Genomic DNA, 54,559 nt, shown 5'->3' on the forward strand with positions numbered 1-54,559 from the left:
CGGGTACGGTACCTGCCGCTGTCATCATCATCGGGAAGGCACGTCCAAAAGCCTCGGCGCCTTCGATCACGGCGCGGTAGCCGGCGAGGTTGGCCTGCGAGGACAGCACGTCCATCACCTGCGCGCGGGTGATGCGCGGCATCAATTCCATCGCGAAGGCGGAGACGCCGGCATCGGCGATCGTCTTCAGCGCGGCTTCGTTGCCATAGGGATCCATGATCGCGATGACGAGCGCGCCGCGCTTGTACTGTGCAAGCTCGGAGGCCTCGGGACGCTTCACCTTGATGATGATGTCGGCATCCTTCAGCGCATCGGCGCTGACGGTGGCACCCACGGCGGTGAATTCGGAATCCGGCAGGCCCGACTTGATGCCGGCGCCCGGCTCGATGGCGATCTCGGCGCCGAGCGCTTTGAACTTCTTCACCGTATCGGGCGAAGCGGCGACACGCGGCTCCGACGGATCGATTTCCTTGGCAACGGCGATCTTCATAGGCCCTCCGGCGACGCGGACAAAAACGCGCACGCGAACTTAGCGTTACTCCCGCAACGTTTGGATACCGGTTTTGGAACCGGCTTGTATGCAAATTTTATGGGCACCGACGACGCTGGCGGTGCGGCAGGCGATGGATCAGGTGAGGAAGATCGCCATCAGGATCACGATGAGCGCGACCGAAGCCGTGCCGTATTTCACCAGCTTGATGAAGCCCTCATAGGTCTGCTCGTGGGCAACATAGTCGTTGCCGTCGGCAGTGGTGTACGCCACTTCGCTATGGTCAGCCATGGATTGTCCCCAGTCGAAAGTCGAATTCTGGGGCTGGGATACCTTAATCCTTCGGGCAGGGCAACGGCAGGCAGGCGCGGTTTTCCCGCAAATCAGGTCATTTGCAATTCCGATTGGCGGGAAAGCTCGGGCTCGGGGCGGAAGCCTTCAAACGATGTCCCGCTCTCTTTCGGTCGGCCCAACTCCGCGCCGCCCTACCCCATATCCAGCACTGCGACCGTCACCGTCGGCGGTGGCGGCTCCTCGACCGACAGCCCGAGCGCGCGGCGGACCGCCCGGATCGAGGCGACCTTGCTGTCGCAGAAGCCTCGCCCTGCACAGCGCTCGCCCGGCACGTTGACGACGATCTGGTCGGCACCGGCATCCTCGGAGAGGAACCCATGCGTCATATGGAAGCCGAGCGCGCGGTAGACCTCGAACTGCTCCTCCGAGAAGAACTGGTCGCCCGTGGTCTCGTGCGGAAAGGTGTCGTTCCGGCGCGCATAGTCGCGGATGTAGTCGTTCTCGTCGCCGCTCAGGGACGACTTGATATAGACGAGATACCCCGCCTCTCCCCCGCCATAGTCGATCCTGCCGACCGCGACATGGGGGCCGGCGGACGACCGCGGCGGCTCGTCCGACGGCTTGCCGGCGTTGCAGGCCATCCATTCCCGCGTCGCGTCGCGGATCGGCGTCCACGGCAGGTCGATGATGATCCCGAGGTCGATACGCGCGTATCGCTGCAAGGTCACCAACGCGGAGAAATTCATCGGCGCGTCGGCCTCCGCGTCGACCGCGATGATCACCCTGCACCGACGGCGCAACAACTCATAGACGCCGAGATTCTCGATGTGCCCGCCATCGGTGAGATAGACCGCGTCGGCATTCTCGTAGAGACGCCCCGAGATCTCCGACCACAGGAACAGCGGCGTCGAGTGATGCTGCGGCCTGTCCTTGGAGGACACATAACGCGGATTTTTGAGCCAATAGCCGAGACGCACGTTGAGCAGCGCCAGGGTCGGCGTCAGGGATTTGATCGACCCTGAGCCCATGTTCGAGGACGCCGCGGCTCCCGAGATCGCCATGGCGGTCGCAAGGTCGAGGCCCGGCGCGACCTTCTCGAACGCGCAGGTGCGCGCATATCCGGTCGCTTCGCTGCCCACGCGCAACGGCGAGAACATGAAGAAATCGGCATTCCGTCCGCGCCGATTGGCGAAGTCCGAGCCCTGGATGTTCAGCGCGGCGTTCACGATGTGATACGGCGAAGCGAGGCCCTTGGCGATCACCTGCGCGGGTCCGTCGGCTTCATAGACCGTCGGATGAAGCAAATAGCTCAGCTTTTCCTCGTCGAGCGGCAGGAAATCCCGTCCCTGGTCCAGGCTCGGCTCGTTTCGCGCGGGCTCGCCATCGGCGTAGTAGCACGGGTTGAACAGGAAGGCCTTGCTCAGCCGGTCGCGGTAGAGGCGATGCAGGGAATTTGCGTTCGGTCCCAGAATCCAGGACAGCGCGAACAGGATGATCGCAGCGATCAGATAGAGCGCCGCCATCCGCAGATTGACGTTGTTGCCGAAGCGGTACTTTGCCCACTCGAACTCGTCGGTGGAGGCACGCCAGGGCGCGATCGAAAACAGCCAGGATGGAATGTGCGAGATCGGACTCACGTCCTTCTTCGACGACAGCGGCCTTGTTTCGTTTTTCGCCCTGGTCCTGGTTTCCGTGCTGGCGTCGCTGCCCGTCTCGTTCCTGCCGCCGGTTTCCGCGGCCGGCGCTCGGGACGCCGGATCCAATCGCGAACTGTCCTTGGCGCGCGCGAGCCTCGCCGGCATGGGCCTCACGGCCGCCTCGCCCCACTCGTCCGCCATCTGATACTGGCGGCTCTTGTCCTCCACCACCTTGTCGTTGGCGATGCCCCAATAGCAGAGATAGAGATATCCGACCCAGATCAGCAGCGGCACGGCGAGGCCGGCGACGAGCACGGCGGCTTTCGCGACATGGGCAAGCAGGCGTGACGTCAGGTCCGATGCGCCCGCCCCCTTCAGCAGATCGGCGAATTGCTGCCTGAACAGCATCACGGCCGCGGCAACCGGCGCCGTGACGGCGGCGAGCGATTGAACCCACTTGATCGCGACGCCTGCAACGATGCCGCCCGACTGGTTCGCATTGGCCTCGGCGATGTCGAACATCTGCGCGATCATGAAGGGCTGAAATTCGAAGAAGCAGATCACCGCCAGCAACACCAGATAGGTCGCGCCGATCGTCGGCGGATAGCCGCGGAATTCTCCCCGCGTGATGGGCAGCACGGATCGCAATATCGCCCAGCCGAAGAACAGAATGAGCCCCAGCAGGACCGCAGCCAGCGTCAGTCCGAAATGGTCGACCGACAGCTTGCGTGCGATCGCGCAGATGAACCCCATCGCGAGCGCGAGTCCCGCGAAGTACAGAAAGAATTCGCGCCGCGCGACCGTGAAGACGAGGCGATAGAACCCTCCCACCGACAACATCAACAGCGCCGCCGCGACGCCCGCCAGAATGAACCCCGACGCGGATCCGAGCCAGGCGAATGGTCCGAAAAGCCGATCATCCTCGACGCTCAACCCGAAGAAATTGGCCACGTAAAGCGACGACCGCGCCGCGTTGGACAGCACCGTGATCGCGGCGACGCACAACACCGCCGGCAAGGTCAGGCCAAGATTGGCCACGAGGCCCCGCACGACGATCGCAATGCCGGTGATCAGGTCGCGCACGCCGGCCGGAACGAGGTAGTTCGAATAGTTGCGGATGTGACCGACCGCAGGCGTGTCGCTGATCTCCTTGGCCAGATTCGGCCCATCGGTGCTGCGGTTGCCGAAAACGAAGCGGCCTGCGCGTGTCATCGTCGCGGTCAGGGAACTGCCGATATATCCGCCGCCCGAGACCGTCGACAAATAGTCGATGCGCTTGATGAGATCGTGATGATTAAGCGCCTGCAGCACGCCAAGACCGATGGCGGAAGATCGGATGCCGCCCCCCGAAAGGGCGAGGCCCACCGTTTCAATCGCCTTGTCGTCGCCGGGATATTGCACGGCATCGAATCCCTCGGCCCGGCGGCGCGTGTTGATTGCCGCAAGCTCGAGCCTGACGATGTTCCGGTGCTGCTCCCCCCAGGGCTTCTGCCTTTCGACATGCCGCACCGGATCAGGCTGCGGGACGTGCGCTCCCATCCTGGCCATATGGGCCTCCGAACGCGACACTCGGACGATCAAAAGTCAAAAATTGCGTTCTGAAAAACAGTGCCGCACAGGATTAGTCGAGCGGGAGGCGCGAACGTTCAATCCAAAATAGCAGGCTCCCGGGCGCCATCGCGAAGGTGGCTTGGCGGGAGCCCGGAACCCGCCGCCTCAGCCCATCGCCTCCAGCTCGTCGATCATGCCGGCGATGACCGACAGACCGCCGTCCCAGAACTTCGGGTCCTTGGCATCGAGCCCGAACGGCCGCAGCAGCTCCGAATAATGCTTGGTGCCGCCGGCGGCGAGCATGTCGAGATAGCGCTCCGCAAAGCCCTCGGCCGCGTTCTCGTAGACGGCGTAGAGCGAGTTCACGAGGCAGTCGCCGAAGGCATAGGCATAGACGTAGAACGGCGAATGGATGAAGTGCGGGATGTACATCCAGTAGTTCTCGTAGCCCGCCTTGATCTCGATCGCCGGCCCGAGAGACTCGCCCTGCACCGACAGCCAGATCTCGCCGAGCCGCGTCGCGGTGAGCTCGCCGTTCTTGCGCTCGGTGTGGACCGCGCGCTCGAACGAATAGAACGCGATCTGCCGCACCACGGTGTTGATCATGTCCTCGACCTTGCCGGCGAGCAGCGCCTGACGCTGCTTGGGGCTCTTGGTCTGCGCCAGCAGCCGGCGGAACGTCAGCATTTCGCCGAACACGCTCGCGGTTTCCGCCAGCGTCAGCGGCGTCGGCGCCATCAGCGCGCCGTTCTTGGCTGCCAGCACCTGGTGCACGCCATGGCCAAGCTCATGCGCGAGCGTCATCACGTCGCGCGGCTTGCCCTGGTAGTTCATCAGCACGTAGGGGTGCGCCGAGGGCGTGGTCGGATGCGAGAACGCGCCCGGCGCCTTGCCCGGACGCACCGGCGCGTCGATCCAGCGATCGGTGAAGAAGCGCTCGGCGATCTCGGCCATCCTGGGCGAGAAGCCGCGATAAGCCGTCAGCACCATGTTGCGCGCGTCGGGCCAGCCGATCACGTCGGTCGCCGCAAACGGCAGCGGCGCGTTGCGGTCCCAATAGGCCAGCCGCTTCTTGCCGAACCACTTCGCCTTCAGCGCATAATAGCGGTGCGACAGCTTTGGATAGGCCGCGCGCACGGAAGCGACCAGCGCATCCACCACTTCGCGCTCGACGCGGTTGTTCAGATGGCGGGAATCCGCGACGTCCTTGAAGCCGCGCCAGCGGTCGGAGATGTCCTTGTCCTTGGCCAGCGTGTTGGTGATCAGCGCAAAGGTGCGCTCATTGGCCTTGAACGTCCTGGCCAGGGCTTCCGCCGCCGCCTTGCGCTTGGCGCCGTCGCGGTCGGCCAGGAAATTGAGCGTCGGCTCGATCGCGAGCTCTTTTGCGCCGACCTTGAAGCGCAGTCCGGAAATGGTCTGGTCGAACAGCCGGTTGAAGGCGGAATAGCCGGTCTGCGACTTCTCCAGGAAGAGCTGCTCGAGCTTGTCGTCGAGCTGATACGGCTTCTCCTTGCGCAAATCCTCGAGCCAGGGACGATAGTAGGCGAGTTCGGCGGCCTCCATCGCGCGGTTCAAAATATCGTCATCGACGCGGTTCAACTCGAGCGCAAAGAACAAAAGGTGTGTCGAGGCCGCCGTCAGGCGCTCCGACACATCGCCGTAAAACTTTGAAATCTTGGGATCAACGCTGTCTCCGGCGTGAACGAGGCCGGCATAGGAGCCGAGACGGCCGGCGAGATCGTCAATTGCCTCATAGCGTCGCACGGCAGCCGCGAGCCATTTTCCGCCATCTTCGTTTGCTGTGCCTGTTGCGAGCTTGCCCTTGTAGTCGGTCTCGAACGCGACGCAATCAGCAGCCATCTTTTCGAGATCGCGCGCCACTTCCGGCGCATCGATCCCGGAATAGAGGTCGGCGAGGTTCCACTCCGGAAGCTTGCCGGTCTTGCTCGCAGATCTGGAGGACTTCGCCTTGGTGGCAGATTTCTTGGCGGCAGATTTCTTGACGGCGGACGTCTTGACGGCAGGCCTTTTGAGTGCGGGCTTTTTCTGTGCAGGCATTTTCGGTGCAGGCTTGGAGCGCGAATTCATTGTGTGGGAAACCTGTGTTCAACAATCGCGACGGCGGGCAGGGGCATCAAGGTTTAAGAGTGCGTTAATCGGCTTCGGCCAGAGTGCCCCGATTCGAGACAGATAGTAGTAGCGTGCGGGGAACACCATGGCTGCCTGTATTTTGATCGCCGACGACGACGCTGTAGCCCGCCGGCTGGTCGAGAACATGGTGCAGAAATGCGGCTATGACACGGTCGTCGTGGAGTCCGGCGACGCCGCGATCGCCGCCCTCACCGCCCCTGATGCACCTGTTATCGACGGCGTCATCCTCGATCTCGTGATGCCCGGCCTCGACGGCATGGGCGTGCTGGCGAAAATCCGCGACGCCGGCCTCAGCGTGCCTGTCATCGTGCAGACCGCCCATGGCGGCATCGACAACGTGATCTCGGCGATGCGCGCGGGCGCTGCCGATTTCGTGGTCAAGCCGGTCGGCGTCGAGCGGCTCCAGGTCTCGCTTCGCAACGCCCTCAATGCTTCTGCGCTGAAGGGCGAATTGCAGCGCATCCGTCACAGCCGCGAAGGCCGGCTGACCTTCTCCGACATCATCACGCGCGCCGAGGCCATGGCGGGCGTGATGCGCGCCGCGCAGAAGGCGGCGAACTCCTCCATCCCCGTGCTGATCGAAGGCGAGTCCGGCGTCGGCAAGGAGATGTTCGCGCGCGCCATCCATGGCAGCGGCGAGCGCAAGGCCAAGCCGTTCGTCGCGGTCAATTGCGGCGCGATCCCCGACAATCTCGTCGAGTCCATCCTGTTCGGCCACGAGAAGGGTGCCTTCACCGGCGCCACCGAACGCCATACCGGCAAGTTCGTCGAGGCCCATGGCGGCACGCTGTTCCTGGACGAGGTCAGCGAGCTGCCGCTGGCCGCGCAGGTCAAGCTGCTTCGTGCGCTCCAGGAAGGCGCGGTCGAGGCCGTCGGCGGCCGCAAGCCGGTGAAGGTCGACGTCCGCATCATCTCGGCAACCAACCGCAGGCTGCTCGAGCGGGTGAAGCAGGGCCATTTCCGCGAAGACCTGTTCTATCGCCTGCACGTGCTGCCGCTGACGATTCCCTCGCTGCGCGCCCGGCGCGAGGACATCCCGCATCTGCTCCGACACTTCCTGGCGCGCTTTGCCGCCGAGGAGAACCGCTCCATCAGCGGCATCAGCGGCGAGGCGGTGGCCCAGCTCGCCCAGCTCGATTGGCCCGGCAACATCCGCCAGCTCGAAAACGCGATCTACCGCGCCGTGGTGATGAGCGAGGGCGACCAGCTCGGCCTGGCTGATTTCCCCCTGCTCACCTCGCAGCCGCATGTCGCAACTGACATCCCGACCGCACCGCTGATGATCGAGCCGATCGCAGCGCCCTCGGTGGTATCGGGTAGCGAAATACCGATCGCGCCGCTTCCCCTGGCGGGGGCCCTCTCCATGCTGACCGCGACCGGCGACGTCCGCCCGCTCGAGGAGATGGAGAACGAGATCATCCGCTTCGCCATCTCGCATTATCGCGGCCAGATGTCCGAGGTCGCCCGCCGCCTCAAAATCGGCCGGTCCACCCTCTACCGAAAACTCGACGAAGCCGGGGTTCCCGGTCATGGCGGTAAAAGCGGCGAGGAGACGCACTGAGCCTCATGCGAACGGAGGTTCGTGCGACGCCGTGAGACGGCCGTAAGCCGTTCGCATGACGACAGAATTCGACTGCGATTTGAACCGTGACTTGGAAGTGACAGACAGAGGGAAAAGCGCGTGGTGCAGGCGCACAATCCGTTGCCAAGCGGCTCCCTTGAAGTCAGTTTGTCGTGAGTTGTCCCGGGTAGCGCTGGCTGCAAAATCGGGGCCTGTATATCGTCTGCGTATGAATCGTTGCGTGCAGGCGTGCAACTTTCGAGAGGCCGGCGCGGTTTAGCCGAAGCTCACTAGGCGATAACGAACCTGTTCCATGAGGAACAGTTCACCCAAGGGGTGCGACACAATGCGTGACTGTTTGAATCACCGTGCAGGCTTTGACCGCGTCTTGATGACGGTCGCGGCAACCTTCCTCACGGTATCGGCCAGCTCGGCCCTGGCGCAGGATCAGGCGCGCAGCAGCGCCGCCGAACTCGCGATCGAAGCCGCGATCCCGCGCCCGGAGCCGGCAAACGTCGCGCCTCCGACCGCCTCCGACATCAAGCTCGACACCACCGCCACGGTGCAGGACGCCCCGAAGGAAGTCGCCAAGGAGCCCGTGAAGGCCGAAGTCGCGCCGGCGCCCGACAAGGTCGAGACCAAGCCGTCCGACATCGCCACCACGCCCGCGCCCGAGGCGCCGAAGAGCGAGACCGCGAAGAGCGAACCCGCCAAGACCGAGCCTGCCAAGGCCGACACTGCGACCGCCACGCCTGCCGCGCCGGCAGCCCCCGCCACGGCAGCGGCCCCTGCCGCCGAGCCGGTGAAGGCCGCCAGCCTTGTGCCGGCTGCCGACCAGCCGGTCGCCGACAAGCTCAAGGACATCATCGGCGCCAAGACCTCGCGCCATTTCGACCGCAAGAACGAGCGCGCCGCGATCGAGAAGTTTTACGGCGCGCGCGACTTCGCGCCGGTGTGGACGCAAGGCGGTAGCCTGACCGCTGCGGCCAAGGGCGTGATCGCGCGGCTGAAGGATGCGGCCTCCGACGGCCTCAATCCGGCCGACTATCCGGTGCCGGATTTCGCCGCCGCCACGAGCCCCGATGCGCTCGCCGATGCCGAGCTGAAGCTCAGCGCCAGCATGTTCGACTATGCGCGCCAGGCCCAGAGCGGCCGCATGCACTGGTCGCAGGTCAGCGGCGACATCCTCTATCCCGAGCATCCGGTCGATCCGAGCGAAGTGCTCGCCAAGATCACGACGGCGACCGACGCCTCCGCCGCGCTCGACAGCTACAACCCGCCGCAGAAGCTCTACAAGGAGCTGAAGGCGAAGCTCGCCGAGCTCCGCGGCCAGGGCAGCGGTCCGGTGATCGAGATCGCCGACGGTCCGGCGCTGAAATACACTCCGGCCGGCAAGAAGCAGGCCGAAGTGGTCGTGGAAGATCCGCGCGTGCCGCAGCTGCGCACCAAGCTCGGCATCACCGAGAACGCCAGCGACACCCGCTATGACGCAACGGTCGCGGAGGCCGTGCGAAAATTCCAGAACAGCGCCGAGCTCAAGGCGACCGGCATCCTCGACGACAAGACCGTCAAGGCGATCAACACCCCGAAGCGCGACAAGCAGATCGACACCGTGCTGGTGAACATGGAGCGCTGGCGCTGGCTGCCGCGCGACCTCGGCGTGCCCTCGCTGGGCGATGCCTATGTCATCCTCAACATTCCCGACTACACGCTGAAGGTGATGCAGCGCGGCCAGCAGGTCTGGACCACCCGCGTGGTCACCGGCAAGCCCGGCACGCATGCGACCCCGCTGCTCACCGAGACGATGAAGTACATCACGGTCAATCCGACCTGGAACGTGCCGCCGTCGATCGTCTACAACGAATATCTGCCGGCGCTTCAGCAGGACCCGACCGTGCTCCAGCGCATGGGCCTCAAGCTCGAGCAGAACCGCGACGGCTCGGTGCACATCTCGCAGCCGCCCGGCGAAGCCAACGCGCTCGGCCGCATCCGCTTCAACTTCCCGAACAAGTTCCTGGTCTATCAGCACGACACGCCGGACAAGAACCTGTTCGCAAGGGACGAGCGCGCGTTCAGCCATGGCTGCATGCGCGTGCAGAACCCGGATCAGTACGCCTCCGTGCTGCTCAACATCGCGATGCCGAACGAGAAGTACACGCCGGAGCGCGTGCGCAGCATGTACGGCAAGAGCGAGATCGACCTGAAATTCCCGACCCCGATCCCGGTCAACATCACCTATCAGACCGCGTTCGTGGACGATGCTGGCAAGCTGCAATTCCGCAAGGACGTCTATGGCCGCGACGCGACCATGATCAACATCCTGAAGAACGGCCGCGGCAAGGATCTCGAGAACATCGTGGCTCACTCGCAGCCGAGCTATTCGCGTCCGTCGACGACGCTGCCGCCTGGCGTGGCGGTGGCCAACAATGGCGGCGGCTTCGGCTCTTCGGGCCCGAACTTCTTCGAGCGCCTGTTCGGAGCCCCGACCCCGCCGCCGGCTCCGGTCGGCCGCAAACCGCAGCGGGTATTCACCCGCTGAGCCCTGCCTGGCGCGTCGCCCTCTGAAATTCTGCAATGAAATCAGCGACCTCATCCCCTGGATGGGGTCGCTTAACGTTAACCATTCTCCACCTGACCTCGGGCGGTGGGCGTTTTTTTGCCACACTCAACCGTTTAGGTTCGTATTCTGACTTGGTTTGGGGGCGGGAAGGTCAACCTCAAATTAACCTTCTCGCTTTAACAAAGCGTTCATCCTCTTTCGCGCGCTAACGGGGTTGGCGGGAGAGTCCATTTTGAACGCTGGTCGACTGGGTGGGCTCTAACGTGCTGACTGGTCTCGCACGCCAATTCGCTGTGCTGTCGTTGTCCCATGCGGGAGTGAAGGCCGGATCCCGGATCGGCCTTGCTTCCGTATTGCTGCTTGCTGCCGCAGGCTCGGTTCACAACGCCGCGGCGCTGAACGAGACCAAGACGCTCTCGTTCCACCACACCCATTCCGGCGAAGACCTCACCGTCACCTTCAAGCGCGACGGCCGCTACGACGAAGCCGCGCTGAAGCAGCTCAACCACTTCCTGCGCGACTGGCGCACCCAGGACGAGACGGTCATGGACCGTCACCTCTTCGACATCCTCTGGGAAGTCTATCGCGACGTCGACGGCAAGCAGCCGATCCAGATCATCTCCTCCTACCGCTCCCCCGCCACCAACGCCATGCTCCGCCGTCGCTCCTCGGGTGTGGCGCGCTTCAGCCAGCACATGCTGGGCCATGCGATGGATTTCTACATTCCGGGCGTGCCGCTGGAGCAGATCCGTTTCGCCGGCCTGCGGCTCCAGCGCGGCGGCGTCGGCTTTTATCCGACCTCCGGCTCGCCCTTCGTGCATCTGGACACCGGCAGCATCCGGCACTGGCCGCGCATGACGCATGACCAGCTCGCCCGCGTCTTCCCGGACGGAAAGACGGTGCATGTGCCGACCGACGGCACACCGCTGAAGGGCTATGAACTCGCCAAGGCCGAGATCGAGCGCCGCGGCAGCGGCGACGATGCCGGCAGCAGCAAGCCGAATTTCTTTGCCGCCCTGTTCAAGGGCAAGTCGGCCCCGGCCGCCACGAGCAGCGACGAGGATGACGAGGGCGCCCCCGCCCCGGCCGCCAAGCCCACGGCGCCGACCTTGGTCGCCGCCGCATCCAAACCCGCCGATCCGGTGCCGACGCCGCGCGCCAAGCCGTCAATTGCGGCCGCGATCCAGCTCGCGTCCGCCGATGCGCAGCTGGTTGCGCCGCCCAAGCCGAAGCCCGCGCCCGTGGCTGACAAGCCGGCCGCCGGCAAGCCGGAGACCCCGGCTGACATCATCAATGCCCGCGGCTTCTGGGACGCGCCGGCTGCGCCGCAGCAGGCAACGCCCGCGCAGGTCGCCGCGCTGAAGGCCCGCCAGGCCCTCGCCGCCGCCACCGACCCGCAGCCGACCGCGAGCGTCTCCAACGCAACTCTTCAGGCGCTCGCTTACGCGCCGGCCGCCTCCCCGCTCGACCGCGCCAACGTCGTCGCCGCCTCCGCGCCGATCCCGCGCTCCGCCCGTCCCGCCGCCGCGCGCAACTCGGCGCCCGCGACCGAAATCAACACGGTGGTCGGCAAGAGCACCGACGGCATGATCGCGACCGCGACCCGCCTCTCCGCGGCCAAGGGCGAGAGCATCTGGCTCAAGATCGTGATGCTGTCGCCGAGCGCCAGCCGCGCGATGTCAGTCACGCTGATGGGCGAGCTCGACACGGCCACGCTCCGGGGCTACTTCGTCAAGCCGCAGGCCGTGGTCGCGATGGGCTTTGCCGACGATCCGATGCAGGGCCTGTCCTGCGACAGCTTTACGGGCACCGCCACCGCGAAGCTCCAGACGACGTCGTTCGTGGTGCGGACGGCCGCGCTGCGCTGAGGCCGATCGCCTTCACTGCCTTCAGGAATTCCGTTACGTCGCCCGGATGAGAGCGCCCTATCGCGCCTTATTGCCCCGCCGATCCAGATGATAGGTCAGCGCCAGCGACAGGCAGACCGACAGCTCCCGCTTCGGCAGCTTGCCTGCGACCGGCAGCAGCAAAGCCCGTGTCTGCCGGTACTCGAACTGATCCGGAAAGCGCTCGCGAAAGGTGTCGACCAGCGTCGTCTTGCAGTTGAACAGGATGGCGGCGTGGCCGGAATCCTTGACGCGGCCGAGCCGGATCGTCGAGCCGCTGCCGGTCTCATCGGTCAGATAAGCGGGCTCGCCCCATTTCAGCGTTTCGGTGAGACGGCCGACATCGTCATGCGCAGCAGCGGTCGAGAAGATCAGGTCGCGCACCTGAAGCAGCCGCGCGGCAATCGGCGCCGGAAGAGCGCCGAAGGCACGGCCCACCTCGCGCGGCAGCTTCGGCACAGTCACGGCGATCTCCGTTCACGAACGGCAGATTTGTAGCCCGGATGGAGCGCAGCGCAATCCGGGGATGCCAACTCAAAATGAAAGAACCCGGATTTCGCCGCGCTCCATCCGGGCTAAGACAATCAATGTCCGAGGCTTGACCGCCTCAGATCATCCCCAGCGCCTGCATGTAGGTCTCGAGGATCGTCTCGGCCTCGGCGCGCTCGTTGGGGTCCTGCTTGCGCATCCGCACGATGGTGCGCAGCGCCTTGACGTCGTAGCCGTTGCCCTTGCTCTCGGCATAGACGTCACGGATGTCGTCGGAGATCGCCTTCTTCTCTTCCTCCAGCCGCTCGATGCGCTCGATGATGGATTTGAGCTGGTCCTTGGCAAATTTCGTCGCGGGCTCGTCGTCGCGGACGGCGGCGGAGGTGGCCATCTTGGTACTCCCAATGGAACTGGCAAAACGAGGTGACGCCGGCATCCTCACCGCGCGTGCTGGGTAGACCCTTAGGGTTGGCGACACCTGCGTTCAAGCAAGCATCGCGCTCGTCCACAGCGCGCCCACACCTTCCTGCGATGGGGCGAAGAAAGCTGTTGTGTGGTGCGAGTCAGCGCGCCGGGCGGACCGTCCGCTCAGTGCCCGTGGGGATGGACCTTCTTCATCGCCTCGATCTGCTCGGGGCTGGCCGTGCCCTGGTGCTTCGATTTCCAGGTCTCGTAGGGCATGCCGTAAACGGCCTCCCGGCTCTCGTCCTTGCTCAAAGCGACGCCTTGGGCGTCCGCGGCGTCCTTGAGCCAGTTGGACAGGCAGTTGCGGCAGAAGCCCGCCAGATTCATCAGGTCGATGTTCTGGACGTCCGTCCGCTCCCGCAAATGACCGACCAGGCGCCGGAAAGCGGCCGCCTCGAGCTCCGTTCTGGTTTTGTCGTCGATGGCCATCGTTGTTGTCCCTAGCAGTGGCGTGTCCAGCCAAACCCTTAACGGTAGAGGTAGGGTCCTGTCACAGATTTTGCCATATCGCGGCGCAAACGGGCCAAGGCCCGGCTTTGGGACGGTTTCCCCGGCGCTACGCCAAATCGTCAATCATCTGGTATACGTTCCGCGACAATGATCGCCGAATCTCCCCGTTTCCCCCTTCGCCTGCTCGCCCGGTTGGTCCCGGTGCTGGTGGTTGGCCTGCTGTGCCTCTGGGCCAGCCCGGCCGCCGCCGATTTCCGGCTCTGCAACAACACGTCGAGCCGGGTCGGCATTGCGCTCGGCTACAAGGATGCCGAGGGCTGGACCACCGAGGGCTGGTGGAACATCTCGTCCCGCTCCTGCGAGACCCTGCTGCGGGGAACGCTGGTCGCCCGTTACTATTACATCTACGCGATCGACTATGACCGCGGCGGCGAATGGTCGGGCCAGGCCTTCATGTGCTCGCGCGACAAGGAATTCACCATCCGCGGCACCGAGGACTGCCTCGCGCGCGGCTACGACCGGACCGGCTATTTCGAGGTCGATACCGGCGAGCAGCGGGCCTGGACGGTCCAGCTCACCGATGCCAACGAACAGCCGTCACAGCAGCAGCGCGTACCCGGTTTGCCGGGCCCGGTTGGCCCGGGTGGCGGCGTTCCGGGTTTGCCCAATGGACCGCCCGGTGGTACGCCCCCCGCCGCGCCTGGCCTCGCGCCAGCTCCTCCGCCACCGTCTGGGAATAAGCCATGAGGCGTCTTCGCCGTATCAAGATTCTCGCGACCCTCGGACCTGCCTCCTCGGACCTCGCGATGATCCGCCGCCTGTTCGAGGCCGGCGCCGATCTGTTCCGCATCAACATGAGCCACACCCCGCATGACAAGATGCGGGAGCTGGTGGCGACGATCCGCAATGTCGAATCCAGCTATGGCCGACCGATCGGCATCCTGGTCGATCTCCAGGGCCCAAAGCTCAGGCTCGGCGCGTTCGCCGAAGGCGCGGTCCAGCTCCAGAACGGGCAGACGTTTACGCTGGATTCCGACAAGGCGCCGGGCGATGCCACGCGCGTGCATCTGCCGCATCCGGAGATCCTGGCGGCGCTGCGGCCCGGCCATTCGCTGCTGCTCGACGACGGCAAGGTGCGGCTGATCGCGGAGGAGACCACGAAGGAGCACGCGGTGACGCGTGTCGTGGTCGGCGGCCGGATGTCCGACCGCAAGGGCGTCAGCCTGCCCGACACCGATCTGCCTGTTTCGGCGATGACGCCGAAGGACCGCGCCGATCTCGAGGCGGCCCTCGTCACCGGCGTCGACTGGATCGCACTGTCCTTCGTGCAGCGCGCCGATGACGTCCTCGAGGCCAAGAAGATGATTCGCGGCCGTGCCGCGGTCATGGCCAAGATCGAGAAGCCGCAGGCGATCGACCGCCTTGCCGACATCATCGAGGCCTCCGACGCGCTGATGGTGGCGCGCGGCGATCTCGGTGTCGAGTTGCCGCTGGAACGCGTGCCGAGCCTGCAGAAGCAGATGACGCGCATGGCGCGCCGCGCCGGCAAGCCGGTGGTGATCGCGACCCAGATGCTGGAATCGATGATCCAGTCGCCGGTGCCGACCCGCGCCGAGGTCTCCGACGTCGCCACCGCCGTCTATGAAGGCGCCGACGCCATCATGCTGTCGGCGGAATCGGCGGCCGGCAAATTCCCGGTCGAGGCGGTCTCGACCATGAACCGCATCGGCGAGGAGGTCGAGCGCGACCCGATCTACCGCTCGGTGCTCACCGCCCAGCGCCCGGCGCCGGAAGCCACCGCAGGCGACGCCATCGCCGACGCCGCGCGGCAGATCGCCGAGACGCTGGACCTGCCCGCCCTGATCTGCTGGACCAGCTCCGGCTCGACCGCGGTGCGCGTGGCGCGCGAGCGGCCGAAGCCGCCGATCGTGGCGATCACGCCCAACATCAATGCCGGCCGCCGGCTCGCGGTGGTCTGGGGCGTGCACTGCGTGGTGGCGGACGATGCGCGCGACCAGGACGACATGGTGAGCCGCGCCGGCCAGATCGCCTTCCGCGACGGCTTCGTCCGCGCCGGCCAGCGCGTCATCATCGTCGCTGGCGTGCCGCTCGGCATTCCCGGCACCACCAACATGGTGCGGATCGCCTCGGTCGGCCCCGAGGGCGACGCGAATATCTAGGTCCGCCGGACCCCGACCAACAAAAATCTCGAAAACAACCCCATGCACAGTAGCCGGCTGGTCCGGCTATTTTGCTGCGGTTTTGCGAAAACCAATGCGCCGGCAATGACCTGCGCGCGATCAGCTCCCGGCCTCGGCCGCATCCTGCTTTTTCAGGCCCCGACCAGCGCCTTGGTCGTCGGCAACAGCGTCTGCTGCACCACCAGGCCACGGGCGCGGGCGTCCATGACGCCGACGGCGCGCAGCGCGAGCAGGGTCACGGTCTGCACCGCGTCGCGCATCTTGACGGGATCTTCGAGATTGTCGGGCGCGAGCGGCCCAACCAGCGCCTCATGCAGCGCACCGAGCAGCGCGGTGGCGGCAAGCGCGGTGTCCTGCGCGGGCAAATGACCGGCGCGGACGGCCGCATCGATCCGGCCAGCGATCTCGCCGGCGATCTCGCGGCGGCTCGCCAGACGGGAAGCGCTGACATCGACATCGACAGGCTCGGCCAGGATGCCCCAGGCCAGCCGGCGCTGCGACAGGGTATGGACCGCCACCGTGGTGACGGCCGCCGCCAGCGCCGAGGACGGCCCCGGCGCGGCATCCGCCGCCCTGCGGATTGCCGCAAGCTCGTCCCGCGAAACCTCGGCGATCAATTCGGAGATCAGTTCGGCCTTGGAGGGGAAGTAGCGGTACACCGTGCCCGCCGCGACATTGGCCCGGACCGCGACCGGCGCGATCTGCACCGCCGCCATCCCGCCTTCCGCCGCAGCCTCACGCGCCGCCGCCAGTATCGCACTGCGCCGGGCCGCAAGGCGCTTCACCACTTGATGCGTCCGCCGATAAACCATGGCGCGCTTCCTGTCCCACACGCCTGCCGCACGCCCGCGGCCGAACGCTTCGTCACTGCAATAGATGCAAATCGCCCCGCAAGGACTGAACAACTATTCAGGGTGGATGACAAGATGCATTTGCGTGAAGCGTCATGCCAAAGCGGCCGGACGCGACTTCGCTCAAATGAACAGACCCGGTTGGTAAACGGCTAACCACGATTGTTACCGCGATCTTAAAGCAGGCCCGCGACTGTACCGCAGGATTGCGATTCCACTCGGTGCAGCATGCTCGACACGGATGCCCGGACCGCCTGGCAGCTCTTCCACCTGAACTGGCTCGCGATTGCCGCCATGGCCGGCCTGCTGGCGATCGGCCTCCCCTCCACCGGCCTCAGCCTCGAGCCTGTTGCCTACGGCGTCACACTGGCGATCGCGGCCGCCCTGGTCGCCATCGCCTACGGCTACCGGCTCGCCAAGGGCGAGCTTGCCGATCCGAAGCTGGTGTTCCCGCTCGGCACGATCGGACAGGTCATCCTCACCTGCGCCATCGTCGGACCGCTCAGCTACGTCGCGGGAAAGATGAACTGGCCGCTCCAGGACGACGCGCTGCTCGCGATCGACCGCGCGCTCGGCCTCGATCCCGAGCCGATCGCGCGCTACGTCAACGACCATCCCTGGCTCGCCGACCTCCTCGCGCGCGGCTACGGACTGATCAAATGGCCGCTGCTGGGCATCCCCGTCGTGCTGACACTGACGGCGCGCTATGTGCGGCTGCAAGTGTTCATGCTCGCGATGAGCCTCGCGCTCGCGGTCACCATCGCGATCTCCGCAATGGTGCCGGCGATCGGCACCTATTACGGGCTGCATTTGCCGGCCGCGCATTTCCCCGAGATCAACACCGCGGTCTATGCCGGGCAGTTGCGCGACATCCTCGCGCTGCGGGACGGCAGCCTGCACGAACTGCGGCTGTTCTTCCTCTCCGGCATCGTCTCGTTTCCGAGCTTTCACGCCGCATCCGCCGTGCTCTACATGTGGGCGCTGTGGCCGGTGCGCGGCATCGGCGGCATCGCGGCCGCGCTCAACCTGTTGATGATCGCGGCGACGCCGGCGATCGGCGCGCATTACCTCATCGACGTCGCCGGCGGCATCGCGGTCGCCGCAGTATCGATCTGGGTGACGACATTCTATGTCGAACGGCTCGGCCGCGTATCGCCCGTGCCTGCCGCACCTGCGCCGGCACCGGTCTGGCAACCCAGCCTCGCGGAATGACGGCGCGATAGCAGCCGTTGCGCGCCGACGTTTCCTCGTCCTTGTGGGTCCACTGTGCCCACCATCTACGGCGTGCTCGTGATGGTTGGCCCGCTACGCTTGCCCACCCTACGATTTCTGCGTTTCCGTCATCCTGAGGTGCTCGCGCAGCGAGCCTCGAAGGATGGACGCCCCGATGCAGCCGGGCCGTCGCCCTTCGAGGGCGGCTGAAGAAGCGGCCACCTCAGGGTGACGGATCTCCCAAAAGAAAAGAGCCCCGTCCGGGGACGGGGCTCTCAAAACTCTGACTGCGTCAGCTCTTACTTGAGGCTGCTCGAGATCGAGCCGAACTTGGTGTTCAGCGTCGTGCCGAGGTTGTTGACGACGGTGATGATCGCCAGCGCGATGCCGGCGGCGATCAGGCCGTATTCAATGGCGGTGGCGCCGGATTCATCCTTCACGAAACGCGCAACGAGGTTCTTCATAGAGTGCTCCCAAAAAAGTACACAAGGCTACAAGTGGTCTGGTCTCTTCGGCTTCCCAGCGCCGCCCGACCATGGAACCGAACGTAGTTGCAAAGAATTGCGCCGCAGTTAATTCGACTGCGTAAACACGGAGCGGTTTGCGTCTATTCGGCGATGGTAAACCGAAATTGAAAACAATCCGTTAAATTGAAGGGACATCACACAGCCGCTTCCCCGCGATTTACTGGAAGTTATGTCCGCCATGGTCTGATGGCGCACGGGCATGATCAGGACAAGCGTCAAGCGGTTCTCCGACAAGATCATGCCCGGGAAATAAGGCGCGATCTGTATCGCCGCCCGACAAGAACAAGCAGGACGACGAGGCGGCATGTCCCTTTCTTTCGCCAACAGCATCACGGTGCAGAGCCGCGCGCGAGCCCTGGTGCCGCTGTGCGTCGGTGCGGGCGCCTATCTCTTCTTCCTCTATGTCGGCGACACGCTGCTTCAGGACTCCGACTCGTTCTGGCAGATCAAGATCGGGCAATGGATACTCGATCACCGCGCCCTTCCCTACACGGACTTCTATTCCTTCACGCGGCCGGGGGCGCCCTGGGTTTCGACCTCATGGCTGTCGCAGGCGCTGTTCGCGCTGTCCTATGCGCAATGGGACTGGGCCGGCCCGGTGATCCTCACCGCGCTCGCGGTCGCATTGTCGGCGGCGATCCTCGTCAACCAGCTCGACGCACATCTGGAGATCCCGCGCTCGGTGCTGTTCGCAATGCTGGCGGTCGTGCTGTCGCTGCATCACATCCTGGCGCGGCCGCACATGCTGGCGCTGCCGGTGATGGTCGCATGGGTCGGCATGCTGATGGCGGCGGCCGATCGCAAGGGCACGCCGTCATGGACCTGGCTGCCCCTGATGTCGCTATGGTCGAACCTGCATGGCGGCTTCGTTCTGGGCCTGGCGCTGATCGGCCCGATCTCGTTCGTGGCGCTCTGGGGCCTCGAATCCGGCAAGCAAGTCCGGCTGCTGTCGCGCTGGTTCCTGTTCGGCGTCGCGGCGCTGGCTGCGAGCTGCGTCACGCCCTATGGCTGGCGCACCTTGCTGGGTGCGACCAACATCCTCAATCTCGGCGAGCTGTTGACCGTCATCTCCGAATGGATGCCCGCGAGCTTCGCGTCCTTTACCGCGTTCGAAGGCGCGCTGCTCGGCCTGATCGCGCTCGGGCTCTATCGCGGCCTGACGCTGTCGCCGCCGCGCATCCTGCTGATCCTGCTGCTGACCTGGATGGCGCTGAGCCATGTCAGGAGCATCGAAGCCTTCGCCTTCCTGGTGCCGCTGGTGCTGGCGAAACCGCTCGGCGAGCAATCCCCGCTGCCGCAGCCGGACGCGCGAAACACCGACAGCTGGCCGGCCCGCTACGTCACGATCACGGGCGCGCTGATGATCGTCGCTGCGGCCTGGACCTCGACCTCGATCTACATGTCGCATCACCGGTTCAGCTTCACGATGGCACAGGTGCCGGTGGCCGCCGTCGACCTGCTCCAGCAGCGCAAGGCACAGCGCATCTTCAACGCCTATCAGTTCGGCGGCTATTTGATCGCGCGCGGCATGCCGGTGTTTGCCGACGGCCGCGCCGAACTCTATGGCGAGAAATTCGTGATGGACTTCTTCAAGGCGACGGAGGGCAGAAAGCCCGAGCTGCTGCCGCGCCTGCTGGACGAGTACAAGATCGACGCGACGCTCCTGGTTGCCGACGCGCCGGGCCCCCAGATCCTCGATCACCTCAAGGGCTGGAAGCGGATCTATACGGACGACATCGCGGTGATTCACGTGCGGGAGGACGCCGCAGCCGGCGCGCCATGACGCTGCTCCGGAGCCTTTCCCGTTCCGATGGCATCGGAACGGGGCCTTATATCCTTGTTTGACGTGTTCTCTCGACGCGAGCCCGCCTCCAACTTCGCTCGAAAACGCTCTCGTCGCGCCAGATCACGCGCGCGGCACTGGATCGCTAACCGGAAGATCGCACCGCCGCCGATGCGTCCTTCCGCATCGAGGGCCGGCTCGCTTCAGTCGAATACACGCAGAGCCGCTTCGTTCGGTAGAGCGCACCGCCCCCCTCTTCCGGGCTCTGACAGATGTCGACGATATAGCCGATGCCGTTGCGCGACGCATAGGCCATTCGTTCCGCCAGCGAATTCAGGCCCTCGACTTCGGTCAACCGGCTTCGCCAGGTGCGATAATACGAAGGCGTCAGCGCCGACGATCCTCCCCGCCTGAAATCGACCCAGATGCGGCGATGCGAGACGAACTCGAAAACGACGGCCCGCGAGAGCGCGATGTCGGCGGCGCTCGATTCCGACGCCGGGTCGAACTTCGGCGTATTCGGAACGAGGAACATGGACGTCGAAGGCGTGGCATTGCGCGCCCAATTGCCGACGTCCGTCCACTCCTCGACTGCGTCGGTATAGAGCCGGTTGAATTTGACGTTGTACCAGGTCGAGAGCGGCCAAACCGCGATCACAGCGGTCGCAAGCACAAGATAACCCATCGTGCGCTGGTAGGCCGGCGCGAGTCCGGGCCCAACCTTGAGAAAGACAAAGGCCAGGATGAGCAGGACGGAGGCCAGGCTGGCGAGGTCGTCAAAACTCAGGAACAGCACGATGAGACAGGCCGGCAGGAAAGTCCCTTCCTTGTCGCGGCGGAGCCAGTCGGTCGCCAGCGCGGCCATGGCCAACCCGGCCAGCAGATGGATGACCGTGCCCGACCGCAACAGATGAAGGTTGAGAACCACAGGCGAGGCGGTCACGAACGGGACGCCGATGCCGATCACATAAACCAGGATGGCGCCGAGATAGGCCGCCTGAAGCGGCGTGGCGCTTCGTCCGAACCACAGCAAGCCGGCCGCACCGACGATCGTGACGCCCAGCAACGCCAGGAGGTCCCCCATCTGCGTCGAATCGATCAGCACATGACCTGGAAAGTACTGACGGAGGAACGTCGCGTAGTCGAAGACGGGCGGACTTCCGAACTCCGGGTTCGAGAAGAAGCCGTACAGGACGACGGCCGCAAGCGGCACGCAGAGAACGAGGCCCGCCAGGGTACGCAGAAGGAATTCCCTGACGGTCACCTTCCGCTGCAGCAGAAGACTGATGCCGATCAGGATCAACGGCAGCACGAGCCAGACCGCAAAGAACGCATTGATGAAGAACGTCACTCCGACCATGGCGGCCGCCGCGGCAAAGCGGCCTCTTGCGGCGAGATAGATCGCCAGAAGAGCCGTGCCATTCGCGATTTCGGAATGAGTAAAGTAGTTGATGAACAACCCGCCGGTGCCGGCATAGCTGTAGCCGTTGAGAAGACCAACGAAGCAGACGATCAGGCTGAAGACGATCTTGTCGCGACGCTCGGTGATGCCGAGCAGCGAGGCGCAGCAGAGGAACCCGACGAAGCAGAGCACGCGGGAGAGGAAGAACAGAATGAAGAACAGCAGCGGAATGTTGTCGAAATGTTTCTCGATGCCGCTCAACACCAGCCAGACGCCGGAGGCGAAATAGCGCAGCGATTGGATGAATGCGTCGTCGTGGTATTGCGGCTCGTTGTAGAGCCCCGCGACGATCGGCAGATGATACTGGTTGTTGATGATGCCGAAGACAAATCCGGTATGCAGTACCGACACCGCCGAGGCGATGACGGCCACCGAGATGGTCTCGACCCAGGAATTGGTGATGCCGTCTGCGCGGTTGCGGCAGGCCATTTCGGAGGCGAGGTCGATATCCGCCATTTGAGTTCCCGGAGAAGGCAAGGGCTGCGGATTTGCCTTGGCGAAGCGCCGTGTCGACAACTTGTCCAAAGCGCCTGGTCGGCCCACGCGCGCGGAGCTATGAAACCGGACAGCATCAGGACTAAACCGCAAACGCTAATGGCGAATTAACCGACGTCCCGGATTGGCCCGCCGCCTGGACGGTCAATTCCCGGCCATGCACGGCCCGATCGCCGCGATCCCGGACGCATCCCTTTCCCGCTCGCTACTCCCCGAACGGCCTTCACGAGGCTTCACGTGTCGGTGCGGCGTCCTCTTGGCAGGTGACGCGCCGGTTTTGCCGTGCGGTAATGCCGAGTGGTCGAACAGGACGATACGTCATGATGTTTCGCAATCTCTTCATCGCTCTTCTCGTCACGGCCTCGATCGGTGCCGCGCATGCGGCGCCGCGATGGTTGAGCCTGCCGCCGACGCCGACCTTGCCCAAGGCAACGCAGAGCGGCTTTGCGCCGGTCAACGGCATCAAGGTCTGGTACGCGACGTTCGGCCGGGGCGAGCCCGTGCTGTTGCTGCATGGCGGCCTCGCCAACGCCAATTACTGGGGTCACCAGGTCCGTGCGCTGCAACGGCACTACCAGGTCATCGTCATGGAGAGCCGCGGGCATGGGCGCAGCAGCCGCAACCAGGAGCCGTATGGCTACGATCTGATGGCCTCCGACGTCGTCGGGCTGCTCGACCATCTCAAGATCAGGAAAGCGGCGATCGTCGGCTGGAGCGACGGCGCGATCATCGGCCTCGACATCGCCATGAAGCACCCCGAGCGGGTGAGCAGGCTGTTTGCCTTTGCGGCGAACTCGGACCCGTCAGGCGTTGCGGATATTGCGTCGAGCGACGTCTTCAATGCGTACATTGCGAGAGCCGGCGAGGAGTACAAGCGCTTGTCGCCGACGCCAGCGGACTACAAGGGCTTCGTCGCGGAAATTACCAAGATGTGGGAGAGCCAGCCGAAATGGACGGCCTCGGACCTCGCGGCGATCAAGGTCCCGACCTGGATCGTGGACGGCGATCATGACGAGGCGATCAAGCGCGACAACACCGCGTTCATGGCGGCGAACATTCCGGGCGCCGGCCTGCTGATCCAGCCTGAGGTCAGCCACTTCTCGTTCCTGCAGGATCCCGAGCAGTTCAATGACGACGTGCTGCGGTTTCTGGGGCGTGGAGCAGTGGCGAAGTAAGAAGCTTGCAGGGTGGGAAAAGCGCAAGCGGGCCTATCCGGATTGGCGAGAGATCGTAGGCACGGCGCAGTCGCGCCCTTGCCCACCGCACGAAATCGACGCCACGTCGTTGCGCGCGCAACTCTCTCAATGCAGTCCTTGCGAGGAGCTCTTGCGACGAAGCAATCCAGAATCCTCCGCGGAGAGACTCTGGATTGCTTCGCTGCGCTCGCAATGACGGAGTTTGTGGCCACGGCGCACGTCCTCTCGTGTCCCGGACGCGCTGCAGCGTGCAACGCTGCTGCGCTGAGCCGGGACCCGGAGACGCAACACGGTGCTATGGGGAGACATGGGCCCCGGCTCTGCGGAGCGGCACTTCGCGCCGCACCGCGTCCGGGGCAAGAGAGCTGAGTTCGAAGAGCGATGGCATCAACGTCAGCCAACAAAAAACGCGGCGTTTCCGCCGCGTTTTTCAATTCATTCTTGCCACCGGTGTTACGCCTGCGGCTGCGGCTCCAGGCCGGGATCCGGATCGGGCCGCGGGCGCGACTTGCCGGCCGGAGGCACGGCGGAGGCGCGCGGCGTGGTCGGCTCGAGCACGGACTCGCGGTTCGGCTTCTTGCCCTTGAGCAGGTCGACGATCTCGTCGCCGGAGAGCGTCTCGAACTCGAGCAGGCCCTTGGCGAGCGCTTCGAGGTCGGCGCGCTTCTCGGTGAGAATGCGGGTCGCCTCGTTGTAGCCCTCTTCGACGAAACGCCGGATCTCGGTGTCGATCTTCTGCACCGTGGCTTCCGATGCGTTCTGGGTGCGCGACACCGACATGCCCAGGAACACCTCGTCCTGGTTCTCGCCATAGGAGACGGTGCCGAGCGCTTCGGACAGGCCCCAGCGCGTCACCATCATGCGGGCCAGGCGCGTGGCCTGCTCGATGTCGGAGGACGCACCCGAGGTCACCTTCTCGCGGCCGAAGATCAGCTCTTCGGCGACGCGGCCGCCCATCATGATGGCGAGGCGCGAGGTCATCTGCTCCAGCGACATCGAGAGCTTGTCGCGCTCGGGCAGCTGCATGACCATGCCCAGCGCACGCCCACGCGGAATGATGGTCGCCTTGTGGATCGGGTCGGTCGCGACGACGTTGAGGCCGACGATGGCGTGACCGCCCTCGTGATAGGCCGTCAGCAACTTCTCTTCCTCGGTCATGACGAGCGACTTGCGCTCGGCGCCCATCATCACCTTGTCCTTGGCCTCCTCGAACTCGGCCTGGGTCACCATCCGCTTGTTGCGGCGGGCGGCGGTGAGCGCGGCTTCGTTGACGAGGTTCATCAGGTCGGCGCCGGAGAAGCCCGGGGTGCCGCGCGCGATGGTCTTGAGATTGATATCGGGCGCCAGCGGCACCTTGCGGACGTGAACCTTGAGGATCTGCTCGCGGCCGACGACGTCGGGATTGGGCACCACGACCTGGCGGTCGAAGCGACCCGGACGCAGCAGCGCGGGATCGAGCACGTCAGGACGGTTGGTCGCGGCGATCAGGATGACGCCTTCGTTGGCCTCGAAGCCGTCCATCTCGACCAGCAGCTGGTTCAGCGTCTGCTCGCGCTCGTCATTGCCGCCGCCGAGACCTGCGCCGCGGTGACGACCGACGGCATCGATTTCGTCGATGAAGATGATGCAGGGCGCGTTCTTCTTGGCCTGCTCGAACATGTCGCGGACGCGCGACGCGCCGACGCCGACGAACATTTCGACGAAGTCCGAACCCGAGATGGTGAAGAACGGCACGTTGGCTTCACCCGCGACCGCACGCGCGATCAGGGTCTTGCCGGTGCCGGGAGGACCGACCAGCAGCACGCCACGCGGAATACGGCCGCCGAGGCGCTGGAATTTGCCGGGATCGCGCAGGAATTCGACGATCTCCTGCAGGTCCTGCTTGGCTTCGTCGACGCCGGCGACGTCCTCGAAGGTGACGCGGCCATGTGCTTCGGTCAGCATCTTCGCGCGCGACTTGCCAAAGCCCATCGCCTTGCCGGCGCCGCCCTGCATCTGCCGCGACAGGAAGATCCAGACGCCGATCAGCGCGATGAAGGGCAGCCAGGAGACCAGCAGCGAGACGAACCACGGCACGTTGTCGCCGGGCGGCTTCGCGGTGATCTGGACCTTGCTGTCATAGAGGCGCTTCACCAGCGTCGGATCGTTCGGCGCATAGGTCTGGAAGCTGGAGCCGTTGGTGAAGGTGCCGTGGATGTCAGGCCCCTGGATCACGACGTCGCGGACATTGCCGCGGTCAACTTCGCTCAGCAGCTGGGAGAAGGCGATGTCCTGCGAGGAGGCGCGCTGACCAGGATTCTGGAAGAGCGTGAACAACGCCAACAGCAGCAAGACAATGATGACCCAGAGGGCGAAATTGCGCAGATTGGCGTTCATCGATCTTCCTTCGTGGTCGCGCGGATCGCGGCCTGATCCTTGGGTAGTGACTAGGGGCAGTACGAGGAAATCCCCAAGGAATCCTCTTGGTTAGACGCATACAATTTAGGTGCCGCCCCGGTCGCTGCCAAGGGAACGAGATGGGACTATTTATCCCATCTTAGAGCGATTCCCGCTGAAATAATGACGCCCGAAGCGGGGTTTTTCCTGCCTGGTTAAGGTGTCCTGACGGCGCGGGGCGGAAACGGCCGGTGTCATGATCCGCCCTCATCCACCCTTCGCGTCGCCTTGACGTTCCCTTGGGACCGCCGGGCCGGCGCAGGCGCGATGTGGATACGCCCCCCGGCAAGGCTGATCAAGGCTCCCGCAAGCGTCTGCTTCAGCACCGGCCGGCCCTTTGAGGCTGCGCGGGGATTTCGCCCCATGGCCTGATCGAGCGCGGCCGAGAGAGTCTCGACCTTGCCGAGTTCCGCCGGGCCTTCATGCCCGAGGGCGTTGATGGCCCGCAGCAAAAGCCGCAGCCGGACTTCCTCCGGAAGGAGGGCAAATGCTTCGGCCTCGAAGCTGCGACCGCCCGCCTGCGGCGCATCGCCGCGCGCCCGAAGCCGAAGGAAGCGTTCGGCCCCGTCGACCAGCACCTCCACGGCCGCATTGGCACGCGACAGCCTGCCTGCGAGCCGCGCGAGGCTCCTGCTGTCGCCGCCTTCGGCCGCAAGCTGCGGCAGCAGCGCGCGCAGCCGTGGCCGGGTGAAGGCGGGGTCGCGGTTGGTGGGATCGTCGGCAAAGCCGATGCCAGCCCGCGTCAACGTCGCGATCAGCTGCGACTTCGGGACATCGAGCAGCGGGCGCGCCAGCACGATGCCGTCGCGCGCGGTGAGGCGGGTCATCGCCGACAGGCCGGCCAATCCGCTGCCCCTGAACATCCGCATCAGCAGGGTCTCGGCCTGGTCGTCGCGGGTATGGGCGGTGAGCACATGGCTCGCTCGGGCGGCGCGCGCCGCCCGCGCGAGCAGGCGGTAGCGGGCGTCGCGCGCGGCGGCGGGCAGTCCCGTCTTCGGCTTGGCACCGCGCCAGCGCAGGGTCCGGTGTGTCAGGCCGAGCCCGGTGGCGAGCCGCTTGACCTCGCGCGCCTCGCGCGCTGCCTCCGGCCGCAGGCCGTGATCGACGGTGACGACGCTGAGAAGCGGGCCCCGCGCAAGGCTGCGCCGCCAGCGCGCCGCGAGCCACATCAGCGCGACCGAGTCGGGCCCCCCGGAGACCGCGAGCACCAAGGCCGGTGCGGTTCTGAACTCGGCGAAGAGCTGCCTTGCCGCGCGCGCCGAGATCGGTGAATTGTCGTCGTCTGGCATGACGCTGCAATCGTCCCCGGATGGATCGACTGTTTAGCGCAACGCGATCCGCCTTGTCAGCGCTTGGCGCTGCGCTCTAAGCGCGATTCTCTGTTTGGGCATGATCTCGTCGGAAAACCGCTGCACACTTTTCCGGATCATGCCTCAGCACTTCACCCGCTTCTGTTCGCGATCCACCGCGGTTTTGACGCCGGCGGAGGCGCGCGGATATTTGCGGCCGACCTCGCCGAAGGCGGCGCAGGCGGCTTCCTTCTCCTTCAGGGCGGCCAGCGACTGGCCGAGCCGCAGCAGCGCGTCCGGCGCTTTGGCCGATTTGTCGTATTTGGTGGTGACGGCGAGGAAGGCTTCCGCGGAGTCGCGATATTGCTGGCGCTGGAAATAGCTTTCGCCGAGCCAGTACTGGGCGTCGCCGAGCAGCGGATCGCTCGGGTATTTCTGCGCGAAATTCTTCATGGTCTGCTCGGCGAGCGCGTAGTCCTTGCGCTGCATGTAGCCGATGCCGAGGTCGAACTCGTCGCGCGGCGTCGCCGAGGGCGGCAGTGTCGCAAGGCCCGGGGCGCCTGACGGCGCGGGATAACCCTGGGTCGCCGGCGGCGCAGCCGCTTGCGGATAGCGGCCGCCGGTGTTGCCGAGATCGAGCGGCTCGCCGGCATTGCGGCCGCCGGGCGCGGCAACCGCGGGCCCTGCCGGGATCGGCTGCTGTCCGCCGCCAAGCGCGCGCGGCGCGCCGGGCGCGCTCGGATTCTGGCCGGGGTCGAAGGCATCGCCGCGGCGGCGCGTGCCGGGTGCGCCGGGCGGCGGCGCTTCCTGGACGATCGGCGCGGGCGCAGCGATCTGCGGCTGCTCGTAGCCCGGCTGGGCGGGCTGCTGCTGGCGATAGGCCGGTGCGACCTGCGCGGGCGGCATCACGGCGACGTTGGGCTGGAGCGGCGCCGGCCCGGGCGCGGCCTGCGCGCCGCCTTCGAGCGCGCGCAGGCGCTCTTCGAGCTGGCGGTTGCGGTATTGCAGCTCCTCGTTCTGGCCGGTGAGCTGGCGCAGTTGGTTCTCCAGCCGCTCGATCCGGATCTCGGGGTCATCGTCCGACTGGGCGACGACGGGCGAGCAGAAAGAGAGCAGCGCGGCGATCGCCACGGTGCCGGTAAAGACCTTGGATCTGGATGACATCTTGCCCTGACGACGAAAGCGAAATGGTCTGCGACGGAACCTTCGACACGCCACACATTGAAAGGCACTACGCCAAAAATGTGACTGCTTCAAAGGGGTTTCTGTCACAGATCGCTGAAACGAAACCGGCGCCCGTGAGGGCGCCGGCATCATCGGTTCCTGAAGATGAACGGCAGCTGACTGGACGTCAGGAGCTCGCGTTCAGCACGGTCACGGCGCGACGGTTCTGCGACCAGCAGGAGATGTCGTTACAGACGGCCACCGGCCGCTCCTTGCCGTAGGAGATCGTGCGCATGCGGTTCGGATCGATGCCGCGCGAGGCGAGGAACGAACGCACCGACTGGGCGCGGCGCGCGCCGAGCGCGATGTTGTATTCGCGGGTGCCGCGCTCGTCGGCGTGACCTTCGATGGTGAAGGAGTAGCGGGGATAGCTCTGCAGCCACTGCGCCTGCTTCTCCAGGGTCACGATCGCCTGCGGGGTCAGATCGGTCTGGTCGCTTTCGAAGAACACGCGGTCGCCCACGTTGACGACGAAGTCCTGCTGGCTGCCCGGCGTCGCGGCATTGGCCATCGCATCCGCGGCAGAGTTCTTGTTGGCGCAGGCGCCCATCGACAGCGCGACGGCAAGCACCGCGGCCAGCTTCAATCCCTGGAGGATACGCATAGGATGTTTCATTCCGGAGCCTCCACGCTCACGTTAGTCCACTGCTGTCCGGTCTACAGGGGGTTGGTTAAGCGAACGTTCCGTCAACCTTGACGGAACCTTGCCTCAGCCGGTCAAATGCCCCCAACCAGCGAAAAGCACCCGTCATGGTTAATGGGTTGTAAATGTGGCGCGAGGGTGAAGGCAAGCCGCGTTAGCCGGCAAAATCGCCGGCCTTGCTTGAATTTTGGGCCTGAGAGCGGGAAGCGCGGCGCGTCCTGGGCAGAGGCAGGCCCGGCAGACTTCAGGCGTGGGCGGCGTCCGCCACCAGCACCGGCCGCTGAGGGACCTGGCGCTGGCCGCCGCGCCCGAACAGCATCCGCCGTTCGAAGGCGGTGGACCGCATGATCGGATAGCGCTCGAACACCTTCTTGCGGAAGGCCGGGAAGTCCGCCGCCATCAGGCCGAACGGCTTGGTGAGACCGGGCACGAGCCGGGGCTCGGCGATGGTCTCGTGCAGGAACACCCGGCGATAGAACGCCTGATGCTCGGAACGCACGATCGCAAGGCCGAGATCGGCATTGAAATGCTCGCAGGCCATGTAGGCGAGACGCGTGGTCAGATAGGGCAATTCCGGAACGCGCTTGACCTGGTCGGGATCGGCGACAAAGCGGGTCGGATCGATCATGACCTCGCCGCGATCGAGCCGCGGCAGCAGGATCTCCGGGAAGACGTCGGCCGAGGTGGACTCGCGCCATTCGGAGGTCAGCACGCTGATGCGCACCGAGCTGCACAACTGGCCACGGAGATAGACGCCGAAGGTCCACGCGTTCGGCAGCTCGTCGTAACGGTCGGTGACGCGCGCGTCCGCCGATTCCTTGACGGCGCCTTCGCGCAAATACGCGCGGTAGCGGAGGTTGTAGATCTCCTCCTTGTCCGCGGCCGTCTCCGCGAGATGATAATCGACGTCGGTCAGGAGCTCCGCACCCCGTCCAACAGCCGAAATGATCGCTCTGGCTGAGGACTGCATTCCAACTCCTTACCCACCACCGCTCACCACAAACGCACGAGAACAACTTCCGCGCGCGTGATGATTTATTAACAGCTTCTTAACAACGAAGCAAAGCAATCGAAGGGTTAGGGTTAACCCCCCGTAGGACTACGGTGCCCGGCAACAGACTGAAACGACAGGAAATTCCCGGAAGCGGACTCAGGCGAAAGAGCGCGCGCCGACGACGTGGAGCAGGCTCTCGCCGCGCCGTCCATGCGAGGCGTTCAGCAGCTGGCGCATCCGTACGGCGGGCACCGGACGGCTGAACAGATAGCCCTGCGCCTCCGACACGGTGCCGTCGGCGCTGATCAGCTCGAGCTGCTCGTTGGTCTCGATGCCCTCGACCACGACCGCCATGCCGAGGTCGGCGGACAGGCGCGCGACGCCGCGCAGCAGCGTCAGCGGCCGGTCGGTGTCGATGCCCTCGAGGAAGGAGCGGTCGATCTTGACCTTCTGCATCGGGAAATTGTGCAGATAGCTGAGGCTGGAATAGCCGGTGCCGAAATCGTCCAGCGAGATGCGCACGCCGAGCGCATGCAGCTGCGACAGGATATCGTGGGTCAGCTGGGTGTTGCGCAGCAGCGAGGATTCGGTGATCTCGATCTCGAGCCGATGCGCCGGCAGCCCCGAGACCTCCAGCGCGTAGCGGATTTCGCTCAGCACGTCGCGCTGGTGGAACTGCTGCGGCGAGAAGTTGACGGCGACGCTGACACCCTCCGGCCACTTCATGCATTCCATGCAGGCGCGGCGCAGGATCCAGCGGCCGAGATCGACGATCAGGCCCATGTCCTCGGCGACCGGGATGATGTCGACCGGCGAGACCGTGCCGCGCACCGGATGATTCCAGCGCAGCAGCGCCTCGCAGGTGGTGATCTTGCCGGACTTCAGATTGACCAGCGGCTGGTAGAACAGCTCGAACTCCTCGTTGGCGAGCGCCTTGCGCAGGTCGAGTTCGAGGATGCGGCGGGCCTCGACGGTCGCCGCCATCTCGTCGCGGAAGAAGCAGAAGGTACCGCGGCCGTCGGCCTTGGCGCGGTACAGCGCCATGTCGGCGTTCTTGAGCAGCGTGTCGGCGCTGACGTCGCCGTGCGGCGAGGTCAGCGCGATGCCGACGCTGGCGCCGATCTCGACCAGATGATTGTCGATGCGGTAGCGCTCGCTCAGGCGCTCGACGATGCGGCGGGCAAGGCTGGCCGCGTCCTCGGCCGCGTTGATGTTCTGCTGGAACACGACGAACTCGTCGCCGCCGAAGCGCGCGACGAAATCCTCCGGCCGCAGCATCTCGCGCAGGCGGTTGGCGACCGCGCAGAGCAGCTGGTCGCCGCAGGGATGGCCGAGCGTGTCGTTGACCTGCTTGAACTGGTCGAGATCGACGAACAGCAGCGCCGAGAGCCGCTCGGCATGGTGTGCGTTGGCCAGCAGCCGCCCGATCTCGTCGCGGAATAACACCCGGTTGGGCAGCGCGGTGAGCTCGTCATAGCGGGCGAGATGGCTGATCCGGGCTTCGGCGTTGGTGCGTTCGGTGATGTCTTCCAGCAGCAGCACGGTGCCGCCACCGGTCATCGGCTGGAACGTCCAGGACAGGGTACGGCCGCGCGATACGTCCGGATCGGCGGTGACGATCTCGCAGATCCGCGCATGCGCGATCTCGGCCAGAACCTGGTTGCCGCTCTCGGCCGAGATCGTGCCTGCGGCGATGCAGGCCGACATGATATCGGCGGCGGTGGCGCCGCGCTTGACCAGATCTTCCGGCAGGCCCATCAGCTCGCCGAAGCGGTGGTTCATCACCGCAAGGCGGCCATCGGCGCGGAACATGCACAGGCCGTGCGGCATGTTGTTGAGCGCGGTATCGAACTGGCTCGCCAACGCGGATTCGCGGAAGCTCGAGGTCAGTGCCTTGACGAAGATCGCATGCAGGCTGAGGTTGATGTTCTTCAGCCCGATGAAGAAGAACACGAGCAGGATAGCGAGCCCGATGTGGTAGGGGCCGCCGTGCAGCAGCAGCGCGAGCGACATCGGACCGCAGGCGAGCGCGACGTGCCACTGGATCACCCGGGGCTGGCCGTAATTGCGGGCGGCGCCGCCGGCGGTATAGCCGATGCCGATGGCGACAGCGAGCATGTCGGCGACCGAATCGTCGTTGTTGTAGATGACGACGAAGGACCAAATGCCGAGAACTGCGGCATAGCTGAGCGCACCGAACCAGTAGCGCGGCTCGAGATGTTTGGCCTCTTCGAACGTCAGGGGAAAGGTGCGGTTCTCGTATCCACGCATCTGGAACGCGCGCGCGGTGCCGATGGCGATCAGCAGAAACGCGATCGGCCACAGCCAGACATCACCGGTCTTCAGCGCAGTCAGAACCGCGGCCACGGCCGCGGAGGCCGAGCCCAGAAAGATCGCCCAGAAATTCTGAACCATAGAGTTGATGAGAGCGGCGTAGAGTATCGGCTCCAGCTCGTCTCGATCGCTCTGCTTCTGGTCAGCCAGCTGCATTGCTTGTTACGCGTCCTGTTCGGCGCGTACTTTTACTCAAGCCAGATGAAGCCTTTCTGAGGGAACATCGTTAAAGTCGAGTTGTTTTTCGGCAATAGCGAACCCATTTCTGCTGAAATATCAAGCAACTAGGCAAGCGTTGCCGGGCACAAGGTGAAGGAAAGCTTGCTTTCCGCACCGAACCCGAAAAAATCGGCGCGTTTTTTCGAAAACATCGCGCGTCCAAACGCGCGATGTTTTAGCTCCGATGGTCCTCAGCCTGCGGTCGAGGACAACAGCGGCGACCATGCCGGGTCGGAAGCAAAGCCCGGCGTCGGCACCTTCAGCTCGTTGCGGCCGGAGATGTCCACCGAGTACAGCGACGGTCCGCCGCTGCCGCCGGGATCGCGGAAGAACATCAGCACGCGTCCGTTCGGCGAGAAGGTCGGGCCCTCGTTGTGATAGCCCGATGTGAGCAGCCGCTCGCCACTGCCATCCGGCTTCATCACGCCAATCGAGAACTGCCCGCCGCCCTGCCTGGTGAAGGCGATGTAGTCACCCTTCGGCGACCACACCGGCGTCGAATAGGTGGCGTTGGTGTCGTCCTTGGAGAAGGAGATGCGCTGCGCAGCTCCCCCGCCCGCGGCCATCACGTAAATCTGCGAGCGGCCGCCACGATCGGATTCGAAGCAGATGCGGGTGCCGTCCGGCGAGTAGGACGGAGAGGTGTCGATCGCCGGCGTGTCGGTGAGGCGCGTGGTCGCGCGCGAGCGCAGATCCATCACGAACAAATTGGAATTGCCGCCCTGTTGCAGGCTCATGATGACGCGCTGGCCGTCCGGCGAGAAACGCGGCGCAAAGGTCATGCCGGGGAAGTTGCCGACGATCTCGCGCTGGCCGGTCTCGATGTTGAAGAGATAGACCTTCGGATCGCCCTGCCCGAACTCCATATACGTGATCTCTTGCGAGTTCGGCGAGAAGCGCGGCGTCAGCACGAGGTCGGAGCCGCGGGTGAGGTACCGCACATTGGCGCCGTCCTGATCCATCATGGCGAGCCGCTTGACGCGACGCTCCTTCGGGCCGGTCTCGTCGACGAAGACGACGCGGCTGTCGAAATAGCCCTTCTCGCCGGTCAGACGCTCGTAGATCTGGTCGGAGATGATGTGGGCGATGCGGCGCCAATATTCCGGCGAGGTGAAATATTGCTGACCGGTGAGTTGCTGGCCGGAAGCGACGTCCCACAGCCGGAATTCGGCCTTGAGCCGGCCGTCCGGCTGTCGCGTCATGCGGCCGGTAACCAGCGCCTGGGCGTTGATCGTCTTCCAGTTCTGGAATTGCGGCGCGACGTCGATGTTGCCGATGCGCTCGATGAAGGCGGCCTGGTCAATCGGGTTGAAGAGCCCGGAGCGCTTCAGATTGTTGGTGATGACCTGTGTCACGCCGTTGCCGACGTCGCCATCCGACGGCGAACCAGGCACGAAATTGGTGATCGCGATCGGCATCGGGGCAACGTTGCCTTCGGTGATCTGCAATCGGGTCTGCGCCTCCGACGTAGACGGCAACAGCAGCCCTGCCGTTACGCTTGCTCCGCCGAGGACAAATTGCCGACGATTCAGCGCGATTGAAAAAGGTGCGAAAGACGTCACGGACATTGCGAGCTCACGTTTGGAAACATTAACTGCGAAACATTTCGCTGGGATCGAAATCTATGATGACGTCGCGCCAAAGTTCGTACGTCTCGGTACGAAGCATCATATACGGTTGTCCCTGTAAGACGGCTCTGATCACCGCATCGACGGCTGCCTGATAACGCGGTGAACTGCCCTTGGACATGACTTGAGGTGGCGCACTCAATCTGCGATCCGGGCCAAGCTGCAGGCGCAGAGTGACAACCAATTCCTCCGGATGCTCCATATTCGGCGGGACATTCCAGTTACTCTTAACCCGCGCCTTGAAAGCATCGATCTCCGACTGCGACAAAGTCGCGGCCGTGCCGCGCGTGGTCCCGAGGGAGGCGGAGGCGTTCAGAGTCGCACCGGTGATCGCCTGCCGGGTCGGATCGCGCTTGTCGATCAACGCGGCGATCTTGCTCTGGTCAAACACTCGTTCCTGCTTCGGCTTCGGCGGCTGCGGTTGGGCCTGGGCGGGCTTGGTTTCCTGCTTCGGCGTCGGCTTCTTGGCGTCCGGTTTCTTGATCGCTTCGGCGATCGGGTCTTCCTTGGCCAGGTCGGGCTTCTTTTCGGCCGGCTTCTGCTCTTCCTTCGGTTTGTTCTCGGCGACCGGCTTCGGCGGATCGGGCTTCTTCTCGACCGGCTTCTCCACGGGTTTCGGCGGCGGCTCCGGCGCGGAAGAGGTGACGATCTCCTTCTTCTCAGTCACCTTCCCGATCGCGTCCTCGAGGGGCTTCACCTCGGCCACTTTCTCGACCATCGGCTTCGGCTTGTCTTTTTGGCCGGTCTTGATGCCCGCGGTCATCTTGGAAAGCTGATCGGATGTGACAGACTCGATATCGATGGCCTCCATCGGCGGGGCTTCCATCGAGCGGGACGAAAAGGTAACCAGTCCCCATCCCAGCACGAGGACGTGGAGGGCAATCGACGCAACGAGTGTCTTGTCGACGTTCACCTTCACCGGCCTAGGACCCCTGATCCGCTTCCGTGACGAGCGCCAGCTTCTTGAATCCGGCCCCGGACAACAGGCCCATCACCCTGGCTACCGTGCCGTAATCCGCCTTCTTGTCGGCGCGCAGATAGATGCGCTCCTCAAGCCCGCCGCGGGCGTCCGTGATCGCCTTCAGCTTCGGCACCAGCTCGTTGATCGCGATCTCGGAATCGTTGATGAACACCTTGCCCTTGATGTCCACCGACATCTGGATCGGCTTCTGGTCGTTGTTTTCGAGGCTCTTGGCCTGGGTCTGCGGCAGGTCGAGCGGCACACCGACTGTCAGCATCGGCGCCGACACCATGAAGATGATGAGCAGCACCAGCATCACGTCGACCATCGGCGTGACGTTGATCTCGGCCACGACCGGCTTGCGCCGGCCGCGGCGCCCGCCGCCTCCGGACGAACTGGCTACATTCATCGCCATGATCGAGTGCCCAAATGTGCCTTCACACCATTATACATGCCGCCCGTCAGCCACGCTCGTCGATCTGACGGGACAGGATGGCGGAAAATTCATCAGCGAAGCCTTCGAGCCGCTGGGCCTGCCGGTTCACCTCGGAGGTGAACTTATTGTAGAAGATAGTGGCAGGAATGGCGGCGATAAGGCCGACCGCGGTCGCAAACAGCGCCTCCGCGATACCGGGGGCCACCACCGCCAGAGAGGTATTTTTCGACGCCGCGATCGACTGGAAGCTCGACATGATGCCCCAGACCGTGCCGAACAGGCCGACGAAGGGGCCGGCGGAGCCGACGGTGGCGAGCACCAGCAGGCGGCGTTCCAGCCGCTCGACCTCGCGGGCGATCGAGACGTTCATGACCTTGTCGATGCGCATCTGAAGGCCCGCGACCGAGCGGGCCTGGTTCTCGAAGGAGCGCTTCCACTCGCGCATCGCCGCGACGAAACAGGCCGCCATCGAATGCGTCGGCTTGGCCGAGAGGGTGCGGTAGAGTTCCTCGATCGACTCGCCGGACCAGAATGCCTGCTCGAAACGGTCCATCGAGCGGCGGGTGCGGGAAAACAGGAAGATCTTGTCGATGGCGATCGCCCAGACCCAGACCGAGCAGGCGAGAAGCCCCAGCATCACCGCCTTCACGATCCAGTGAGCCTGCCAGAACAGCGCAATCAGCGACACGTCCGCGGAAGCGGCAACCGGAAGGGCGGATTGAGCCATTTCGGCCGGATTCATCAGCAGTATCCTCTCGAGGCGATCGTTACGTCATGTCCCGGCAGCAAATGGTCGCCGGTTCCCCAACAGCCGCGCAAACCGGCGCGGCCGGCAAGCCCGCTCAAAGCCTGGTCTTTCTGGGGTGCAGGGCTCGTCCAAAGCCGGTCGCCTGCATTCCCTGCCAAGATGTCAAAACTATGGGCCTTGACCGCAGCTTTGGGCGCGATTGTCCGTCATTACCAGAGCCCGCCGATGGTTAATGCGAGGTTACCAGAGGCGAATTTGGCTGCGGGAAAGGTAGGCAGCGCAGGGGGATGGCCGTTTTGCCGCGGCAAGCGCGGTCATCGAGGTTCGAAGGAGCGAGCCGCTGGCAGCTTGGGGGGAGAGCCCGCCGGTTTCCTTCCGACCCGTCGTCCTCAGGTGACGGATGACAGATGATTTCGCCTCCCCTCACCACTTCTCCTTCGAGGTCCGCACGTCGAGTTCGAACGACCAGGCCCGTTCGGGCTGGCGGTAGAGGAAGGTAAAGGCATCGACGATGCCCTCGATGTCGATCAGGCTGTCCTCGCGGCCGGCGGCGTCCGGAAAGCGCGAAAAGATCTTGTCGCCGGCGATCGCGCCATCGACCACGACGTGGCCGACATGGATGCCGTCGCTCGCATATTCCTTGGCCATCGCCTGCGCCAGCGTGCGCAGGCCGGCCTTCGACGCGTTGAAGGCGCCGTAGCCGGAGCGTCCGCGCAGCGAGGCGCTGGCGCCGGTGAAGAGCAGCGTGCCGGCGCGCTTCGGCACCATGCGGCGCACCGCCTCGCGCCCGAACAGGAAGCCGCCGAAGCACACCACGCGCCAAGCGTTCTCGAAATAATCGGCGTCCATCTCGATGATCCTGCCGGGCGTGTTGTTGCCGGCGTTGTAGATGGCAAGGTCGAGGTTTTCGCCGGCGGCGTCGAACAGCGCGACGATGTCGCCTTCCTTCGTCGCGTCGGCGGCGAAGGGCACGGCGATGCCGCCCGCTTTCGTGATGTCATCGGCAACGGCCTGCAGCGCGGACAGCGTCCGGCCCGCGACGATCACTTTCAGCCCGTCGGCCGCAAAGCGCTTGCACAGCCGGGCCCCGAGCCCGCGGTCCGGGCCGACGCCGATCACGATTGCCGTCTTCATCTGCAATTCTCCTGGGAATCGATCGATCGCTTCAGGCCGCCGAGGCCGGCGCGGGACAGTTGGTGAGGCGCGCGGGATTGCCGACGGCGGTGCAGCCGGCGGGCACATCCGATGTCACGACGGTGCCGGCGCCGATCCTGGCAAAATCGCCGATGCTGATGTCGCCGAGGATGGTTGCGCCCGCGCCGATATAAACGCCTCGGCCGATGCGCGGCGAGCGCGCCGGCAGCTCACCGCGGCGACCGATGCTGACGTTCTGGAGGATCGTGACCTCGTCGCCGATCGCGACATTCGCACCGATCACGATGCCCGTGGCATGGTCGAGATAGACGGATGAGCCGATCTTCGCGGCGGGATGAATGCTGACTTGCAGGACGTTCGACGCCTCGTTCTGAAACAGCAGCGCCGCATCGCGATGGCCATGATGCCAGAGCCGGTTGGAGACGCGCCAGGCTTGCAGCGCGACATAGCCCTTGAAGTGAAGCAGCGGCGCGAGCAGGCTGGTGATGGCGGGATCACTGCGCACGATCGCCTGCAAATCGCAGGCAGCGGCCTCGATCAACTCCGGCGAGCGGCGAAAGGCGTCGCGGGCAAAGGACGCGAAACGCGTTTGCTCCGCCGCATTGTTGCCGAGCCTGCGCCCGATCAGACCGGCAAGGGCGGCAGCAAGATTGTCGTGGTCGAGAATGGCGCCGGCGAGCGATTGGCCGAAGACGGGATCGGATGCGGCCGCGCGCTGCGCCTCATCGAATATCTTGCGCCAGAGACCGTCGTTTGCCGAGGTTGCAGCCGTCATCGTCGCCGCCTCCGGGATTTGCGCTCAGGTTTCGAATATAGGCCCTGGGCAGGACGCGCGCCACGCCGCCCCAGCGGCATACTTGAGCAGCCTACTTGGCTACCCCCTTGGCTACCCCTTGGCAAACATGCCGCACCTTCCCCGTGAGGCTACGAGCTTGCACGCCAGGCAGCCGCGACCATATATTCGGCTGAGTTTTCGGCCGATGCTGCTTCGGCCGAGGATGTACAGGCAAAGCATCCGAGCCCCCGCGGTGGTCCGCCATCCGCGGTTTTTTTGTCCCCGGCGCCCCTGTGCTGCCGACGCGAATCGTCCCCTCACCCAAGGTCACGCCTAGACATGTCGCCCAACGCGCCCGCCGACGACCACCACGACGACGTCATGTACCCCTCCGCAATCCCGTTCGTGCTGGTCCATCTCGGCTGCTTTGCGGCGATCTGGTCGGGCGTCACCTGGCAGGCCGTCGCGATCTGCGCTTCACTCTACGTCGTGCGCATGTTTGCGATCGGGGCCGGCTATCACCGCTATTTCTCGCACAAGGCCTTTGCCACCGGCCGGGTGTTTCAGTTCATCCTGGCCTGTCTCGCGCAGAGCACCGCGCAGAAGAGCGTGTTGTGGTGGGCGGCCAAGCACCGGCACCATCATCTGCATTCCGACACCGAGCTGGACGTGCATTCGCCGCGTCAGCGCGGCTTCCTGTACAGCCATCTCGGCTGGATCTTCTACCGCGAGCACGACGGGACCGACCTCGTGAAGGTCGGCGATCTCACCGTCTATCCGGAACTCATGTGGCTGCATCGGCTCGAGCTGCTGCCGGCCTTCGTGCTCGCAGGGCTCTGCTTCCTGGTTGCGGGGTGGTCGGGTCTGGTGGTCGGCTTCCTGTGGAGCACGGTGCTGGTCTATCACGCGACCTTCTGCATCAACTCGCTTGCCCATGTGCACGGACGCAAGCGCTACGTGACGGGCGACGATTCCCGCAACAACTGGCTGCTGGCGTTGTTCACGATGGGCGAGGGCTGGCACAACAATCACCACGCCTACCAGAGCAGCGTGCGGCAAGGCTTTCGCTGGTGGGAAATCGACGTGACCTTTTACGTCCTGACGATCCTGTCCTGGTTCGGCATCGTCTGGAACATGAAAGCGCCGCCCGAACTGGTGCTGCGCAACGAGCAGCCGCTCGGATCGCGGGTCATCAATCGCGCAGCCCGCCAGCTTGCCGGACGGTTCGATGCTCATGCTCTCGCGGACGCGATCTCCTCCGCGCTGCGCCGCGCCGATCTGGCCCAGTTGCAGCTGCCGACGCTGCACGACATCCTCGATCGCGCCCATGAAGGCGTCGACGCGCTGACGCATCTGCAACTGCCGAGGATTCCGACCCGCGAGGAGTTCCTTGCCGAGGCCAGGGCGATGTTCGCGCGGACGCGATCGCTCAACGAGATCGTGGACCACGCCTACGAGCAGTTCCTGACGTCGGTGCGCGCGCAGCTCGTGACGGTGCGCTGAACAGAGGCGCGCTGGACTTTCCGGCCATGCTGCTTGCGCAGGCTGAGCGCATAGAGCCAGCCGCCGGCCGCGACGAGGACGGGAAGCCCATAGAGCGCGAAATCGCGGATCAGCATCATGGCGAAAGGTCCGCTGTCGCGAACGTGATGGCTCGCCGGAGCGCGAACGCGGCAAGCTGATAGAGGGCGAGGCTGAGAAGGACCTTCCAGGCGTTGCCGACCACGAGCTCCGGATAGAATTTGATCTCGGTCGGCCATCCGTTCAGGAACGCGATCGCGAGCGGCACGGAGGCGCCATGCCGGTCGAACAGTGCCGAGGCACGCGCGAGCAGCGCGATGTGCCGGTTGATCTGCCCGTGCTCGGCTTTCGTCATGGCCCGTACCCGTCGACACACGCGGAAAACGCGCGTTCACGGCTTAGTCGAGGCTCGCGCGGATCGGGTTCTAGGGGCTTGCGGAGATCCCCAAAAAACCAAACCGCCCGCCTGCGGGTTGCGCAAGCGGGCGGCTCGGGGCCATCAGGACTTTGGGGGCATGTGCCTGAAGGCTTTGAGATGTGTCCGGATCAGCCGTTCAGGATCAGCTCTGGGGCTGGTCGGTCGGCGGCGGGGTCGGACGCGTCTTGTGCTGGGCCATGAACTGGTCGAACTCTTCCTTGTCCTTGGCGTGGCGCAGACGATCGAGGAAGTTCTTGAACTCGACCTGCTCCTCCTCGAGCCGCTGCAGCGTCTCGGTGCGGTATTCGTCGAAGGCGCGGTTGCCGCTCGAGGGCGGGCCGAAGCCGAAGCCGAAACCGCGGCGCTCCATGCGGCCGCGCATGCGGTCCATCTTGTACTGCATCCGCTCCATCTTGTTCTGCCAGCGATCCTGGTGGCTCCAGCAACCCATTTTTCTGCTCCCGAGTGTGAAAAAGAGAAGGGCAAGTCCGATCGGCCACCAGATGATGAAGCCGAGGATGGTCACGGCGATCCAGCCGGGATGCCAGGGCGTGTCCAGCATGTGGGGGCGCTCGTAGCGTTCATCCGAGGAACCGCGCCATCGATTGACATCAGCGGTGTAGGCCATTTCCATCTCCGTCACGGCACCAGCGCCGTTGTGAATGTAAATAACATTCACATAGCTAGATCATCCCGCGATTTTGTCAAGCCGGCCGCCTGACAGGGTCGCCGAATTATTTGCGCAATTTTATTTCGGCTTGCCCCAAGGACCGCCCGGAGCGCCACCGGGCGGCACGCCTGAAGCGGAGGATGCCTCCGGTGGCACCGGCGGCGGCTCCGCACTCTTCGGCGCGGGACGGCGGTCGGTCGGGAAGCCGAGCCCGCGCAGATAGATCAGCACCTCGGCCTCCAGCAGCTCGTCCGGCGACATCGGCAGTTTTCGCCGCGCGGCATCGCCTCGGGAAAACAGCGAGGCCACACCATGCGCCATCGACCAGATGTGCAGCGCCATCATCATCGCCGGCGGACGCGGCGTACCGGGCGGCGCGAGTGCCGCCAGCCGCTCGGCGGCCGCGCGAATGATGTTGAAAGCACGCTCGCTGGCGGCCTGGAGCGCCGGATTGGCATCGACCGGCAGGCCCGATTCGAACATCGCATTGTAGAAGGCGGGCTCCTCGCGCGCGAAGGCGAGATAGGCCTTGCCGACCCGCTCGAACGCGGTGACCGTATCGGGCCGGCCATCGTCCCATGCCGCGGTCAGGCGCGCCTCGAACTGCTCGAAGCCGCGCTGGGCGATCGAGGACAAGAGCTCGTCCCGATCGCGAAAATGGCGGTAAGGCGCCGCGGCGCTGACGCCGGCCATGCGCGCGGCATCGGCAAAGGTGAAGCCGGCGGCGCCCTTCTCGGCGATCAGCCCGAGGGCCGCCTGCAACAGGGCTTCCTTCAGATTGCCGTGGTGATAGCCGCGCTCGGCGCGGCGCTGCTCCTTGCGCCAGCTCATGTGAACGAGCTTTACATGAGCCGGGCGTGAAGGTCACTAGCCGGAATGGAGCGTGATTAACCCGTAGCTCCACGGTCCTGCCGGGCCGATGCCTCGGCATCGGGCCCGGAAACGATCGCTTCGCAGGTTAAAGCTGCGGAATCGGCAGCACGGGCATGACCTCGATCGCCTCGCCCGGGAAGATCGCAAAATGCGGGTGGTTCTCGAACAGTTTGGCGGCTTCCTCCTGCGAGGCCGCCCGCACCACCGTAAAGCCGGTCAGCGCATTGCTGATCTCGGCGATGCCGCTTCCGTCGATCCTGCGGGTCTTGCCGAGCGGACCGCCCATCTCGACGATGACGGCCTTGTGCTTCTCGACCCAGCCGTGCCAAGCGGCCATGCCCTCCCGCTCCCTGGCCTTGCGTTCGGCCTCGGGCATCGCATGCCAGGCCTTCATCTTTTCGCCGCTCATGCTGCCGAGATAGACGGCGAGGAATTTATGTTCGGTGCTCATGGTTCTCTCCCTTGTTGATCGCGATTGACGACGGCCGCGACGTCGTCGCGGCCGAGGTGGTTACTTCCTGAGGGCGTCGAAGCCGGCAGCTGCCGCCTGCACGTCAGGTGGAAAGTCGGCCATTTCCTGCACCTGCCGGATCTCGATCACCTCGTTGGCCGAGGCCGGACACTTCTTCGCCCAGCCGATCGCCTCTGCACGCGAGGCAACCTCGATCATCCAGTAGCCGCCGAGGACTTCCTTGGCTTCAGCGAAGGGACCGTCGGTCACGACAGGCGCGCCGGTCGCGAACGAGACGCGCGCGCCCGTCGACGGCGGATGCAGGCCGTCGAGCGTGATCAGGACACCGGCATCTTTCAGCGCCTCGTTGTAACGCATCATCGCCGCGACACGCTCGGGATCGAGTTGGACGTCCGCCGGCGCGCTCTCGTAGCCGAGCGGGATCATCAGCATCATGAATCGCATGGAACCTCCCTGTTTGGCTCCTCATTCCGGGCTCGCGCTCCGGGACCACAGCGAACGCGCAGGCCGAACCGGCCCGGGCTGCTCCCCTTCAAGACGAACGAGGTTTTGACGAACCGACAAGGTGACAAAAACTTTTCAGGTGGCTGTTGCGCCGCACCGGGCAAACAATCCTGCGAATGCGCTTCCGTACAAATACGGCCCGCCAGAGAACGGCGCCGTGCATATGGATCGAGAAAGCCTGCCCGCTGAACAACATGGCCGGCGCACGTGGAAATACGGAATCCATGCAGAATATTGCAAGGGTTTACAGTTGCTCAACAACAGCATGCAACTTTCCAATCCCCGACAGAGCGATCTGGCAATCGGGCCGATTCGTTTCCCGGGCATTGCGGAGCTTACGTGTTTAATTTTCAGAGCAGGAAAGTCAGGCACGCAGTCGCGGAAGTCGAAGCGCTCGATCGGTCGCAGGCCGTGATCGAATTCGGTCTCGACGGCACCATTCTCGACGCCAACGAGAACCTTCTCAAGATGAGCGGCTACACGCTCGCCGAGATCAAGGGCAAGCATCACAGCATCTTCGTCAGCCCGGCCGAGCGCGAGAGCGCACGCTACCGCGATTTCTGGGCCAGCCTGAACCGCGGCGAATTCCAGACCACGCAATACCGGCGCTACGGCAAGAACGGCAAGGAACTCTGGGTCCACGCCTCCTACGCGCCGCTGCTCGACGAGAACGGCCGAGTGGTGAGCTTCATCAAATTCGCCACCGACATCACGGCCTACAAGATGAGGAGCATGGAGGAAGCGGGCAAGCTCGCCGCGATCAGCCGCGCACAGGCCGTGATCGAGTTCAACATGGACGGCACCATCGTCACCGCCAACGAGAACTTCCTGAACGCGATGGGCTATTCGCTGGACGAGATCCAGGGCAAGCACCACAGCATGTTCGTGACGCCGGAGGATCGCGCAAGCTCCGCCTATGCCGATTTCTGGGCGCGGCTGAACCGCGGCCAATTCGAGGCGGCCGAATACAAGCGGATCGGCAAGGGCGGCAAGGAAATCTGGATCCTGGCGACCTACAACCCGATCCTCGACGAAATGGGCCGGCCGTTCAAGGTGGTGAAGTTCGCCACCGACGTCACCGCACAGAAGATGAAGGCGGCCGACAATGACGGCCAGCTCGCCGCGATCCAGAAGTCGCAGGCGGTGATCGAGTTCAACATGGACGGCACGATCCGCACCGCCAACCAGAACTTCCTCAGCGCGATGGGTTACTCCCTGGCCGAGATCAAGGGCCAGCATCACTCCATGTTCGTCGAGCCGAACGAGAAGAACTCGCCCGCCTACCGGCAGTTCTGGGAGACGCTTGGCCGCGGCGAATACCAGGCCGCCGAGTACAAGCGCATCGCCAAGGGCGGCCGCGAGATCTGGATCCAGGCGTCCTACAATCCGATCCTCGACCTCAACGGCAAGCCGTACAAGGTGGTGAAATACGCCACCGACATCACCGCGCAGGCGATCGGCCGCAAGAAGGCCGACAATGCGCGCGGGCTGATCGAGGCGGTCGCCGCCGGCAGCGAGCAGATGAGCGCCTCGATCCGCGAGATCTCCGAGACCATGGCAAAGTCGCGCGAGAACTCCAAGGTCGCGACCTCGAGGGTCGAGGCCGCCGACGGCCAGGCCCAGAAGCTGAACGCGGCCGCGCAGGCCATGAGCGGCATCGTCGAGATGATCGCCGGCATCACCAGCCAGATCAATCTGCTCGCGCTCAACGCCACGATCGAATCGGCGCGCGCGGGCGAAGCCGGCCGCGGCTTCGCCGTGGTCGCCTCCGAGGTGAAGAACCTCGCCAACCAGGCCAAGCAGGCCACCGACACGATCACCTCCGAGATCGACGCGCTGAACACCATCTCGGGCGACGTCGCGAGCTCGTTGACCGCGATCAAGGCCGCGATCGCCGGCGTCAACGAGTTCATCGCCTCCACCGCGGCCGCGGTCGAGGAGCAGAGCATCGTGACCTCGGACATGTCGGCCAACATGCAGCGTGCCTCGGCGGAGCTGTCATAGGCAGCTTCCATCGCCGCCTCGCCCGCCCCGTCGGCGACGCATCGAAGATCGGCGCGGCCCGCATGCGCATGGAATGACGTGCACGGTCGCCAATTGTTCATTGCTGTGCCTGCCAATCGAAAAATGGTTGCACAATCAATGCGTGTATGGCCTATTACCCGACGGGGATGAGGAAACAGCGAGGCTGTCGCCAGCCGTTCGCAGTTTGCCGTCGATTTGGGGCCGAGACAGTTCTTATGAGATCGAAGATCGGGGCGGTGCCCCTTTTGCTTGTCGGATTTTTGTTGGCGAGTTGCGCGAGCCCACGCGGCCTCGATGAACCGCCGACGCAGCTTCCGCCATTGAAGCCGGGTCTTGGCCGCGTCTATTTCGTCCGGCCGGGCGAATTTGCGGGTTCGGCCGTTCAGCCCGAGATTCGGATGAACAATGAAGTCGTCGGCAGATCCACGCCCGGCGGGTTCTCCTATGTCGACCGCCCACCGGGGAAATACACCGTGACGACCGCAACCGAGGTCGAAAACGCGGTGACGTTCCAGCTGGCGGCCGGCGAGACCAAGTACATCAAGACCGCAGTGTCAGCCGGCATCCTCGTTGGCCACGTCACGCCGACGCTGGAATTCCCCGAGCAGGGACAATCCGACATCAACCGCCTCCGATACGTCGGCAAGCCCTGATCGCTTGCGCGGGGGCCGCTAAACTGTCATGTCGCTGTCCCGAGCAAAGGACAGCGTCATGACCTCCTCCCCCGCCAAAGTCGCCCTGGTCACCGGAGCCGCGCGCGGCATCGGGCTTGCGACCGCGAAGAAATTCCTCGGTGAAGGCTGGCGCGTGGCACTGCTCGACATCGAGGGCGAGTTGCTCGGCCGGGCGGTCGCCGAGATCGGCCAAAGCGAGGCGACGCTGGCGCTCACCTGCGATGTCTCGGACGCGACCGCGGTCGGCGACGCGATGACGGCGGTCGCGCGGCGGTTCGGCCGGCTGGATGCGCTCGTCAACAATGCCGGCATCGCCGTGTTCGCGCCGCTGATGGAGACGTCGGATGCCGACTGGCGCCGCGTGCTCGAGGTCAACCTCACCGGCCCGTTCCTCTGCACCAGGGCGGCGGTGCCCTTGATGCGCGACAGCGATGGCGGCGCCATCGTCAACATCACCTCGATCTCGGCGGTGCGCGCCTCGACGCTGCGCTCGGCCTACGGCACCAGCAAAGCGGGCCTTGCGCATCTGACCAAGCAGCTCGCGGTCGAGCTCGCCTCGCTCAACATCCGCGTCAATGCGGTCGCGCCGGGGCCGGTCGACACCGCGATGGCCAAGCAGGTCCACACCAGGGAAATCCGCGCCGACTATCACGACGCCATTCCGCTCAACCGTTACGGCCTGGAAGAGGAACTTGCGGAGGCGATCTATTTCCTGTGCTCAGGCAATGCGAGCTACATCACCGGCCAAATTTTGGCCGTCGATGGCGGCTTCGATGCGGCAGGCATCGGTTTGCCGACGCTGCGCGGGCAAAGGCGGAACGGGTAGGCACAGTCGCAGGGGGGGCGAAGGCGCTCTTGCGCCGTGCCCACCATCCTCTCCGGATTTGCGGTGCCAAGGGTGGGCACGCTACGCTTTGCCCAGCCGACGACGTCGAATGTGCGGAGAGTTCATGCAAAGCGTTGCCCTCAAAGCCCTGATGCTTGCATCCGCCCTGCTCGCCTCCGCACCGGCACGAGCCGAGATCCGCATCATCCAGTCGCCGGGCGGACAGGTCGGCCCGTTTCTCGAGCTATTCGAGAAGGTGCGCGAGAGCGGCGAGCGCGTGGTGATCGACGGTCCCTGCCTGTCCGCCTGCACGCTGGTGCTGAGCATCGTGCCGGGCGAGCGCATTTGCGTGACGAAACGCGCCGTGCTCGGCTTCCATGCGGCGCGTTCGGTCGACCGGCGCGGGCGCTTCTATGCCGAGCCGGAAGCCTCCGAAGCGGTGCTTGCCGCCTATCCCGGTCCGGTGCGCGACTGGATCAGCCGCCGCGGCGGCCTCACCTCGAGGTTGCTGCTGTTGAAGGGGCGCGACCTCGCCGCGATCTATCCGCGCTGCCGGTGAGGACAAGGCGGCCGCCAGCGTGTGAGCGGATTGAATCCGCCGCTGTCCGACGATTAGGCAATTTGGTGGAATTCCGCCTTTGCGGCTGCTGAATCCGCTCAACCGCTTCGCAATGGCTGCACAATTTACGCGGTTTTCCAGCTTTTCCCGGAGGTCTATGATGGTGCTGGCCAGACTGAGGCCGCGGCGGCGTCATAATCTCAGCAGTGGTCACAGACTAGGATGATTGCACTTTTTCAAGATGACTCATTTTTAAACGGCTCGCATCCCATGCAGCCCATGGATTTTCGCTACCGCCTGTCGGACCAGGGACGGATCGTTCTTGGCCGACTGAGTTCCGAAGAAACCGTCGAGTTCGAATTGCTGTCGCGGCGCGACCGCGAGGGCCTGATGGACCTGTCGTCCGAGCTGCGGCTGCTCGAGCTCTATGTGAAATATGCCGGCCTGGGCGTAGAGGCTCCGCTCGCGCCGTCCGGGTCGGCCCACGACATCGACCCGCCGTGGCGGCACCGACCGCCGCACGCGCGGACATCGCGGCCGCGCAACTACATCCTTTCGATGATCGTGATCGCAAGCGTCAGCTTCACGCTCATCGCATTGCTCGTGAGCTAGCGGGCCGGCACGCTGCAAAATTCGCCGGTCGCGCGCGTCGTCGGTTCTAGAAGAACCGCTGGATCATCTGCGTCAATTCCATGCTCGCGCAGATGAGCATACCCCAAAGTGCAAAGTTGATCTGTAGCGCCGCTGCCATCGGTCGCTCCCCTTCCAAGTCACGCCCATCCCAGTTTGTAGAATTTATGAACGAATGATTAGCGATTCTGACCCGCCGTTCACAGCCTAATATTGCGCCAGTTGTTGTGCGATGCGGTCCTCGTCATTTCACGAAGCGGCCCCACTGCGCGCGCAATGTAACGCGAGAGTGCGTTTCCATATTCGGCCATGCCGGCCACGTCGTTTCCCTTAAGTTCCATTTAACCGGCGCGATGCAAGGCTTCCCACGCGGAGTTTGCGTGTTGCGTACCGCACCAAGGGTTCGGCATGATGCGACACGGCTTCGTCTTGCTCACTTTTTGCGCAGCACTCATGGGATGCGCGGCTGCACCGGCGCAGGAGCGTCGTCCAATCGCATGGGACGGCCTTGGCCAGAATCCGAACCGGCCTGTTGTCACAAAGCGGCGTGTGACGAATCCCGCCCCCGGGCAAACCGATCCCAACCAGGAACGGGAAAGAGTGCTCGGCACCCTGCGCCCCTACTCCGATGCGTGGTGGGCGGTCCATGACGAGATCGAGGCGGAGAATGACAGGCAGCTCGGCACGAAGCTCGTGATCTGCCCGCGTTGCGTCCAACCGTCCCCGCCCGGCGAGGACGTCACCGGATCGATCCGGTGAAAGAGTCTCGGGACATAACAGTCCCCGGCACGTCCCTCTCCCGCGGCCATTGAGAGAGAGGCGCCGCGTGGCGTCAGGCCATCGCCCCCGTCACATTCCCTCCGCCGGGCAGTTCACCATCCAGGGAATGCCGAACCTGTCGACGCACATGCCGAAGCCCTTGGCCCAAAAGGTCTTGCTGAAGGGCATGGTGACCGCGCCACCATCGGCGAGCGCGTTGAACTTTCGCTCGCCCTCGGCGGGGTCCGCGACTGTGAGCGAAATCGAGAAGCCCTGCGGCTTGTTGAAGTGCTCCGGCGGCACGTCGGAGGCCATCAGCACGCTGCCGCCGGGCAGCGACATCCGCGCATGCATGATCGTCTTCTCGCGGCCGGACGGGCCGGGGGGCATGTCCGATGGTGGCGCGTCGGAGACGCGCATCAGGGCGTCGATCCTGCCGCCGAGAACCTCGGCGTAATAGTTGAACGCCGCTTCGCAGGTGTCCTGATAGAACAGATAGGGATTGAGCATCGTTTCTCTCCTTTTGCTTTGCGTGGGACGCTGTCCGGATCGCGCGGCCTGTTACTTCTCGGTGAGCTTCTTCAGGCTGGCGAGGCCGGCCTCGAAGTCCTTGCCGATCATGCTGTCCATGTTGATGAAGACCTGCATCAACTTGGACATGAAGGGGGCCGGACCATACATCGCCCATGTGACCAGCGTGGCATCGCCTTGCGGCACAAAGCTGAACTCGGCGGTGTTGTGGCCTTCGAAAGGACGCTCGAAATCGAGCTTGATGCGCAGCTTCGACGGCGAATTCGCCTCGAGAATCTCCATGTGGCCGGCGCCGACATTGTTGTTGCCATCCCAGGCATAGGTCGCGCCCTTGCCTGACGCGGTTCCACCGAAGCTGCGCTTCATGGCGGGGTCGCGGTTCTCGTAGGGCGACCACGTCGTCCAGAGATGAAAATCGGCGACCAGCGGATAGATCGCTCCGGCCGGCGCCTTCAGCGCGAGCGAGCGTTCGACGCGGAACGTGTCGGGCTTGGTCAGGGCAAAGACGAGGACGCCCGCAAGTCCGATCGCGAGCACAGTGGCGATGATGGCAACGGCTTTCAGCATGAATGGCTCCCTGGATACGGGCTAAGGACGAAGGGGCGTAGCCAGGGCCGACATGGCGCGACGAATTTTTCCGTCGTGGAAACCGTCCGCCCTACTTCGCCTTCGCGCCCTGCCTGGCGCCGCCATTGGTCCCCTTCGGCTGGCTGTCCCGGATCAGCCGATCCAGATGCATGCGGATGTGCGCGGCTTCGGCCGAGGTGTTGGCGAGCGCGATGGCGCGGTCGAAGGCGGTGCGGGCTTCGTCGTTGCGGCCGAGCTGCATCAGGAAGGCGCCGCGCACGCCGTAGAAATGGAAGTAGTTGGCGAGCTTCGGTGCCAGCGGCTCGATCAGGTCGAGCGCGGCCTGCGGCCCGCGGACCTTGGAGACCGCGACAGCGCGGTTGAGCGTCACCACCGGCGAGGGCTGCATCAGTTCGAGCGCGCCGTAGAGCAGATCGATCTGGGTCCAGTCGGTCTCCTCGGGCGTCGACGCGCGCGCATGCAGCGCGGCGATCGCGGCCTGGATCTGGTAGGGACCACTGCGGCGGTGGCGCATCGCCTTGTCGATCAGGGCCAGGCCTTCCGCGATCATGGTGCCGTTCCACAGCGTGCGGTCCTGGTCGTCCAGCAGGATCAGCGAGCCGTCCGCGGCGAAGCGCGCGGCGCTGCGGGCATGTTGCAACAGGATCAGCGCCGTAAGGCCCATGATCTCCGGCTCGCTCTGGAACAGCCGCAGCAGCAACCGCGCCAGCCGGATCGCCTCCTCACAGAGCGGCTTGCGAAGCTCGGCGGTGTCGCCGCTCGCCGAATAGCCCTCGTTGAAGATCAGGTAGATCATCGCCGCGACGCCGGCGAGCCGCTCGGAGCGCTCGATCGCGCCGGGCGTCTCGAACGGCGTCCCGGCCTCCGCGACCTTCGCCTTGGCGCGGGTGATGCGCTGCTCCATCGCGGCGTCCGAGACCAGGAAAGCGCGCGCGATCTGCTTCACGGTCAAGCCGGAGACGATGCGCAACGCCAGCGCGATCTGCTGCGTCGCAGGCAGTTGCGGATGGCAGCAGATGAACATCAGCCGCAGGATGTCGTCGCGATAATGCGAGCCGTCGAGCCGCTCGGCGAGCGCGCCTTCGGCATCGTCGAGATCGGAGATCGCCTGGTCGTCCTCCGGCAGCGGCGCCTGCTTGCGGGCGCGGCGCACCTCGTCGATCGCGACGTTGCGGCCGACCATGATCAGCCAGGCCGCAGGATCGCGCGGCGGGCCGTTCTGCGGCCAGGTCTTGAGCGCGCGCAGGCAGGCGTTCTGAAACGCCTCCTCGGCGGTATCGAGATCGCGGAAATAGCGCAGCAGCGCGCCCACCGCCTGGGGTCGCGCCGAGGTCAGCGCGGTCTCGATCCAGGCGGTATCGGCTTCGCTCACGTCAGATTCCTCCGGGCCTGAACACGCCGACAGGGCGCACCTCGTAGGCGCCGCCGGGATTGGCCGCACCGAGGTCGCGCGCGACGTCGAGCGCTTCGTCGAGGTTCTTGCAATCCACGATATAGAAGCCGAGCAGCTGCTCCTTGGTCTCCGCATAGGGACCGTCGAGCACCAGCGGCGGGTCCTCCTTGCGCAACGTCGCCGCCGCGGTGGTCGGCAGCAGCCGCGCCACGGGACCGAGCCGGCCCTGGCTCGCGAGCTTCTCCTGCACCACGGCGAGCTTCTTCATCACAGCTTCGTCCTGGTCCTTGCTCCAGGAGCCGACGAAGTCCTCGTCATGATAGCAAAGGATCGCATAAAGCATGGGCAGTACCTTCCCTGACCTCTTGTTTTGAAGACGATCCAATATGCCCGGTCCCGACAGGGCTGCGGAAAGAATTTGCAAGAAAAATCCGGCAGATCGTGCCAAGGAGGGCCCTCAAAAGCGGAACCCGACGAGGCACTTCGAATGACCAAAGGTACACTGGCCGTCCTGATCAACAGCACCCAGCAGAACTGGCTGCCGGAGCGCTGGAAGGCCCGGTTCGAGTCGGTCTGCGGAGGCCGCCGCGTGGTGCTGCTGCCCAACTCCGGGCTCGATCCGGCCGAGGTGCACTATGCCGCGGTGTGGAAGCCGGTGCCGGGCGATCTCGGCGCCTTCCCCAATCTGCGCGCCATCTTCAATCTCGGCGCGGGCGTCGATGCCCTGATGGCGGACAAGAGCCTGCCCGACGTGCCGCTGGTCCGCGTCGCCGTGCCCGACCTCACCAACCGCATGACCGAATATGTCGTTCTGCACGTGCTGATGCACCACCGCCAGGAGCTGTATCTGCGTGACTCGCAGCGCGTGAAGCGCTGGGAGCCGAAATATCAATGGCCGGCGAGCGCCGTCACCGTCGGCGTCATGGGTCTCGGCACGCTCGGTGCTGATGCGGCCGACGTGCTGCGCCGGCTCAGCTTCCGAGTCACCGGCTGGAGCCGCAGCCCGCGCACGATCGAGGGCGTCGAATGCTTCCACGGCACCGCCGGAATGGACGCGTTCCTGCGCACGACCGACATCCTCGTCAGCCTGTTGCCGCTGACGCCCGATACTCACGGCATCCTCAACCGCGACGTCTTCACGAAGCTCAACCGCAAGGGGCCGTTCGGCGCGCCCGTGTTGATCAATGCCGGCCGCGGCGGCTTGCAGAACGAAGCCGATATCCTCGCCTGCCTCGACGACGGCACACTGGGCGCCGCCTCGCTCGACGTGTTCGTGCAGGAGCCGCAGCCGAAGGACAGCCGGTTCTGGACCCACCCCAAGGTGCTGCTGACCCCGCACAACGCCGCCGACACCGACGCGGACGCGATCTCGGCCTATGTCGCCGAGCAGATCGCAAAGTTCGAGGCGGGCGGCGCACTGGAGAACGTGGTGGACCGGGTGCGGGGCTATTAGCCAGCCCGTCCGAAGGATGCGATCCGGCCTAGATGGTCGGACGCATCGGACCTTGCGCAAGCGCCAGAAGCGCCGCGGCGAGCGCGACCGCGGCCTTGTCGGGCCGCGCCTTCTCGTAGATCGCGAATTCGAGGTCCGGAAGCGGCGGCAGTCCTTCGACGGCGCCGAGAACACGCAAGCCCGACGTGATCGCGCTCAGGGGAAGCGGCGTGATGGCAAGGCCCGCGACGGCGGCCGCGCGCACGCCGGTCAGGCTCGGGCTGGTATAGACGATCTCCCAGGCGAGCTCGCTGTCGCGCAGCGCCGACAGCGCCGCATCGCGCGAGACCGAGCGCTCGCGATACAGCGCCAATGGCAGGGACACGCCCGGCACGAGGTCGAACGTTTCGGCCGCGGCCCAGACCAGCGGCTCGCGCCACACCAGCCGCCCCTTCGACGTTCCGAGCGGACGCTTGGCGAAGACCAGATCGAGGCGTCCCGCACCGAGCTGCTCGATCAGCTCCGCGCTGACGCCGATCTGCACCTCGAGCTTGACGCGCGGATGGAGCGCGGCAAAGCGACCGAGCGCGGGCGGCAGCGAGCCGCCGGCCACTTCCTCGACGACGCCGAGACGAACCGTTCCGGACAGGCGCGGCGCGCTCAGTCGTTCGCGCGCGGCCTCTTCGAGCTGAAGCAGACGGCGGGCGTCGCCGAGCAGCATCTCTCCTTCGTCCGTCAGTGCGACACTTCGCGTCGTGCGCCGGAACAGCGGCCGTCGCGTCTCCGCCTCCAGCCGCTTGATCTGCTGGCTGATCGTGGACTGGGTCAGGTTGAGCCGCTCGGCCGCGCGGTGGAAGCCGCCATAGTCCGCCACCGCGACGAAGGCCCGCAACAGTTCGAAGTCGAGCACGGCATTGATCCGATTGTATGATCAATGATATTATACAATATCGTTTCTATAATCAATGATGGCACCCTACGTTCGCTCCAGCCCAACAGCAAGCGAACGAGGTTCATCATGCCAGGTTCATCACAACGTCAGGCCGATCGCGCCGCGCGGCTGATGCGCGCCCGAAGCGTCTGCGGCATCAGCGGAAAGATCTGCCCGGCCGAGCACGCGACGCAATTGCTCGAAACGGTCATCGCGTCCGGCGACCGCGTCGCGCTCGAAGGCGACAACCAGAAGCAGGCGGATTTTCTCGCCGCCGCGCTTGCCCGGATGGATCCGGCACGCGTTCACGATCTGCACATGGTGCAGTCGGTCCTGGCACTGCCCGAGCATCTTGCCGTGTTCGAGCGCGGCATCGCCAACCGTCTGGATTTCTCCTTCGCCGGTCCGCAGGGCCGCCGCCTCGCCGAGCTCGTCGCCGCGAAGGCGCTCAGGATCGGCGCGATCCACACCTATCTCGAGCTCTACGCCCGCATGCTGGTCGATCTCACGCCGCATGTCGCGCTGGTCGTCGCCGACAAGGCCGACCGCGACGGCAATCTCTACACCGGTCCGAACACGGAGGACACGCCGACCATCGTCGAGGCCACGGCATTCCGCGGCGGCATCGTCGTGGTCCAGGTCAACGAGATCGTCGATCGGCTGCCGAGGGTCGATATCCCCGGCGACTGGGTCGACGTCGTGGTGCCCGGCCCGAAGCCGTATCAGATCGATCCGCTGTTCACGCGCGATCCCGCCAAGATCAGGGACGAGAACGTCCTGATGGCGATGATGGCGATCGCCGCGATCTACGAGCCGTTTCAGGTGGCGCGCCTCAACCACGGCATCGGCTACGCGACCGCGGCCATCGAGCTGATCCTGCCGACCTTCGCCGCGCAGCGTGGGTTGAAGGGCAAGGTCGCGCGGAATTTCGTGCTCAACCCGCACCCGACATTGATTCCCGCCATCGCGGCCGGCTTCGTCGACAGCGTCTATTGCTTCGGCTCGGAGCTCGGGATGGAGCGCTATGTCGCCGGGCAGGCCGATCTGTTTCCGGTCGGTGCCGACGGCAATCTGCGCTCGAACCGCGCGCTGGCGCAGATCGCCGGGCAATATGCCTGCGATCTCTTCATCGGCGGCACGCTGCAGATCGACGCGCAGGGCAACAGCTCGACGGCCACCCGCGACCGGATCACCGGCTTCGGCGGTGCGCCGAACATGGGCGCGGATGCGCGCGGCCGGCGCCACGACACGCCGACCTGGCTGCTCGCGGGCCAGGAGGCGGGCGAGACCCTGCGCGGCCGCAAGCTGGTGGTGCAGATGGTGCAGACGCGGCAGCCGAACGGCGCACCGAGCTTCGTCGAGCGCCTCGACGCATTCGACCTTGCGGTCTCCGCCGGCTTCGCGCTGCCCCCGGTGATGGTCCATGGCGACGACGTCAGCCACGTCGTCACGGAGCAGGGCGTCTGCAATCTGCTGCGCTGCCGCTCGGCGGAGGAGCGCGAAACCGCGCTTCGCGCCATTGCCGGCGACACCGATTTTGGCCGGCGGCAATCGCCTGCGATCACCGAGAGCCTGCGCCGGCGCGACATCGTGATGCTGCCGTCCGACCTCGGCATCGACCCGGCGACGGCGACCCGCGACTGGCTCCCC

Annotated in this window: 50 protein-coding genes; 17 read left to right on the forward strand and 33 right to left on the reverse strand. The window is 65.0% G+C overall.

Features of this window, described 5'->3' with window-relative positions; genetic code table 11:
• From PMI42_RS18550 to PMI42_RS18565, 4 genes are all read right to left on the reverse strand, one after another.
• The coding region (locus PMI42_RS18550; protein ID WP_008136852.1) for a Rossmann-fold NAD(P)-binding domain-containing protein at positions 1-490 on the reverse strand (490 nt) is incomplete at its 3' end.
• Positions 491-628: 138 nt separating this feature from the next.
• On the reverse strand, positions 629-781 hold the full coding sequence (locus tag PMI42_RS18555; RefSeq protein ID WP_008136857.1) for an aa3-type cytochrome c oxidase subunit IV: 153 nt from the start codon (positions 779-781) through the stop codon (positions 629-631).
• 194 nt (positions 782-975) lie between these two features.
• Positions 976-3,969, reverse strand: coding sequence for a patatin-like phospholipase family protein (locus PMI42_RS18560; RefSeq protein WP_008136859.1), 2,994 nt, complete (start codon positions 3,967-3,969; stop codon positions 976-978).
• 168 nt (positions 3,970-4,137) lie between these two features.
• Positions 4,138-6,060: a M3 family oligoendopeptidase gene (locus tag PMI42_RS18565; RefSeq protein WP_008136862.1), complete on the reverse strand. Its 1,923-nt coding sequence runs from the start codon at positions 6,058-6,060 to the stop codon at positions 4,138-4,140.
• A 127-nt stretch (positions 6,061-6,187) separates the two neighbouring features.
• Here PMI42_RS18565 and PMI42_RS18570 point away from each other — a divergent pair, with 127 nt between their 5' ends.
• From PMI42_RS18570 to PMI42_RS18580, 3 genes are all read left to right on the forward strand, one after another.
• The gene (locus PMI42_RS18570) at positions 6,188-7,684 is read left to right on the forward strand and encodes a sigma-54-dependent transcriptional regulator (RefSeq protein ID WP_008136863.1); all 1,497 of its coding nucleotides are present in this window, start codon (positions 6,188-6,190) and stop codon (positions 7,682-7,684) included.
• A 346-nt stretch (positions 7,685-8,030) separates the two neighbouring features.
• Entirely contained in the window at positions 8,031-10,223 is a 2,193-nt protein-coding gene (locus PMI42_RS18575; RefSeq protein ID WP_008136864.1) for a L,D-transpeptidase family protein, read from the forward strand.
• 272 nt (positions 10,224-10,495) lie between these two features.
• Positions 10,496-12,112 carry a peptidoglycan L,D-endopeptidase MepK gene (locus tag PMI42_RS18580; RefSeq protein WP_035966084.1) on the forward strand — a complete coding sequence of 539 codons (1,617 nt, stop codon included), beginning with the start codon at positions 10,496-10,498 and terminating at the stop codon, positions 12,110-12,112.
• A 57-nt stretch (positions 12,113-12,169) separates the two neighbouring features.
• On the opposite strand, the gene PMI42_RS18585 is transcribed toward PMI42_RS18580, so the two are convergent.
• From PMI42_RS18585 to PMI42_RS18595, 3 genes are all read right to left on the reverse strand, one after another.
• Positions 12,170-12,595, reverse strand: coding sequence for a hypothetical protein (locus PMI42_RS18585; RefSeq protein WP_008136866.1), 426 nt, complete (start codon positions 12,593-12,595; stop codon positions 12,170-12,172).
• A 142-nt stretch (positions 12,596-12,737) separates the two neighbouring features.
• Positions 12,738-13,010 carry a DUF2312 domain-containing protein gene (locus tag PMI42_RS18590; protein WP_008136868.1) on the reverse strand — a complete coding sequence of 91 codons (273 nt, stop codon included), beginning with the start codon at positions 13,008-13,010 and terminating at the stop codon, positions 12,738-12,740.
• 197 nt (positions 13,011-13,207) lie between these two features.
• On the reverse strand, positions 13,208-13,513 hold the full coding sequence (locus PMI42_RS18595; protein WP_008136871.1) for a DUF1244 domain-containing protein: 306 nt from the start codon (positions 13,511-13,513) through the stop codon (positions 13,208-13,210).
• Between the two features lie 168 nt (positions 13,514-13,681).
• Between PMI42_RS18595 and PMI42_RS18600 the strand changes: the two genes are divergently transcribed.
• Positions 13,682-14,281, forward strand: coding sequence for a DUF1036 domain-containing protein (locus PMI42_RS18600; protein ID WP_008136874.1), 600 nt, complete (start codon positions 13,682-13,684; stop codon positions 14,279-14,281).
• Positions 14,278-15,714 carry a pyruvate kinase gene (gene pyk / locus PMI42_RS18605; protein WP_008136876.1) on the forward strand — a complete coding sequence of 479 codons (1,437 nt, stop codon included), beginning with the start codon at positions 14,278-14,280 and terminating at the stop codon, positions 15,712-15,714. Before PMI42_RS18600 ends, pyk begins: the two co-directional genes overlap by 4 nt.
• Positions 15,715-15,866: 152 nt before the next feature.
• Here pyk and PMI42_RS18610 read toward each other — a convergent pair whose 3' ends face one another.
• Positions 15,867-16,547: a TetR/AcrR family transcriptional regulator gene (locus PMI42_RS18610; protein WP_008136878.1), complete on the reverse strand. Its 681-nt coding sequence runs from the start codon at positions 16,545-16,547 to the stop codon at positions 15,867-15,869.
• 267 nt (positions 16,548-16,814) lie between these two features.
• Between PMI42_RS18610 and PMI42_RS18615 the strand changes: the two genes are divergently transcribed.
• Complete coding sequence (locus PMI42_RS18615) at positions 16,815-17,798, forward strand: phosphatase PAP2 family protein (RefSeq protein ID WP_008136880.1); 984 nt, start codon at positions 16,815-16,817, stop codon at positions 17,796-17,798.
• Between the two features lie 299 nt (positions 17,799-18,097).
• On the opposite strand, the gene PMI42_RS18620 is transcribed toward PMI42_RS18615, so the two are convergent.
• On the reverse strand, positions 18,098-18,262 hold the full coding sequence (locus tag PMI42_RS18620) for a Flp family type IVb pilin (RefSeq protein ID WP_008136883.1): 165 nt from the start codon (positions 18,260-18,262) through the stop codon (positions 18,098-18,100).
• Positions 18,263-18,629: 367 nt separating this feature from the next.
• On the opposite strand from PMI42_RS18620, the gene PMI42_RS18625 reads away from it, so the two are divergent.
• Entirely contained in the window at positions 18,630-20,108 is a 1,479-nt protein-coding gene (locus PMI42_RS18625; RefSeq protein WP_008136884.1) for a hypothetical protein, read from the forward strand.
• A 145-nt stretch (positions 20,109-20,253) separates the two neighbouring features.
• Here the strand turns inward: PMI42_RS18625 and PMI42_RS18630 are convergent, their stop codons facing one another.
• Complete coding sequence (locus tag PMI42_RS18630; RefSeq protein WP_008136885.1) at positions 20,254-22,026, reverse strand: hypothetical protein; 1,773 nt, start codon at positions 22,024-22,026, stop codon at positions 20,254-20,256.
• A 359-nt stretch (positions 22,027-22,385) separates the two neighbouring features.
• On the opposite strand from PMI42_RS18630, the gene PMI42_RS18635 reads away from it, so the two are divergent.
• Entirely contained in the window at positions 22,386-23,240 is an 855-nt protein-coding gene (locus PMI42_RS18635; RefSeq protein WP_008136886.1) for an alpha/beta fold hydrolase, read from the forward strand.
• Positions 23,241-23,714: 474 nt separating this feature from the next.
• Here PMI42_RS18635 and ftsH read toward each other — a convergent pair whose 3' ends face one another.
• From ftsH to PMI42_RS18695, 12 genes are all read right to left on the reverse strand, one after another.
• The gene (gene ftsH, locus PMI42_RS18640; RefSeq protein ID WP_008136887.1) at positions 23,715-25,637 is read right to left on the reverse strand and encodes an ATP-dependent zinc metalloprotease FtsH; all 1,923 of its coding nucleotides are present in this window, start codon (positions 25,635-25,637) and stop codon (positions 23,715-23,717) included.
• Between the two features lie 254 nt (positions 25,638-25,891).
• Positions 25,892-26,986, reverse strand: coding sequence for a tRNA lysidine(34) synthetase TilS (gene tilS / locus PMI42_RS18645; RefSeq protein WP_008136888.1), 1,095 nt, complete (start codon positions 26,984-26,986; stop codon positions 25,892-25,894).
• A 144-nt stretch (positions 26,987-27,130) separates the two neighbouring features.
• Entirely contained in the window at positions 27,131-28,150 is a 1,020-nt protein-coding gene (gene ybgF / locus PMI42_RS18650; protein ID WP_008136890.1) for a tol-pal system protein YbgF, read from the reverse strand.
• A 187-nt stretch (positions 28,151-28,337) separates the two neighbouring features.
• Positions 28,338-28,826 carry a peptidoglycan-associated lipoprotein Pal gene (gene pal / locus PMI42_RS18655; RefSeq protein ID WP_008136891.1) on the reverse strand — a complete coding sequence of 163 codons (489 nt, stop codon included), beginning with the start codon at positions 28,824-28,826 and terminating at the stop codon, positions 28,338-28,340.
• Between the two features lie 271 nt (positions 28,827-29,097).
• Positions 29,098-29,823 carry an N-acyl amino acid synthase FeeM domain-containing protein gene (locus PMI42_RS18660; RefSeq protein WP_008136893.1) on the reverse strand — a complete coding sequence of 242 codons (726 nt, stop codon included), beginning with the start codon at positions 29,821-29,823 and terminating at the stop codon, positions 29,098-29,100.
• Between the two features lie 180 nt (positions 29,824-30,003).
• On the reverse strand, positions 30,004-32,337 hold the full coding sequence (locus PMI42_RS18665; protein WP_008136895.1) for a putative bifunctional diguanylate cyclase/phosphodiesterase: 2,334 nt from the start codon (positions 32,335-32,337) through the stop codon (positions 30,004-30,006).
• 254 nt (positions 32,338-32,591) lie between these two features.
• Complete coding sequence (gene tolB, locus PMI42_RS18670) at positions 32,592-33,968, reverse strand: Tol-Pal system beta propeller repeat protein TolB (RefSeq protein WP_008136896.1); 1,377 nt, start codon at positions 33,966-33,968, stop codon at positions 32,592-32,594.
• Between the two features lie 22 nt (positions 33,969-33,990).
• Positions 33,991-34,941 (reverse strand): cell envelope integrity protein TolA, encoded by a 951-nt coding sequence (tolA, locus tag PMI42_RS18675; RefSeq protein ID WP_008136897.1) that lies wholly within the window; start codon positions 34,939-34,941, stop codon positions 33,991-33,993.
• A 10-nt stretch (positions 34,942-34,951) separates the two neighbouring features.
• Positions 34,952-35,404 (reverse strand): protein TolR, encoded by a 453-nt coding sequence (gene tolR, locus PMI42_RS18680; protein ID WP_008136898.1) that lies wholly within the window; start codon positions 35,402-35,404, stop codon positions 34,952-34,954.
• Positions 35,405-35,450: 46 nt separating this feature from the next.
• Positions 35,451-36,167 carry a protein TolQ gene (gene tolQ, locus PMI42_RS18685; protein ID WP_008136899.1) on the reverse strand — a complete coding sequence of 239 codons (717 nt, stop codon included), beginning with the start codon at positions 36,165-36,167 and terminating at the stop codon, positions 35,451-35,453.
• 429 nt (positions 36,168-36,596) lie between these two features.
• Positions 36,597-37,307 carry an SDR family NAD(P)-dependent oxidoreductase gene (locus PMI42_RS18690; protein ID WP_008136900.1) on the reverse strand — a complete coding sequence of 237 codons (711 nt, stop codon included), beginning with the start codon at positions 37,305-37,307 and terminating at the stop codon, positions 36,597-36,599.
• Between the two features lie 31 nt (positions 37,308-37,338).
• Positions 37,339-38,103: a serine acetyltransferase domain-containing protein gene (locus PMI42_RS18695; RefSeq protein ID WP_008136902.1), complete on the reverse strand. Its 765-nt coding sequence runs from the start codon at positions 38,101-38,103 to the stop codon at positions 37,339-37,341.
• 339 nt (positions 38,104-38,442) lie between these two features.
• Between PMI42_RS18695 and PMI42_RS18700 the strand changes: the two genes are divergently transcribed.
• The gene (locus tag PMI42_RS18700; protein WP_008136904.1) at positions 38,443-39,606 is read left to right on the forward strand and encodes an acyl-CoA desaturase; all 1,164 of its coding nucleotides are present in this window, start codon (positions 38,443-38,445) and stop codon (positions 39,604-39,606) included.
• Here the strand turns inward: PMI42_RS18700 and PMI42_RS39250 are convergent.
• The 6 genes from PMI42_RS39250 to PMI42_RS18725 all read right to left on the reverse strand — a co-directional run bounded on the left by PMI42_RS39250 (position 39,555) and on the right by PMI42_RS18725 (position 42,501).
• Positions 39,555-39,725, reverse strand: a complete 171-nt coding sequence (locus tag PMI42_RS39250) for a hypothetical protein (protein ID WP_008136907.1) — start codon at positions 39,723-39,725, stop codon at positions 39,555-39,557. The genes PMI42_RS18700 and PMI42_RS39250 overlap by 52 nt on opposite strands.
• Positions 39,722-39,979: a hypothetical protein gene (locus tag PMI42_RS18705; RefSeq protein WP_008136909.1), complete on the reverse strand. Its 258-nt coding sequence runs from the start codon at positions 39,977-39,979 to the stop codon at positions 39,722-39,724. The genes PMI42_RS39250 and PMI42_RS18705 overlap by 4 nt, the downstream gene beginning before the upstream one ends.
• A 205-nt stretch (positions 39,980-40,184) precedes the next feature.
• The gene (locus PMI42_RS18710) at positions 40,185-40,670 is read right to left on the reverse strand and encodes a DUF2852 domain-containing protein (RefSeq protein WP_008136912.1); all 486 of its coding nucleotides are present in this window, start codon (positions 40,668-40,670) and stop codon (positions 40,185-40,187) included.
• Between the two features lie 120 nt (positions 40,671-40,790).
• Positions 40,791-41,543, reverse strand: coding sequence for a TetR/AcrR family transcriptional regulator (locus PMI42_RS18715; protein ID WP_008136914.1), 753 nt, complete (start codon positions 41,541-41,543; stop codon positions 40,791-40,793).
• A 127-nt stretch (positions 41,544-41,670) separates the two neighbouring features.
• The gene (locus tag PMI42_RS18720; RefSeq protein WP_008136916.1) at positions 41,671-42,036 is read right to left on the reverse strand and encodes a YciI family protein; all 366 of its coding nucleotides are present in this window, start codon (positions 42,034-42,036) and stop codon (positions 41,671-41,673) included.
• 60 nt (positions 42,037-42,096) lie between these two features.
• Complete coding sequence (locus PMI42_RS18725) at positions 42,097-42,501, reverse strand: YciI family protein (protein ID WP_008136917.1); 405 nt, start codon at positions 42,499-42,501, stop codon at positions 42,097-42,099.
• A 399-nt stretch (positions 42,502-42,900) separates the two neighbouring features.
• Here PMI42_RS18725 and PMI42_RS18730 point away from each other — a divergent pair, with 399 nt between their 5' ends.
• The 6 genes from PMI42_RS18730 (at position 42,901) to PMI42_RS18755 (ending at position 48,034) form a co-directional block, all read left to right on the forward strand.
• Complete coding sequence (locus PMI42_RS18730; protein WP_008136918.1) at positions 42,901-44,565, forward strand: methyl-accepting chemotaxis protein; 1,665 nt, start codon at positions 42,901-42,903, stop codon at positions 44,563-44,565.
• A gap of 236 nt (positions 44,566-44,801) precedes the next feature.
• Positions 44,802-45,239: a DUF2846 domain-containing protein gene (locus PMI42_RS18735; RefSeq protein ID WP_008136919.1), complete on the forward strand. Its 438-nt coding sequence runs from the start codon at positions 44,802-44,804 to the stop codon at positions 45,237-45,239.
• Between the two features lie 58 nt (positions 45,240-45,297).
• Complete coding sequence (locus PMI42_RS18740) at positions 45,298-46,086, forward strand: SDR family NAD(P)-dependent oxidoreductase (protein ID WP_008136920.1); 789 nt, start codon at positions 45,298-45,300, stop codon at positions 46,084-46,086.
• A 124-nt stretch (positions 46,087-46,210) separates the two neighbouring features.
• Positions 46,211-46,645 carry a hypothetical protein gene (locus PMI42_RS18745; RefSeq protein WP_008136921.1) on the forward strand — a complete coding sequence of 145 codons (435 nt, stop codon included), beginning with the start codon at positions 46,211-46,213 and terminating at the stop codon, positions 46,643-46,645.
• Between the two features lie 222 nt (positions 46,646-46,867).
• Positions 46,868-47,257, forward strand: a complete 390-nt coding sequence (locus tag PMI42_RS18750; RefSeq protein ID WP_240535262.1) for a hypothetical protein — start codon at positions 46,868-46,870, stop codon at positions 47,255-47,257.
• A gap of 426 nt (positions 47,258-47,683) precedes the next feature.
• On the forward strand, positions 47,684-48,034 hold the full coding sequence (locus PMI42_RS18755) for a hypothetical protein (RefSeq protein WP_008136927.1): 351 nt from the start codon (positions 47,684-47,686) through the stop codon (positions 48,032-48,034).
• A 90-nt stretch (positions 48,035-48,124) separates the two neighbouring features.
• Here PMI42_RS18755 and PMI42_RS18760 read toward each other — a convergent pair whose 3' ends face one another.
• The 4 genes from PMI42_RS18760 to PMI42_RS18775 form a co-directional block, all read right to left on the reverse strand.
• A complete protein-coding gene (locus PMI42_RS18760; RefSeq protein ID WP_008136930.1) occupies positions 48,125-48,544 on the reverse strand; it encodes a VOC family protein in 420 nt (139 codons plus the stop codon).
• A gap of 51 nt (positions 48,545-48,595) precedes the next feature.
• Positions 48,596-49,132 (reverse strand): K(+)-transporting ATPase subunit F, encoded by a 537-nt coding sequence (gene kdpF / locus PMI42_RS18765; protein WP_008136932.1) that lies wholly within the window; start codon positions 49,130-49,132, stop codon positions 48,596-48,598.
• A 91-nt stretch (positions 49,133-49,223) separates the two neighbouring features.
• The gene (locus tag PMI42_RS18770; RefSeq protein WP_008136933.1) at positions 49,224-50,525 is read right to left on the reverse strand and encodes an RNA polymerase sigma factor; all 1,302 of its coding nucleotides are present in this window, start codon (positions 50,523-50,525) and stop codon (positions 49,224-49,226) included.
• Position 50,526: 1 nt separating this feature from the next.
• The gene (locus PMI42_RS18775; RefSeq protein ID WP_008136935.1) at positions 50,527-50,889 is read right to left on the reverse strand and encodes a YciI family protein; all 363 of its coding nucleotides are present in this window, start codon (positions 50,887-50,889) and stop codon (positions 50,527-50,529) included.
• Between the two features lie 144 nt (positions 50,890-51,033).
• Here PMI42_RS18775 and PMI42_RS18780 point away from each other — a divergent pair, with 144 nt between their 5' ends.
• On the forward strand, positions 51,034-51,999 hold the full coding sequence (locus PMI42_RS18780) for a 2-hydroxyacid dehydrogenase (protein ID WP_008136937.1): 966 nt from the start codon (positions 51,034-51,036) through the stop codon (positions 51,997-51,999).
• 28 nt (positions 52,000-52,027) lie between these two features.
• Here the strand turns inward: PMI42_RS18780 and PMI42_RS18785 are convergent, their stop codons facing one another.
• Positions 52,028-52,888, reverse strand: coding sequence for a LysR substrate-binding domain-containing protein (locus tag PMI42_RS18785; RefSeq protein ID WP_008136939.1), 861 nt, complete (start codon positions 52,886-52,888; stop codon positions 52,028-52,030).
• 108 nt (positions 52,889-52,996) lie between these two features.
• Here PMI42_RS18785 and PMI42_RS18790 point away from each other — a divergent pair.
• On the forward strand, positions 52,997-54,559 hold a 1,563-nt coding region (locus PMI42_RS18790; RefSeq protein WP_008136940.1), incomplete at its 3' end, for a malonate decarboxylase subunit alpha.

Source organism: Bradyrhizobium sp. YR681 (genome assembly GCF_000282615.1).
In the GTDB taxonomy this organism is placed as follows: Bacteria; Pseudomonadota; Alphaproteobacteria; order Rhizobiales; family Xanthobacteraceae; genus Bradyrhizobium.

Bases quoted from the DNA above. Each gene is read 5' to 3' on its own strand.
- PMI42_RS18665 (WP_008136895.1), bottom strand. From the start codon at position 32,337: ATGCAGCTGGCTGACCAGAAGCAGAGCGATCGAGACGAGCTGGAGCCG.
- PMI42_RS18710 (WP_008136912.1), bottom strand. From the start codon at position 40,670: ATGGCCTACACCGCTGATGTCAATCGATGGCGCGGTTCCTCGGATGAA.
- PMI42_RS39250 (WP_008136907.1), bottom strand. From the start codon at position 39,725: ATGATGCTGATCCGCGATTTCGCGCTCTATGGGCTTCCCGTCCTCGTC.
- PMI42_RS18630 (WP_008136885.1), bottom strand. From the start codon at position 22,026: ATGGCGGATATCGACCTCGCCTCCGAAATGGCCTGCCGCAACCGCGCA.
- PMI42_RS18760 (WP_008136930.1), bottom strand. From the start codon at position 48,544: ATGCTCAATCCCTATCTGTTCTATCAGGACACCTGCGAAGCGGCGTTC.
- PMI42_RS18750 (WP_240535262.1), top strand. From the start codon at position 46,868: ATGATTGCACTTTTTCAAGATGACTCATTTTTAAACGGCTCGCATCCC.
- PMI42_RS18755 (WP_008136927.1), top strand. From the start codon at position 47,684: ATGATGCGACACGGCTTCGTCTTGCTCACTTTTTGCGCAGCACTCATG.
- PMI42_RS18635 (WP_008136886.1), top strand. From the start codon at position 22,386: ATGATGTTTCGCAATCTCTTCATCGCTCTTCTCGTCACGGCCTCGATC.
- PMI42_RS18615 (WP_008136880.1), top strand. From the start codon at position 16,815: ATGCTCGACACGGATGCCCGGACCGCCTGGCAGCTCTTCCACCTGAAC.
- PMI42_RS18715 (WP_008136914.1), bottom strand. From the start codon at position 41,543: ATGAGCTGGCGCAAGGAGCAGCGCCGCGCCGAGCGCGGCTATCACCAC.
- PMI42_RS18695 (WP_008136902.1), bottom strand. From the start codon at position 38,103: ATGACGGCTGCAACCTCGGCAAACGACGGTCTCTGGCGCAAGATATTC.
- PMI42_RS18745 (WP_008136921.1), top strand. From the start codon at position 46,211: ATGCAAAGCGTTGCCCTCAAAGCCCTGATGCTTGCATCCGCCCTGCTC.
- ybgF (WP_008136890.1), bottom strand. From the start codon at position 28,150: ATGTCATCCAGATCCAAGGTCTTTACCGGCACCGTGGCGATCGCCGCG.
- tilS (WP_008136888.1), bottom strand. From the start codon at position 26,986: ATGCCAGACGACGACAATTCACCGATCTCGGCGCGCGCGGCAAGGCAG.
- PMI42_RS18720 (WP_008136916.1), bottom strand. From the start codon at position 42,036: ATGAGCACCGAACATAAATTCCTCGCCGTCTATCTCGGCAGCATGAGC.
- PMI42_RS18590 (WP_008136868.1), bottom strand. From the start codon at position 13,010: ATGGCCACCTCCGCCGCCGTCCGCGACGACGAGCCCGCGACGAAATTT.
- tolB (WP_008136896.1), bottom strand. From the start codon at position 33,968: ATGTCCGTGACGTCTTTCGCACCTTTTTCAATCGCGCTGAATCGTCGG.
- PMI42_RS18780 (WP_008136937.1), top strand. From the start codon at position 51,034: ATGACCAAAGGTACACTGGCCGTCCTGATCAACAGCACCCAGCAGAAC.
- pyk (WP_008136876.1), top strand. From the start codon at position 14,278: ATGAGGCGTCTTCGCCGTATCAAGATTCTCGCGACCCTCGGACCTGCC.
- PMI42_RS18625 (WP_008136884.1), top strand. From the start codon at position 18,630: ATGTCCCTTTCTTTCGCCAACAGCATCACGGTGCAGAGCCGCGCGCGA.
- PMI42_RS18595 (WP_008136871.1), bottom strand. From the start codon at position 13,513: ATGGCCATCGACGACAAAACCAGAACGGAGCTCGAGGCGGCCGCTTTC.
- PMI42_RS18575 (WP_008136864.1), top strand. From the start codon at position 8,031: ATGCGTGACTGTTTGAATCACCGTGCAGGCTTTGACCGCGTCTTGATG.
- PMI42_RS18570 (WP_008136863.1), top strand. From the start codon at position 6,188: ATGGCTGCCTGTATTTTGATCGCCGACGACGACGCTGTAGCCCGCCGG.
- PMI42_RS18620 (WP_008136883.1), bottom strand. From the start codon at position 18,262: ATGAAGAACCTCGTTGCGCGTTTCGTGAAGGATGAATCCGGCGCCACC.
- kdpF (WP_008136932.1), bottom strand. From the start codon at position 49,132: ATGCTGAAAGCCGTTGCCATCATCGCCACTGTGCTCGCGATCGGACTT.
- PMI42_RS18735 (WP_008136919.1), top strand. From the start codon at position 44,802: ATGAGATCGAAGATCGGGGCGGTGCCCCTTTTGCTTGTCGGATTTTTG.
- PMI42_RS18555 (WP_008136857.1), bottom strand. From the start codon at position 781: ATGGCTGACCATAGCGAAGTGGCGTACACCACTGCCGACGGCAACGAC.
- ftsH (WP_008136887.1), bottom strand. From the start codon at position 25,637: ATGAACGCCAATCTGCGCAATTTCGCCCTCTGGGTCATCATTGTCTTG.
- PMI42_RS18610 (WP_008136878.1), bottom strand. From the start codon at position 16,547: ATGGTTTATCGGCGGACGCATCAAGTGGTGAAGCGCCTTGCGGCCCGG.
- PMI42_RS18740 (WP_008136920.1), top strand. From the start codon at position 45,298: ATGACCTCCTCCCCCGCCAAAGTCGCCCTGGTCACCGGAGCCGCGCGC.
- PMI42_RS18600 (WP_008136874.1), top strand. From the start codon at position 13,682: ATGATCGCCGAATCTCCCCGTTTCCCCCTTCGCCTGCTCGCCCGGTTG.
- PMI42_RS18690 (WP_008136900.1), bottom strand. From the start codon at position 37,307: ATGAAGACGGCAATCGTGATCGGCGTCGGCCCGGACCGCGGGCTCGGG.
- tolR (WP_008136898.1), bottom strand. From the start codon at position 35,404: ATGGCGATGAATGTAGCCAGTTCGTCCGGAGGCGGCGGGCGCCGCGGC.
- PMI42_RS18565 (WP_008136862.1), bottom strand. From the start codon at position 6,060: ATGAATTCGCGCTCCAAGCCTGCACCGAAAATGCCTGCACAGAAAAAG.
- PMI42_RS18660 (WP_008136893.1), bottom strand. From the start codon at position 29,823: ATGCAGTCCTCAGCCAGAGCGATCATTTCGGCTGTTGGACGGGGTGCG.
- pal (WP_008136891.1), bottom strand. From the start codon at position 28,826: ATGAAACATCCTATGCGTATCCTCCAGGGATTGAAGCTGGCCGCGGTG.
- PMI42_RS18560 (WP_008136859.1), bottom strand. From the start codon at position 3,969: ATGGCCAGGATGGGAGCGCACGTCCCGCAGCCTGATCCGGTGCGGCAT.
- PMI42_RS18725 (WP_008136917.1), bottom strand. From the start codon at position 42,501: ATGCGATTCATGATGCTGATGATCCCGCTCGGCTACGAGAGCGCGCCG.
- tolQ (WP_008136899.1), bottom strand. From the start codon at position 36,167: ATGAATCCGGCCGAAATGGCTCAATCCGCCCTTCCGGTTGCCGCTTCC.
- PMI42_RS18705 (WP_008136909.1), bottom strand. From the start codon at position 39,979: ATGACGAAAGCCGAGCACGGGCAGATCAACCGGCACATCGCGCTGCTC.
- PMI42_RS18700 (WP_008136904.1), top strand. From the start codon at position 38,443: ATGTCGCCCAACGCGCCCGCCGACGACCACCACGACGACGTCATGTAC.
- PMI42_RS18775 (WP_008136935.1), bottom strand. From the start codon at position 50,889: ATGCTTTATGCGATCCTTTGCTATCATGACGAGGACTTCGTCGGCTCC.